Below are 55,800 nucleotides of genomic sequence, written 5' to 3'. Positions count from 1 at the left end.
CGGTGATCTGCGGTTGGCCCGACTACCAAGCGTATCTGGCGTACCGCAGGGAAGTGGCGAGCACTTCAGCGCGCATCGTTCAGATGGCGGCCGGCTTCAACTGAAGCGTGAACACAACTACGAACGAGGAGAGAACGACATGGACAACAGCAACGAAAGCTACAGCCTGGACACGATCTGCGGGACGGGGGCTGACTGGGCGGAGCTCGAAGCCCGACATACCGAGTGGTACGACACGTTCGAGGCCGGCCCCTGGAACATGACCCGTGCCGAGCTCGAGGCGCTTGCGAAGACCGCTCCGAACGGCTTCAGCCGCGGCCTGGCGTACGCCTGGCTGGCGGCCAGGCAGGACGTGGCCAACCAGGCCCAAGTCCCCTTCCTTTGATTTCTTTGAGGACGCCAACATCATGAACGCCCCCCTGACCCCCTACGAACGGAATGCCCGCCGGCAGGCCTGGCTCGCGTTCCAGGCTCAGCTTGCTCACCTCGACGCACGCCTGGCTCGCATCGACTGCGCCGTGGGTGCACTTGAAGCCGAGCAGCGCCAACGACGGCGCGCACAGGCCCAAGCCGCACGAGCAGCCGCGGCGGCACACCAGCGTGAATATGAGTCTGCCCAGGCGGCGCGGCAGCAGCGCATGGCGGGCGGCCTGACCACGGCCTTCCTACTCGGCGCGGGAGCCGTCGTGTCTGGGGCCTCGATGCGCCACCCGATGGGGCTGCGCGAGCTCGATTGAGCTCGGGGCCCAACCAATTTCAACAACCAGTTTTTCGATTCCAGATTTTCAACTCATCATGCAAACCAAAAATAAGTTTCCCCAATTCCCCAGCGCGATCGCGCTTGCTGCGGCAGCCCTCGTTCTCCTCTCGGCCTGCGGTGGTGGAGGAGGTGGCGGCGGTGGTGGCATTCCGCTGATCGGCATCGCCCCGCCGCCTGCACCGGACACCGGCACTCCGACGAATCCGCCAGTCCAGCCGCCCGTTGCCCCGCCGCCGGCGCAGCCAGGTACCGACGATCCCTCGACAGGCGATACCGCCTCGAGCATCGTCACGTCGGTGCCGGCGCCGACCTATGCTGTGGGCTCCGAGGAGCTGGCCGCCTTCAACCTGCTGAATGCCGAGCGAAGCCGTTGCGGCTTCGGTCTGTTGGCACAGAACGCTCACTTGGACATTGCCGCGGCTGGCCACGCCAATTTCCAACTGGTCAACAACCTGGTGGGCCACTTCCAGGACGACGCCAAACCCGCATTCACAGGCGTGACGCCTGCCGACCGCGCCAATGCGGCAGGCTATGGCCGCGGCCTGGTGCTCGACGATTTCGCAAACGCGACCGGCGCGAAGGCCAACGTGCTTGGCCCTACGGAATTCGCCCCGCAGGGGCGCGGCGTTGCGGCAGTTCGAAGTCTCCTGAGTGCGCCGTATCACGCTCTCGACTTGCTGTCGCCGCAGCTCGACGTCGGGTTTTCAATCATGAGCTCCGACTTGGTCGGCACCACAGCCAACTTCGGCCCGCGCGCAATCACGCAGATCGCCACCGGGATTGCGCTGGGCCAGTTCTCTCAGAAGCCTGATGGTGCCGCGGTGCAGACCTATCCGTGCGATGGCACCACGGGTACGGCCTACCAGCTCAAGAACGAGCAGCCGAACCCAGTTCCAGGCCGCGATCTGTCGACCGCCCCTGTGGGCCAACCGATCGTTGTGGCTGTGCGCGTCGGCCAGTTGCTCACCATCAGCTCAGCCACGATGGTGAAGAAGTCGGATGGCTCACCGGTCATCCTGCGCGCGCCGATGGTGCGCGCGAATGATCCCAACTTCCTGGTCGACCCGAGCCGCGCCATCATCCTGCCGGATCAGCCGCTCGAGCCGAACATGGAGTACACCGTGACGGTCTCGGGGACGAACACCACCATGGCCGACTTCAACAACGGTGACCCAATCAGTACAGGCACTAACCCTGCGATCACATCGAACTTGACGGGTGAGTTCTCGAAGTCCTTCATGTTCAGGACCGGCAACTGAGCGGCCCGACGGAAAAAGGCACTGAAAAGGCCCCCTCGCAACTTAGGCACGCCACGGTGGAAGCCCTGCGGTATGCTGGAGGAGTCCCTGGCGGGACTCATGGAGGAGATGAGGCGATGCGGTTGCAAAAAGCAAGGGTCACCAACTATCGGGGCATCATCGACACCGGTTGGTTTGAGATAGAGAAAGCCAAAACCATCATGGTCGGCCCCAATGAGGCGGGGAAAACGGCAGTTCTTCAGGCTCTACAACAAATCAACCCGCCTCCGGAGGCCGCAAAGTTTGACGCGTTGCGTGATTACCCGCGCTCCAACTACAACGACATCACCACTCAGCGGGTTGATCCCAAAGGCGTTACGGTCGTTCAAGTGGAATTCGAACTTGACGATGGGGATCGCGCCGCCGTTCCCGAATCGATGCGCAATGTACGGTACGCATTTGGAAGAAGGCTGGATAACACCGGTTGGCACGCCTTACGCGACGCCCCTGCATTGCCCACTTATTCAGCAATCTCCAAGGACCTCGCTCGTCTTTGCGCCCATATCGACCCGCGCGCTGAAGCTGCGACGCCGGGCGGCCCGACTCCGAGTGCCGGCCTGGCAGCGATTACGAACGGCTGGGTGCCGACCACCATCATCGAAGGACAGCGAGCTGTGGCCCTCAAGGGCTGGCTGGATACGGCACTCGTGCTGGTCGATGAAAGCAACGAGATCGAAGAAAAGCGTCTCGATGGCCTCTCCCTGAGCGCCACCGCCCACCTCGACCATGCCACGGCGTTGAAGGCATTGGAAAGTCGAATCCCAGTCTTTGTGTTGTTTAACAACTACTTTCGGGTCAAACCGCTGATCCAGCTCGATCACTTGGCCCAGCGCTTGGCAAGTAACGTATTGGATGACGACCAGTACGACTACGGAAACGTCTGTTTGCTCAAGCTGCTGGGCTTCACCGCACAGCAACTATCAGACTTGGGAAAGGCGGCGGCACCTCCGGCAAACAATCCCGCAGCCCTCCAAACCTATCGCGATCAACTGGACATGCGCAGCTATCAGCTGAATGCGGCTAGCGTGCAGTTGACCAACGAAATTCGATCTGTGTGGCGGCCACGCGAAGGACGCGCCGAAGCAGACAACCTTCGCATACAGGCGGATGGGCAATACGTCAAAGTGGTTGTGGAGGACGAACTTGGCGCGCAGATCGAATTGCATCAGCGATCTGAAGGCTTTCAATGGCTCGTTTCGTTTTTCGTTGTGTTCTTCGCGGAGGCTGCAGGCAAACACAAGAATGCGATCCTGCTGCTTGACGAACCCGGCCTTTCTCTTCATGGGCTGAAGCAAAGGGAGTTTCGTTCGACCATCAGCCGTCTGTCCGAAGGCAATCAAACTATCTACACCACTCACTCTCCGTTCTTGGTTGGCCCCGACGAACTGGACTTGGTCAGAGTGGTTGAAATGACCGATCGCAAAGCCGGCACGAAGGTTCACACCACCGTTGCCTCGGGCGATCCAGCGGCGCTTCTGCCACTGCAAGAAGCGCTCGGCTACGACTTGGCACAGAGCCTGTTTACTCAGGAGCGAAATCTAGTGTTGGAGGGGCTGACCGACTACTGGTACGTCGAGGCGACTGCGGCTTTGCTGCGCGAGGCAAAGCTAGTTCAGTTGAATGAAAAAATCGCCTTGATTCCGGCCGCCAGCGCTGGGAAGGTGGTTTACTACGCCACCATTTTGTATGCGCAAAACTTCAAGGTGGTGGCCCTTTTGGATTCGGATTCTGCCGGCGACCAAGCCGCCCGTCAGGATACGCTGGTCCACACGCTGGGCAATCGTGGAATCCTGCGGACAAAGGACGCGTATTCCGGCACCGTCGCAAAGCCGGAGATTGAAGACTTGCTGCGCGACACTCTTGTCAAGATCGCCAAAGACGCGCTGTCTATCGATGTCTCAGTTGCGGCTGAAGCTCAACCAAATCGTCCCATCATTGATCTGCTCGAATCCGCTGATAGCAGCTTTTCGAAGTACAAGCTGGCCAAAGAATACGTTCGATGGTCTCGGGACCATACCAGTGACGATCTGACCGATGTCGAACGTGATCAATTCAAAGTTTTGATCGAGAAGATCAACAAGGCCTTGAAGTAGCTGGTCGACCTCTCGATTCAGCCCACCTGCAGCCAGGCCCCTCGTCGCTTCGATGTCGGCCAAGCGCGAAAATTGACAGGGAGAATTGAGGCGACGGCGCCCGAGGCGCGCAGGTTGAGCGTCAATCGACTCGCTTCTCAGCGCGATGCCTCGACGCCGACTGCGACACGAGGAGTGATTCGAGCCCGCACTTGCTCATAGATTGGCAGTGCAACTCCCTCGGCGACTTCTAGCGAAACGCAAAGTGCGAATTCGACGGGATTGTCGAGCCGGCCGGCATCGGCAAGGCAGTTCACCCGAATCACTAGATTCTGCCCAGGAATCACTGGCACCGCGCCCTCACCCTCGAAGGTTTCGTGCTGCAAGGTCCCGAGCTGAAGCTGGCGAGCTTCACCTTCGAGGCGCGTTAAGCGCAAAGGGTCGTCGGGCAGGTCAACCCACAGCCGTGCAGTTCGGTACTTGGAGTGCCGCGCATTCGGGGGGGTGAACCACGACAATGTGACGGTGAGCCTTCGCTTAACGAGGGTCGCATTAAGTGCTTCCGGAACAGGGACGCGGAACTCCCATGCCTTCTCGTTGCGCAGTTCACCGACGCCTAGCATGGTCGCCCGTTGCTCCGTGCAGGTTAGTGCTCGATCGACGTCGGCTACACCGTAACCGGCATAACGGCTCACGAGACGGCGCTGCGCATGCCAGTGGACAACGTCCGGTCGCGCGGCTAGCACTTGGTCTTCGATGTTCCCGAGACTCGCCCCGTGAGCTAACAGGGCCTTGATCATCACGGCGTCGTAGCGGCTCGGAAGTCCGTTTGGGTTGCCGGCGCGTAGCGCTTCCAGCACACCAAATGTTTGCGCTGCCCAGCGCGTGGCCAGCGCCGCCGCATTACTGGTTCCGCGCGTATAGATCGTGTCCCCCGCAGCATCCATGGGCACGGCGACGCGCTGCCCTGGTGGTTGAGGCGTATGCCAGACGCCACTGAGATGAGTCTCGGCCGGCGGTGAGACAGGACGCTCGCGGTAGAGGGCACGTCCACCAGGCAACAGAATCTCGGGTTTTATCGCCCGCCGAAATCCGGGCCCGATGCAGGAGTACGGCGCAATGCCGTACTCCGGGAACAAGGCATAGCGTCCTGGGACTGTCGCGAAGGTCGATCCGTCGCTGTAGGAGGCGCCCACTGTAAGCGCATTGACGGATTCCGCCGGCGCCAGCAGGCGGCGGTGCATGTCCTGCTGCACGAGCGCCAGCATCGACGCAGAAGCCTGCGCTTCGCGGGTCAGATTCTGCAGCGATTCTCGGGCCACGTTGAGAACGAGATCGTCGGCCCGGTTGCCACTGCTGACGACGAAAAGCACCTTGTACTTGTATGACAGCCAATCCAGGAGACGGGCCCATGGAGACAGATCGCCCGCGAACGGGCGGTACCTGTCGCCCACGGACAGATTGATGACGCGTACCGTCGGGGCCGCAGGCGGCACACCTGGGGCCCCTTCAAAGATACGACGCACTGCTACGTGCACGAGATCCACCAACAGGCGATCGTCCGGTGTGCATTCCTCTCGCGGATTGCTGTTGGGATCGGGTCGCAGGATGGGGCGCACATAAATAGGCGCGCTCAGTGGGGCTCCGGCCGCGTCGAGTTCGCCCCAGGCGATCAACGATGCCATCGCCGTGCCGTGGACGCGCTCGGCGGCCGGATAGGCCTCCGCCCATTGGTCGGGATCGTCAACGATCAGCCTCCCCTGCAGGCGAGCATGGTTGGCCAACGGAAGTCCGTCCAACATGGCGACGACCGGAGCACCGGAGACTCGCTGCTGGGGCACCGCCAAGTCGGGCAAGCGCGCGGCTCCATCGCCGGCGCGTGCCGAGGCCTGCCCCCTCGGGCGCATGAACATTACTCGCTCAGATCGGAGCAACGGCGGCGCCGCCGCGCCCAGTAGCAGATGGACTCCCTGCGCAGGCACTTCAACCAAGAACCCGTGGTAGGCAATGTCGAGGATCAGCCGCTCGTCTAGGACCCGTCCTCCAAGTTCACCGACCAGTGCACGCACTTCAGTGGAGGAGGCGGTGTTCTTGACTGGAGACGAGAAACACCATGCCTCGATCTCGAACTTTAATGACGCCGCGCCGGTCTCCAAACGGAAGCGCCACGCTTGGCGTAGCTCATCTCCGAGCCGGTCTTGTGGCCCCCAGAACCGCACCTCCTTTAGATGGAGGAACAACCCTTTCCAAGCACTGAGTCCCTTGCCGAGGTCGCTGGTCGGCTCAGATCGGTAGAGCTCCCACAATCGCACGACCTCCTCGAGCGCTTGCCGGTTGCTGCCCATCAGAAACAGCTTCCCACTGAGCGCCTTGTCTGCGTCTTGAGTGGAATAGAAATCCTCGTCTGGCTCGACTTGCGCCTCAATCATCGCCGCCAGCCATTCCAGACCCGGGATGCGTTCCGCCGAAGAGATAAAGTCGTTGACGGCCCCAACGGTTACGAAGACGACAACGAGGTCTGGATCGCTGTTTTGCGCGCTTGCCTGCAACTCCAGACGACGAGCATCAAAAGCAGCTTGCAGTGACTGAAATCGTGGTGCTAGTCGCTCGGCCTGGCGCGCATGTCCTGGGACATGAAGCGTGGGACGCATCTTGGAGCCAGCTTGCCGCTCCACAGGCGAAGGCTGCGGGAAAATCAGGAGGGGCAACTGCCCTCGGTTCTCGCCCGGCAAACCTTACCGCCCGGGCGAGTCGTCAATGGATGCGCGCAGTTTCCACTGAACGATCCGATCCGCAATGATTGTCTTGATGTCGCCAGAGGGTAACGCCAGGACGTACCGCCTATGCACGTCCTCGCAGAACTGCTCGAGGTCAGAAAAGCTAGTGACGTTCAGGCGCGTCGCAAGCGTCTTCGGTGCCATGCCCAGCGGCACATCGAGTCGGCGCTGGAAACGCTCGAACCATTGCGTACGCTGAGCCAATGTCGGTGCGGGTAGGGTAAGACGCAGTTGAAAACGCCGCCAGACCGCACGATCAAGCAATTCGGCGTGATTAGTCGCAGTTACTACAACGACATGGCTGGGCAGTCCGTCGATCTGCAAAAGCAACGAGCTGACAACGCGCTTGATCTCGCCAGTCTCGTGGGTGTCTCCGCGCTCCTTACCCAACGTGTCGAATTCGTCGAAGAAGAGAACGCAATGGTGTGTGCGTGCGAAGTCGAAAAGCCGTTTCAATCGGCCGCTTGTTTCGCCCAAGAAACTGCCCACCACTGCCTCGTAGCGCACTACAAAGAGCGGAATCATCAACTCGGAGGCAATGGCTTCGGCCAAGGTTGTCTTGCCGTTGCCCGGGGGGCCCGACAGCAAGATCCTGTGACGCGGCTCGAGGCCATAGGACCGGAGCAAGTCCGTGCGCTGCTGCTCTTCCACCAGTTCGCGCGTGGCGGCCTTCACTTCGTCGGCCAACAAAATGGATTCGAGCATCCGGCGGGGCTGGATCTCGTATAGCAATCCTCCATGGCCGCCGTCGAAACTGCGAATGACCTCCGGGCTTTTGGGCGGCACGGCGACCGCACGCAAGTTTTCCTCCAACCTGTCAGCTAGCAGGGTATGGCGCTTGGCGCGCTCCTCTGCCGCGATGGCTTCCACAGTCGACCGGAACATCTTCTGATCGCCTTGCGTGCCAGCGCGCACGAGGTTGACGATGAGATCGGCTCTCGGCATGTGTTTCGCCTCTTTGGGAGTTTCGAGTATAGCGGTCGGGCTGTTCGCATCACGACGTGAACAGTCGCCCGAAAATCGAAGAAGAGGCAAGAGTTCCGTACTCAAAAAACCTTGGCATTTTCTCAAAAAGTGTCTTCACTCACGACCGGCGCCATGGTTTGGGCAGGGGTAACAGCCGGAGGGCAAGTACTACGGCGTCGAGGTTCATGTACCGCCGGATCATCTTCGGATCGACGCCGCCTGTGAACGCCGCGCGATCCATTGTCGAAACCCCTGGATCGTGCTCGGCACGCCCTCTCGCGTCCTCGTGCCGCAAGTCGAGTCATCGAAGGTCCTCTGTGCTCAACCGCTTCGGGCATTGCGCCAAGTCATGAGGACCGCATCCCGTGCCGCCGCCAACACACGGCCGTCGATGCTTTGCGGCAGCGGTCTCAGACCTCGACGGCTCGAGAGGATGACGTCCGGCACACCCTAGTTTTTGCGTTCGCGGAAAGCCGGGCGAATTGGGTTAGACCACCTGGTAGATCCACACATTCCCAGCGCAATGCGAAAAGCCCCCTGTCGCAGGGATGTTTCGATTGCCAGCTCGAAGGCGCCTGCGCTAGACGTAGTTAGTGCCGAGCTTTAAGAATAGATAGAGGAGCTAGGCGCCGTTCATCCATTGATCGAAATTCTGCATCTCCTCTTGAGGAACAAATGGATTTGAAATGTATTCGCAATACTCTTCCGCCCGACTATTCTCCCCAGCCGGGCAAAAGAAATCAACCTCATACTTCTTCAATATTTCAAATGTTTTTTCATCCTCGTAAGGATCATTAATTTTCCCCAAAAGATATAGCCGGTACAGCAGAAGCCAATTTTGATCTTTAATGTACAGTGAAGTTTTGTCGATTAAAGTTTTTGCGTACTCTGCAACTCGTTCGACAGCAATCTCAAAGGCGCAGAGCATGGCGATTGCGACGCTATCTCCTGAGGAAATAACTCCAACGATTGAATCCTCTGACGGGTTGGATTTCAATCTATCCAGGTAATAAAGCGCCCAGCAAATTCCGTCAGACCTGCGATGTGCAACATTGATTGCGATGATTTTATTTAGCTTTTCAATCAAAATTTCTCGGTCATAATATTCGGAGCGAGCATCTATTTGCTCCAAGTAAGGCAAGAGAATTGGATAATGCCAAGACAAATTCAAAACATATTTAAAAACATCAGCAGCAGCTCGGTCTTTTAATCTTCTAGATATAGCCGCCACGGCGAATTTTACGATACTTCCATCAGGAGTTTCGTTATTGAGTCGCACTGCGTGATCTAAAAATTGCAGCGCATCGCTGGTATCCATGAATGCCAGCTGCCCGTCATCACGTAGCACCGGAGGGACTGCATTCATCAAATCAGCAACCCATTTCTCCTGCAGAGGTTCCGGGAGTTCGACAATTGAGGTTTTGGCTAAATTCAAGTTAAGCCGATATAGACTCAACTCCTTGCCAAGCGCAAGAATAAACTCTTGCGCACTCTCGTGCGATTCACAGAGTGCCGTGTAATCGTCAACATAACGAACAAACGAAAATCGGTCGCGCAACTTCTGATCCACAGCGGATAGTATGACCTCAACCGCGATACTTGAGGACGCAGGACCAACCGGCAATCCTGAGGTTTCGTTGCGCTTGGCCCAACGTAAAGCTTGATCAATATGGGCACTCCAATGACGGGGTCCTTTTTTAACAGCCAAGTTTAACTTGGCTATTTCGAAGCCCTGAACGGCCCATTCCAGCGAGTGGGTGTAAACAGATGCAAAACAGTTGGCGACATCAGTATGGGCTCGAAATTTTTTGCCAAAGCTTTGATCAATAGCCGCCATTGCTTTAGTTTCATGATCCTCATAGTTCATAATTAGCATCCGACCGTCATTGTGCGCCTCCACCTGAATCGCACTATTTTCGTCTTTCATCGCAGCTATTAGATTTTCGTGATTAGCCTCAAAGACCTCGAAAATTCTTGCAAACGCCAGCGGATGAATTAATCCAAGTATGCGCGAAACATTGTTATATCGAGTTGCACGATACTCAACCAAGTCGAAGCCAAGCGGTTTACGTTCATTATTGATTTTTATAGTCTCAATCAGCTTCCGGGCAACCTCAGGCGTGAATCGTCGTGTGGATATGTTGGGCGGGAGTTCTGTTGCCAATGCTTTTTGATTGGGAAAATAATTCCACCTGGTCAAGGCCTCCAAGAAATGCCGATTATCTAATCCCATTCCCACATGATCTGACCTATGGGTGATGGCGTATTCTTTCATGAGGGATGCCTACGGTTTTGTGAAAATCAAAGCCGTCATCTTCGCATGCTTCGAGGAGTTCATCTATTCACTCGCGATCAAAGATCACTGCATCCGATATAAAAAGACAGGCTCTGATCGGGAGCCGCTATATGAAGCGAGCGCACATTCGCTGCCGCCAGCTCGCCTAGCCGCACTAGCTCCTCTGGTGGCCAGGGCCCGAGCAGAAAAAAAAGCGCCCGAAGGCGCCTTGTTTGTCGTAGCCCTCTCCTGACATCAGGGCGGGGGAAACGTGGAATCGTTCACGACGGCACAATAAGCCGGAGAAGCGCCGGTTGCCATGCAGGCGGAAATCGCGGCCGCCCTCGTGTAACCCCAGTTGTACTGGGCTGTGTAATCGGCGCGAGCGCGGGCATCGGCCGCACGGCCGACTGCGTAGCTCGCTGTGCCTTGAGCGGTAGCTGCAACTTGACTCGCGCTCTGGGCAGTCTGGCCCGCCCACTCGGCCATACCCTGCGCGTTCTGAGCTCGTCCGCGGGCATCATTGATGCCACCGTAAATCGCGGCCTGGTCGATGCCTACCCCGGCGACCTGCTGGCCTCCAGTCGAATTGGCAACTTCGTACAAGATTTGGGCTTGCGCGCCAGCCGCAAAAGTAACTAGAGCCAGCATGCTGATCAATTGAGTCATCTTCATTCGGTAGCTCCTTTCGAGGTGACCGCCTCGCAGGCCTCAAAAGTAGGGGGAGGAAGCCGGGGAGATGAACCGGCCGCCTGCGGGCGGTCGGTAGTGAATGTGGCTGCCAAGGGCTGCTGCCAAACCCGCGAAAATCAACCGATCTTCGCCAACAGATCGACGGCCCGCAAATGGGTGTACCTCTTGAGCATGACGAAGCTCTTATGGCCGCTGATGCTTGAGGCCTCAATGGCGCTCATTCCTTTTTCGAAGAGACGCGAAACCCCTTCATGGCGCAAATCGTGCCATCGCAAATCGTCGATGGCCAGACGCTTCAGTACCCGTTTCCAGATCATTAAGGCAGCATTGGCCGTACACCCAAACACCCTACCGTCGATGCTGCGCGGCATGGCCTGCAGGACGGTTACGGCCTTCGACGAGAGCGGTATTTCGTGAGGGACACCTTTGTTGGCCCGCTGGTGGTACGAGCGCGGGATCGTGACCACACGCTTGCCCAAGTCGATCCACGACCAGCGCAGTTCGAAGAGCATGCCCTGGCGCAACGTGGTCTCGATGGCGAGCTCGAATGCCGGTGCAGCCCAGGAGTTATCGGACTCGGCCAACGCCGCCGCCAAGCGCTCGCGTTCGCCAGGGTGCAGGCGGCGATCGCGAGCCTTGGTGCCGGAGGGTTTCCGGATGTTCTTCAGCGGGTTCAGCAGACCTTCCCAACCCCACTCCTTTCGAGCCATTTCGAACAAATGGCTCGCGAGTTGGAGCTCCAAGCGGATAGTGTTTTCGGCCCTGCCCTGCTGACGCCTAGTATCACGGTAGGCCGCAAAGTCTGTCCCGCGCAGGGTAGCCATGTGGCGCTGCGCGAGCGGGTACTGCTGCCAGCGCTTGATACGTTGCAAGTCCCGGTCGGGATGCGCCTTTCGGCTGCTGAACTCCCGGCCGTACCGATCGAGCGCTTCAGCCAGCGTCGTGCTTTCGGCCTCTCGGTTGTCTCGGTAGGTGCCGCGATCCATATCGGACTCGACGGACCGTGCCCACGCCTGCGCTTCGGGCTTGGTGTCAAAAGTCCTCGACTGGAGTGGGTAACCGTTGCGACGGATCTGGGCGCGCCAGAACTCGCCGCGTTTGTCAAAACTTGCCATTGCTCCTTGCCTTTCCGAGACATGGAGCCGGAGTTTCGGTGTGCCAATTTTGTGCCAAACCCGCGAAAAACGGACTGGACAGACACCGCGCCTATATCCCGGTCACCAAAGAAAAACGGCCGAAACCCGCATGGATGCTGAGTTTCGACCGATTCAATGTGTTGGTAGGACGTACTGGATTCGAACCAGTGACCAACGGATTAAAAGTCCGCTGCTCTACCAACTGAGCTAACGTCCCGGAACCATTTTTTGTTTCTTGCTGGCGTTGAATCCAGCAAAGCCAAAGATTATAGCGTGGCGTTGCCCGCAATTTTGTCGAGAACCCAACCTGCCGCACATTGACCGAAAGTTGCCGTCACGCTGACCACCGAACCATAGCCGTGGCAGTTGAGAGAACCATCGCCTTCGATCGCGCATGAAGCGTCGGGTGGCGCCACGCTTTCGCGGCTGAAGACGCAGGTCACGCCGATCTTGCGGCCTTCGCGCGGCGCGCCATGCGACTTGCGCAGACGCTGGCGAAGCTGGGCGAGCAACGGGTCGTGCGTGACGAGCGACAGGTCGTCGATGTCGACCTTGTGTGCCTGTCGCTTGCCCCCCGCCGCACCGACGGTGACGAACGCCGTGCGCGAGGCACGCGCCCATGCCGCCATCGCGAGCTTGGCCTTCACCTGGTCGCACGCATCGATGACCGCCGTTGCAGGCCCGTTCGCGGCCTGCGCCGCGTCGAGCAGCGTGGTCCAGTTGTCGGGCTCGACGAATTCGTCGATGGCCAGCACCTTGCACTCGGGGTTGATCTGCGCAATGCGCTCGCGCATGGCTTCGACCTTGGCTTGCCCCACGGTCGAATCGAGCGCGTGGATCTGCCGGTTGATGTTCGACTCCGACACATGGTCGAGGTCGACCAGCGTCAACCGCCCCACGCCGCTGCGCGCCAGTGCCTCGACCGCCCACGAACCCACGCCGCCGATGCCGACGACCAGCACATGGGCGTTGCGGATGCCTGCGGCACCGGCCACGCCGTACAGCCGTTCGAGGCCGCCGAAGCGGCGCGCAAAGTCAGGCGCCGCGGTGTCGGTGACGACATCCGCGGCGGTTGCTGGGGTGAACGCTTCAGGAGTGATGGTGCTCAAGCGGAAAGCTCCGCTGCCGGCATCAGCGCAGGCGCGAAAGGCGCTCGCGGCCGGCCTGTGCAGCTTCGGACTGCGGGTAGGCCTTGGTCAGGTCTTCCAGCGTGCGGCGCGCGGCACGCGTGTCCTTCAGTTCGATCTGGCAGTTCGCGATCGACAGCACGGCCTCGGGGGCCTTGGCATGGTCGGGCGCGAGCGACAGCATCGAGCGGAAGTTGGCGATGGCCTCGTTGTAGTTGCGCGTGGCGTACTGCGCATTGCCAAGCCAGAACAGCGCCGAAGCGTTGTAGCCGCTTTGCGGGTAGCGCTTGACGAACTCGGCAAACGCCGTCTGCGCCTGCGCGAACTGGCCGGCACGGAAGACGCCGAGCGCGGCATCGAAATCGGCCTTTTCCTTGGGATCGGCGTTGAACTCGCGGCCGTCCACGGACACCTTCGACGGCTCGGTCTGCTTGAGCTTGTCGTCGATGGTGGTCTGGCGCGACTGCATTTCGCTCAGCGTGCGCGTGAGCTGTTCGTTCTGCCCGGTCATGCGGGCCAGGTCGCCGCGCATCTGCTCGATCTGGCTTTGCAGATCGAGCAGGCTGCGACGCAGCTGGCCGTTTTCGTCGGTCAGCCGCTGATCGGTCTGCTGGCGCATGGTCTCGACGCGCTGCCGCAGGTCGAGGATGGCCTTGCGGGCCTCGTCATCCTCGAACAGTGCGGCTTGCGACCCGACCGAGACGCAAAGCAAGGCGGCAGCCAGCGCCGCGCCTCGCAACACAGCGCGTTGCATCACCGGGTGTAGCGGATTTCGGCGCGGCGGTTTTGTGCCCACACCTCTTCACCCGAGCCCTGCACGGCCGGCTTTTCCTTGCCGAAGCTCACGGCTTCGATCTGGCTGTCGCTCACGCCAAGCAGCGTGAGCGCGCGGCGCACGGCTTCGGAACGCTTCTGGCCCAGCGCCAGGTTGTATTCGCGGCCGCCACGTTCGTCGGTGTGACCTTCGATCGAGACGCGACGCTGCGGATTCTGCTTGAGGAAGCGCGCATGGCCATCGATGATCGACTGGAACTCGGGCTTGACCGTGTAGCTGTCGTAATCAAAGTAGACGATGCGTTCCACGCCCATCGGACCTTGCGCGGTGCCGGCGTTCGGATCGATGGTGACGGGTGCCACGGTGGTGGCGCCTTGCTGGCCGCCAGGTGTGCCGGAGCGGTCGGTCACCGGCGTTTCGTTGAGCTTGGTGCCCGACGAACAACCGGCGATCAGTGCCACGATAGCCAGCGAATAAATCGTACGTTTCAACATTTTCGAACTCCTCAAGTAAACCTGGTCATTGCTTCTGAAACGGACCCCAGTCCGGTTCTCTTATGTCCCCCGCCTGTCCCGCGAGTCGTGCCTTTATTTTTCCATCGAGCGTGCTCGTCATGAGCGCCTCGCGGCCCTGCAGATGCGTGGCGTAGACGATCAGCTTGCTGTTGGGAGCAAAACTCGGGCTCTCGTCGGCGGTGGTGTCGGTGATGGACGCGACATTGCCGGTCGCCAGCTCCATCACCTGGAGCTTGAACGCGCCGCCGATCCGCGAGATGTAGGCCAACCACCGGCCATCGCCGCTGACAGCCGGAGAAATGTTGTAGGTGCCGCTGAAGGTGACCCGCGTCGGGTTGCCGCCGCTGGCACTCATCTTGTAGATCTGCGGCGCACCGCCGCGGTCGCTCACGAAATAGATCGTGCTGCCGTCGGCCGAATAGGCCGGCTCGGTGTCGATGCTGGAGCTCTGGGTCAGGCGGCGCGGTTCGCCGCCCGTGGCCGGAATGCTGAACAGTTGCGAGCCGCCATCGCGGCTGAGCGTGACGGCCAGCGAATTGCCATCGGGTGCCCAGGCCGGCGCGCTGTTGGAGCCCTTGAAGTTCGCGAGCAGGCGGCGCTGGCCGCTGGCCACGTTGTGCACGTACACGACCGGCTTGCGCGACTCGAAGGACACATACGCCAGTTGCTGGCCGTTCGACGACCAGCAGGGCGAGATGATGGGTTCGGGGCTGGCGAGCGCAGCCTGTGCGTTCTCGCCATCGGCGTCGGCCACCCAGAGCGAGTAGCGGCTGCCGGCCTTGGTGACGTAGGCGATGCGGGTCGAGAAGATGCCTTTTTCGCCGGTCAGCTTTTCATAGACGTAGTCGGCGATGCGGTGCGAGGCAAGGCGCAGGTCACCCTGGGGCACGGTGTAGCTCTGGCCGCCCAGGTCCTGGCCCTTCACCACGTCCCACAGACGGAAGCGCACATCGAAGCGGCCATCGGCCAGCCTGCTGACGCTGCCCACCACGAGCGAATCGGCCGTTCGCTGGCGCCACAGCGACAGGTCGGGGCGCGAGGCCTCGTCCAGCGCCTGGCCCGAGGCGTCGACGCCGCGGAACTGGCCGCTGCGTTCGAGGTCGGCCTGGACAATGTCCGAAATCTTCTGGGGCGAGCTTTCCTGGCCCTTGAACGGAACGAGCGCAATCGGCAGCTGCGTCAACCCGACGCCCGACACCTCGACCCGGAACTGGGCCAGCGCAGGAAGCATGGGAGTGGCAGCAAGAGCCGCAATGAGGGTGCGGCGTGCAAATAGCGATGAAGAAGGAGTTGGGATAGAGACTGGCAACGGCTTGTTCATGCGGTTCGGAGAGGTTTCCGGAGAAAAAGTTTCTGCCCGGCGTAACGGGCCACATGTTACACACTGGCTCGGCGACGCCGTCACAAAACGTTTATCCGGCGGTGCGGTCCTACAGAATCACTCAAGGAAGCCCGGAATGGGGCCGCCCGTAGAATCCGCCGCCATGCAAGCATCCCCCGGCGGCGAGAACGCGCGCCCTCCCCTGATGCGCCGTCTGGCGCGACTCATGACCTGGTTTGGCGGCTCTCGCCAGTGGTGGACAGCCGGCCTGATCGGTGCACTGATGGCGGCCATTACCGAGCCGCTGATGGCCGCCCTTCTCAAGCCTTTGCTCGACCGTGGCTTCAACCGCGGCCAGCTCGCGCTGTGGATAGTGCCGGCGGCCGTGCTGCTGCTGTTCGCGGTGCGCGGCATCGCCCAGTTCATTTCCCAATACGCCCTCTCGCGCATCGCCAACGAAGGCATGCAACGGCTGCGGCGCGTGCTGTTCGAGCGGCTGATGGGCGCCGAGCTGGCGCTCTTCACGCGCCAGTCGGCCAGCGCCCTGTCGAACACGGTGGTCTACGAGGTGCAGACCGGCGCGATGCTGCTGGTGCAGGCGCTGCTCGGCCTCACGCGCGACGGCTTCACGCTGATCGCGCTGCTCGCCTATCTGGTCTACCTGAACTGGAAGCTCACGCTGATCGTGGCCTTTCTCGTGCCCAGCATCTCCTGGATCATGAAGGTGTTCTCCAAGCGCCTGTACCGCCTCACGCAGCAGGGCCAGCAGGCGACGGATGAACTGGCCTACGTGGTGGAAGAGAACGTGCTCGCGCACCGCGTGGTGCGCCTTCATGGTGCCGAAGCGGCGCAGAGCCAGCGCTTCGAAAAGCTCAGCCAGCGCCTGAACCGCCTGGCCGTCAAATCGACCATCGCCCAGGCCGCCACCACGCCGCTCACGCAGATGATGGCGTCGCTGGCGCTGTCGGTCGTGGTGATGATCGCGCTCTGGCAGAGCGGCGAACAAGGCCTGACCGTGGGCGGCTTCGTTGCCTACATCACGGCCATGCTGATGCTGATCGCGCCGATCCGCCGGCTCGCCGACATGGCCGCCCCGATCACGCGCGGCCTCGCGGCCCTCGAACGCGGGCTGATACTGATCGACGAAGTGGCGCCGGAGTCGCAAGGCAGCTTCAGCCTAGAACACGCAGCCGGCCGCATCGAGCTGCGCAACGTGCGCGTCAGCTACCGCGGCGACGACGAACAACGAGCCCTCGACGGTGTGAGCCTGACCATCGAACCCGGCCAGGTGGTGGCCTTCGTCGGGCCCTCGGGTTCAGGCAAGACCACGCTGGTCAACCTGCTGCCCCGCTTCGTGCAGCCGAGCGACGGCCAGGTGCTGCTCGACGGGCATGACACCAGCGAATGGCAATTGAAGAGCCTGCGCGCGCAGTTCGCGATGGTGAGCCAGGACGTGGTCATGCTCAACGAGACCCTCGCGGCCAACGTGGCGCTGGGCTCGGAGATCGATCGCGAACGCGTGCTCGAATGCATTGCCGCCGCCAACCTGAGCAGCCACGTCGACAGCCTGCCCGAGGGCATCGACACCGTGCTGGGCCACAACGCCACCCAGCTGTCCGGCGGCCAGCGCCAGCGCCTCGCCATCGCGCGTGCGCTCTACAAGAACGCGCCGGTACTGCTGCTCGACGAGGCCACATCGGCCCTGGACACCGAATCCGAACGGCTGGTGCAGGACGCGCTGCAGCGCCTGATGCAGAACCGCACCACGCTGATCGTGGCCCACCGCCTGTCGACCATCCAGCACGCCGACCGCATCATCGTGATGGAGCAAGGCCGCATTGCCGAGCAAGGCAGCCATGAGCAACTGATGGCGCTGGACGGCCTCTACGCGCGGCTGCAGACGCTGGCAGTGCGCAGCGCCCCGCCGGGGCAAGACCCGACGCTGTAGGGCCTGTTCACACTACACAGGGGGTCGCGTTGCTCCGCCAAGGGGCTGGCTGCAAGGCGCCCGGGCGCGGCAGGGCTGGCGCCTTGCAAGCGCGGGCAACGCCGCAGACGGCCCCTTGGCGAAGCAACCCGAAGGGAAGCTCGCCACAGCCCGCCCCTCGGCGTTGCGCTCCTTGTGCGTGCGGACGCACGCACGGCGTCACGCGCCTTGATGGGCGGGCTGTGGCGAGCTTCGCGACCCCTTGTGTAGTGTGAACAGGCCCTAATCAAAGCAGCACGATGTCGTACTGGCCCTGCCCGATGGCGGGCTCGGACTGCAGCGAGATCGGCTTGCCGATGAAGTCGCTCAACCCCGCCAGGTGCTGGCTCTCTTCGTCGAGGAACAGCTCGATCACCTGTGGCGACGACACGATGCGGAACTCGCGCGGCGTGAACTGCCGCGCCTCGCGCAGGATCTCGCGCATCACGTCGTAGGCCACGCTGCGCGCGGTCTTGACGATGCCCTGCCCGCCACAGGCCGCGCAGGGCTCGCACAACATGTGGGCCAGCGATTCGCGCGTGCGCTTGCGGGTCATTTCCACCAGACCGAGCTGCGAGAAGCCGCCGGCCGTGGTCTTCACCCGGTCGCGCGCGAGTTGCTTGCGGAATTCGGCCAGCACCTGCTCACGGTGGTCGTCGCGGCCCATGTCGATGAAGTCCACGATGATGATCCCGCCCAGGTTGCGCAGCCGCAATTGCCGTGCAATCGCCTGCGCCGCTTCGAGGTTGGTCTTGAAGATCGTGTCGTCGAAATTTCGCGCGCCGACAAAGCCGCCGGTGTTCACGTCCACCGTGGTCAGGGCCTCGGTCTGGTCGACCACGAGGTAGCCGCCCGACTTGAGTTCGACCCGGCGGCCCAGCGCCTTGGCGATTTCCTCGTCGACCGAGTACAGGTCGAAGATCGGCCGCTCGCCCTTGTAGTGCTGCAGCTTGCCGGCCGCCTGCGGCATGAATTCGAGGCCGAACTTCAGCAGCACCTCGAACTGCTCGCGCGAGTCGATGCGGATGGTCTGCGTGTCTTCGCTGGTCATGTCGCGCAGCACGCGCTGCAGCAGGCTCAGGTCTTGATGCAGCAACGACATCGCCGGCAACTTGCTGGACGATTCGCGAATGCGCGACCAGGTCTTGCGCAGGTAGGCGATGTCTTCGGCCAGCTCGGCGTCGGAAGAGTCTTCGCCGTTGGTGCGCAGGATGAAGCCGCCGGTGTTGGCCGGCACCACGCCGCCGCTGTCGGCAGCCGCGGCCGCCTCGATCAGCGCCAGCATGCGCGTGCGCAGCGACTCGCGCTGGTCCGAAGGAATCTTCTGCGACACGCCGATGTGGTTGTCCTGCGGCAGGAACACCAGCAGCCGGCCGGCGATGCTGATCTGCGTGGACAGCCGCGCACCCTTGGTGCCGATCGGGTCCTTGATGACCTGCACCAGAAGCGACTGGCCCTCGAACACCTGCTTTTCAATCGGCACGATCGGGCCGCCGTTGCGGTGGTCGCGCTCGGGCACCGGCGCGCTGGGCCGCGAGCCCGGCGTGAACGGCGCGACGATGTCGGCCACGTGCAGGAAGGCCGTGCGCTCCAGGCCGATGTCGATGAAGGCCGACTGCATGCCCGGCAGCACGCGCGAGACCTTGCCCAGGTAGATGTTGCCGACCAGCCCGCGCTCCAGCGTGCGTTCGACGTGCAGCTCTTGCACCGCGCCGTGCTCGACCAGCGCCACACGGGTCTCTTGCGGTGACCAGTTGATCAGTATGTCTTGCATGAGGTCTTAAGTAGTGAAACCGGCGCGCTGAAGCAGCTGCGCGGTCTCGAACATGGGGAGTCCCATGATGCCCGAATAGGACCCGCTGATGTGCTCGATGAACGCTGCCGCCGCGCCCTGGATGGCATAGGCACCGGCCTTGCCGAGCGGCTCCCCGCTATCGGCATAACGGGCGATCTGTGCCTCGGTGATCTGGGCGAAGCGCACGCGCGAAACGCTGAGCGCCGCATGGCGCTGCGTGCCGTGCTGCAGGGCCACGGCCGTCAACACGCGGTGCGTGGCGCCCGACAGCTGGGCGAGCATGCGCGCGGCATCGGCCGTGTCCTCGGGCTTGCCGAGGATGGTGCGGCCCAGCGCGACCGTGGTGTCGGCACACAGCACCGGCGCATCGGCCAGCCCGCGACGCTTGAGCCGGGCCACGGCGGCATCGAGCTTGAGCGCCGTGACGCGCTGCACATACGTTGCAGGCGCCTCGCCGGGCAATACCGCCTCGAGCAATTCGGCGTCTTCGCTGGCATCGGCCAGCAGCAATGCATGCTGAATGCCGAGTTGGCCGAGCAGTTGGGCGCGGCGCGGGCTTTGCGAAGCGAGGTAGATGAAGTCCGGCAAGTTCAGTTCTCCTGGAGAGCCGGCGACGCAGGTTGTGCGCCGGCCACGGTGCGATTCCAGACCAGTCCGTGCGGCAGGCGTTCGGGTCCGAAGAGGAAGTGAAGGACGCGACGGCGAACCGGCGAACGCGCACGGGAGGACGCGTGCAGCAGCAGCGGGCGCATCAGCAACGCGTCGCCGCGTGCGGCCGTGCATATCGCCTCGCCACGGTTGGCGCGCATCGCCTGTGCCTGGGTGTCATCGAGGCGGCCCGCCCGGTGGCTCCCCGGAACGACGCGCAAAGGGCCGGCATCGGCGCCGCAATCGTCCAGGTGCACGCGTACGGCGAGCAGCGACTGCAGCACGTCGACCGGTGGCTGCACGTAGGGCTCGCCTTCTTTCACGACAGCAGGCGTGCCAGGGCCCGAGGCGGGAATCGAGGTGTCCTGATGCAGCGCGACCAGCCAGTTCCTGTCGGCCGTCTTGTCGAACAGCGTGCACTGCACGGCCACCGACGACGCGTCGAGCAGATTCATGTCGACGAGCTGCACTTTGAGGTGATTCGCCATTTCGTGGCACTGCGGCTGGGCCAGCAAATTGCGGCTGCCGGCCGCCTGCCCCAGCGTGGACTCGAACGACTGTGCGGTCTGGAGCAAAAGATCCGCCGGCAGGAGCGCCGGCAACAGCGCGTAGCCCGCCTCGTCGAGCATCGCAGCCCGACTGTTGGCGCTCGTCATTCGCGGTGGTACGGATGACCTGCGTTCACCGACCAGGCCCGATACAACTGCTCGACCAGCAGCACCCGCGCCATCGCATGTGGCAGCGTCAGATCAGACAAGCGGATGCGTTCGTGCGCCGCGGCCTTGAAGGCAGGGTCGAGCCCGTCCGGGCCGCCGATGACCAGGGCCACGTCGTCGCCCTCGCCTTGCCAGGCCTGCAGCCGTGCCGCCAGCGCCTTGGTGGTGAGCGACGTGCCGCGCTCATCGAGCACGACGATGCGCATGCCCCGGGCGATGGCACCCTCGATGCGCTCGCGCTCGGCGGCATAGAGGGTTTCCAGCGACTTGGAGCCGCGCGGCTCGGTCTTGACGGCGCGCAGCTCGAGCTTGAGCTCGGATGGGAAGCGCTTGGCGTAGTCGTCCCAGGCAGTCTGCGCCCAATCGGGCATGCGCTGCCCGACGGCGACCACCAGCAGCTTCATGGACGGCGCGGAGCCGCCTTGCGCGCGGGCGCCTTCTTCGCGGCCGTTTTTGCAGCCGTCTTCGCTGCTGGCTTCTTGGCCGCCGGCTTGCCGACGACCTTCACCGGCACGCGTGCGGTGGTGGCGGTCTTCTTGGCAGGAGCTTTCTTGGCGGCCGTCTTCTTGGCGGGCGCGCGGCTGGCCTTCTCGGCCTTGGCTTCCTGCTCGGCCGCGCGGATGGCGGTCTTGGCAGCGCTCGCGCGACGCAGGTTCGGCATCTTGGCTGCGACGGGCTTCTTCTCTTCGCTCACCTTCGATGCCGTAGCAGCGGCAGGCTTGGCACCGCCGAGCTTGGCGCGCACCGGCTTGTCGCCCCAGATCTCTTCGAGGTGGTAGTACTGGCGGATGGCGGGCTGCATGATGTGCGCCACGGCCGCGCCGCAGTCCACGATGATCCACTCGCCGTTTTCCTCGCCCTCGATGCGCGGCTTGCCGAAGCCGGCGTCGCGCACTGCGTCGCGCACGCTGGCGGCCAGCGCCTTGGTCTGGCGGTTCGAGGTGCCCGACGCCACGATCACGCGCTCGAACAGCGGCGAAAGATGTTCTGTGTCGAATACCTGAATGTCCTGCGCCTTGACGTCTTCGAGTCCATCGATGATGGCTCGCTGGAGTTTCTGGGTGTCTTTCTTGGCGGCGGCTTCAGTGGTCATCAGGCAGAGCGGTAGAGGTGGTGTTGGTCAATATAGCGTGCAACGGTGGGCGGAACCAGCGAGGAAATATCCTCGCCGAGTGCTGCGCGCCGCCGAATCTCGGTGGCGCTGGTGTCCATGGCCGGCAGTTCCAGCGCCTCGAAACGCGCGCCAGCCGGGAGGCCGGGCAGCATTTTCGGATCAAAACGAGCAATGTCGCCCGTCGATAGTGCGCGATACGCTACAGAAACGATAGCAATGCCGAGTATAGCCTGCCAGCCGTGCCAGGTCGGCAAGGCACCCGCCTGGTCCGCGCCCATGATCAGAACGAGCTGTGCGCCCGGTTGCTCCTGCTGCAGCTCGTGCAGGGTGTCGAGCGTGTAGGTGGGGCCGTCGCGCAACACTTCGCGGCTGTCGATGACGACGGTGCCCTTCAGGCCGGCGAAGGCCAGGCGCGTCATGGCGAGGCGGTCTTGTTTCGGCGTCAGCGCGCGGCTCTTGTGCCAGGCCTGCCCCGTGGGAATGACGTGCAGCTCGGCCAGGTCGAGCTGTGCAAGCGCGGCTTCGGCCAGTGCCACGTGCGCGTTGTGCGGCGGATCGAAAGCGCCGCCGAAAACGCCGATGCGCACAGCCTTGCCGGAGGGATTCACAACCAGTCGCGCCGCACGATGAAGTCGCTGTACAGCGCGGCTTCGGGGCTGCCCGCTTCGGGCTGCTGCTGGTAGGCCCAGCTTGCCAGCGGCGGCATCGACAGCAGGATCGATTCGGTGCGCCCGCCCGACTGCAGGCCGAAGTGCGTGCCGCGGTCCCACACGAGGTTGAACTCGACGTAGCGCCCACGCCGATAGAGCTGGAAATTGCGCTCGCGCTCGCCGTACGCCGTGTCGCGACGCCGCTCGACGATGGGCAGGTAGGCCGGCAGAAAGCCGTCGCCGACCGAGCGGATCATCGCGAAGCCGTTCTCGAAGCCCCCTTCGGAAAAGTCGTCGAAGAAGATGCCGCCGACACCGCGCTGCTCGTTGCGGTGCTTCAGGAAGAAATACTCGTCGCACCAGGTCTTGAAGCGCGGGTACTTGTCGTCACCGAAGGGCGCGAGAGCATCGCGGCACACGGTGTGGAAATGCACCGCGTCTTCTTCGAAGCCGTAGCAAGGCGTGAGGTCCATGCCGCCACCGAACCAGCACACGGGTTCGCTGTCTTTCGGCAGTGCAGCCAGCATGCGCACGTTCATGTGAACGATCGGCACGTAAGGGTTGCGCGGATGGAACACCAGCGACACACCCATCGCTTCGAAGGGCGCGCCTGCAAGCTCGGGCCGGTTCTGCGTGGCCGAGGGCGGCAGCTTCGGCCCGCGCACCTGCGAGAAGCCGCAGCCCGCGCGCTCGAACAGCGCACCGCCTTCGAGGATGCAGGTCAGGCCGTGGCCCTGCAGCGGTTCGCCGGGCGCCTTCTGCCAGGCGTCGCGCACACAGGTGCCGCCATCGGCTTTTTCCACCGCCGAAATGATCGACTGCTGCAGTCCGCGCAGATACTCGCCGACCGCTGCCGGGTTGGTTTGCTGCATCAAGCGTGGGGGTTGTTGCGCGTGTGAAGCGCGCGGTATCCGATGTCCTTGCGGTACTGGGCGCCGTCGAACCGGACACGCGCCGCCACCTCGTAGACCCGCTGCTGCGCGAGCTTCACGCTGTCGGCCAGCACCGTCACGCAAAGCACGCGGCCGCCGCTGGTCTTGAGCTCGCCGTCCTGCATGGTCGTTCCGGCATGGAACACCACGGCGTCGGGGGCTTCGGGCGGAATGCCGGTGATGCGGTCGCCCTTGCGTGGCGAGAGCGGGTAGCCGTGCGCGGCCATCACCACGCCGAGCGCGACACGGCGGTCCCACTGCAGCTCGACCTGGTCGAGCGTGCCGTCGGTGGCGTGCCAGAACACCTCGAACAGATCGGACTTGAGCCGCATCATGATCGGCTGCGTTTCGGGGTCGCCCATGCGGCAGTTGAATTCGAGCGTCTTGGGATGGCCTGCCGCGTCGATCATCAAGCCGGCGTACAGGAAGCCGGTATACGGAATGCCATCTTTCTCCATGCCGCGAATGGTCGGCAGGATGATCTCGCGCATGGCGCGTGCATGCACCTCGGCCGTGACCACGGGCGCGGGCGAATACGCGCCCATGCCGCCGGTGTTGGGGCCTTCGTCGCCGTCGAGCAGGCGCTTGTGGTCCTGGCTGGTGGCCAGCGCGGTGACGTTCTTGCCGTCGCACAGCACGATGAAGCTGGCTTCTTCGCCCTGCAGGAATTCTTCGATGACGACGCGGGCGCCGCCTTCGTTGTGCGACACGCCGAACTTGTTGTCGACCAGCATGAAGTCGACGGCCTCGTGAGCCTCTTGTGCGGTCATGGCAACGACCACGCCCTTGCCGGCGGCCAGGCCGTCGGCCTTGACGACGATCGGCGCGCCCTTGGCGTCGATGTACGCATGCGCCGCGGCGGCATCGGTGAACGCCTCGTACTCGGCAGTCGGGATCTTGTGGCGCTTCATGAACGCCTTCGAGAAGGCCTTGGAGCTTTCGAGCTGCGCGGCCGCTTGCGTGGGCCCGAAGATGCGCAGGCCGTGCGCGCGGAACTCGTCCACCACGCCCGCCGCCAGCGGTGCTTCGGGGCCGACCACGGTCAGCGCGATCTTTTCCGCCATCGCCCATTCGCGCAGCGCGACGGGCTCGGTGATGTCGATGCAGTCGTAGCGTTCGTCGCTCACGGTGCCGCCATTGCCCGGCGCCACGTACACGCGGCTGACCCGGTTGGCCTGCGCCAGCCGCCACGCCAATGCGTGCTCACGGCCCCCTCCCCCAATTACCAGTACCTTCATTCGCGGGCCTTCTTCATTCGCTGTAAATCAATCATTCATTCGGTCAGTCGGACAGCGAGGCGTTGTGATAAACGTCCTGCACGTCGTCCAGGTCCTCGAGCACGTCGAGCAACTTCTGCATCTTGGCTGCGTCCTCGCCCGTCACTTCGATCGGGTTCTCGGCGCGCATGGTGACTTCGGCCACCTCGGGCTTCAGGCCCGCGGCTTCGAGCGCGTTCTTGACGGCCTCGAAATCGGCGACGGGCGTGAGCACTTCGATGGCGCCGTCGTCGTCGGTGATCACGTCTTCGGCACCCGCTTCGAGCGCCACTTCCATCACTTTGTCTTCGTTCGTGCCGGGCGCAAAGACGATCTGGCCGCAGTGCTTGAACTGGAACGCCACCGAACCTTCGGTGCCCATGTTGCCGCCATGCTTGGAGAAAGCGTGGCGCACTTCGGCCACGGTGCGCACGCGGTTGTCGGTCATGGTGTCGACGATGATCGCCGCGCCGCCGATGCCGTACCCTTCGTAACGAATCTCTTCGTAATTGACGCCTTCGAGATTGCCGGTGGCCTTGTCGATGTTGCGCTTGACGGTGTCGATCGGCAGGTTGACCGCCTTGGCCTTTTCGACCGCCAGCCGCAGGCGGGGGTTGGCGCTGAGGTCACCGCCACCGGCGCGTGCCGCCACCGTGATTTCGCGAATGGCCCGGGTCCAGAGCTTGCCGCGCTTCTCGTCCTGGCGGCCCTTGCGGTGCTGAATATTTGCCCATTTGCTATGTCCGGCCATGGCTTTCTCTCTCGCTGTCTTGTGTTTTCAAAGCAAGTAGCGAGTTTACTGTCCGGCGCACACAACGCCTGCCAGGGCACGGGAATTCGGGTCAGGCCTTTTGGTGATAATCGTTCGATGACGCCATCGCCTTCTGTCGGGCCGGGGAAACTCGACACCCTGCCGCCCCACGCCCCCTTGCCGCTGTACTACAGCACGGAGGCGGAGCACCAGGCATTTTTGCGTCGCATCTTCGACAGCACCGCCGCCGACTACGACCGCATCGAGAGCGTGCTCGCCTTCGGCACCGGCCCGTCTTACCGGCGCGCGGCGCTGCTGCAGGCCGGGCTCGCGCCGGGCGCGCGGGTGCTCGATGTCGGCATCGGCACCGGGCTGGTCGCGCGGGAAGCCTTGAAGATCATCGGCCCGACCGGCCATCTCGTGGGCGTGGACCCGAGCCCCGGAATGATGGGACAGGTCAGGCTCCCTGGCGTCCAGCTGGTGCAGGGGATGGCCGAGGCCCTGCCCCGCGCCAACGCCAGCTGCGACTTCGTGAGCATGGGCTACGCCATGCGCCACATCAGTGACGTGGCCGCCGCCTTCAGCGAATTCCATCGCGTGCTTCGCCCCGGCGGCCGCGTGGTGGTGCTCGAAATTACCAAGCCCGAGGGCCGCGCCGCGACGGCGCTGCTCAAGGGTTACATGCGTGCCGTGGTGCCGCTGATCGCCCGCGTGGTCGGTCGCCGGCGAGACACCTCGGAACTGTGGCGCTATTACTGGGACACGATCGAGGCCTGCATTCCTCCCGAGCAGGTGATGCAGGCACTGGGCACCGCCGGCTTCGGCGACGTGCGCCGGCATGCGAGCCTCGGCGTTTTCTCTGCCTATACCGCCATCAAACCAGAACCCATCGTCGAGGCCAGGTAGACAGTGCGAGCTCAGGACGAAAACCCATCCCATCTGCGCGTAGAGCGCCTTTCGCTGCCGGACAGCCTGGCGCTGGCGGTCGGCGGCAAGGCGCCCTTCGCTGCGCTTGGCTACGGCACGCCGCACGGCGTGGCCTGGATGCCGACCGTCAACGCACGCGTGCTGTCGTCGCACGGTGCCATGGCCGACGTGTGGCACGTGACGGGTCCGCACATCGAGTCGGGCACCACCGGCATCGCGCGCTGGCGCACCGACGGGCACTGGCTGCTCGGCGCCATCGACCTGGACGAGGCCACCGAAAAACAAGGCCTGGCCGAACTCTCGCACCGCGCCTACCGCGATCTCTTCAAGACGCTGGACCAGGCCGGCACGCCGCACCTGCAGCGCATCTGGAACTACCTGCCGCAGATCAACGGCGACGGCGGCGGCCTGGAGCGCTATCGCCAGTTCAATCTCGGACGGCAAGAGGCGTTTCTGGAAGCTGGCCGCGCCGCCTTCGAAGGCGCTCCCGCCGCCTGCGCGCTCGGCATCCACCAGGGCGCGCTGTCGATCCGCTTTCTGGCCGGCCAGCAGGCACCACTGCCCGTTGAGAACCCGCGGCAGGTCTCGGCCTACCGCTACCCCGAAACCTATGGCCCGCGCTCGCCGACCTTCTCACGCGCGGCCCTGTCCGACATCGGCGACGGCAACATCGCGCTGTTCATCTCGGGCACCGCGAGCATCGTCGGACACGAGACCGTGCACCACGGTGACGTGCTGGAGCAGACCCGCGAAACGCTGCGCAACCTGCAGGCCGTGATCGCGGCCGCCAACGAACGGGGCACCGCCGAGTTCTCCCTGGCCGAGCTGGACTGCGTGGTCTACGTGAGGCATCCGGCAGACACCGAGGCCGTGCGCGACATCATCGAAGGCACGCTGGGCGCCGACGCGCCCATGGCCCGCCATGCGGTGTACCTCGAAGCCGACATCTGCCGCAGCGACCTGCTCGTCGAGATCGAGGCCCACACGGTCGCCGCTGGGCGGCTGCGGGCCTGACCCGGTCGCGCTTCCCGCCCGATCCGTCGATTCAATGACTCGCGTGCTGCGCATTCTTACGGCGATCCCGCTCGCGTTGATGCTCTACGCGCTGCTGCTGTTCCTGGGCCTGATCTCGCTGGTCTGGAACTGCATCGCCATGCTGATCTACCCGGTGATGCCGGCAACGCCCGCGCGCGTGCTGGGCCGGGTGACGATCGCCTTTGCCTACCGCATGTTCTGGTGGCTGGCCTCCGTGACCGGGATGATGCGCATCGACGCCACCTGCCTGGACCCGATGCGCAGCGAGCCCGGCCTGATCTTCGTTGCCAACCATCCGACCATGCTCGACGCGCTGCTGCTGGTGGCCCGCCTGCCGCGCAGCGCCTGCATCATGAAGGCCGACCTGATGGGCAACATCTTCCTCGGCGCGGGCGCCCGGCTCGCGCGCTACATCAGCAACAAGTCGGCCCGCATGATGGTGCGGCTCGCGGTCACCGACCTGCGCAACGGCGGCCAGCTGGTGGTGTTCCCGGAGGGCACGCGCACCGTGACGCCGCCGCTCAATCCGTTTCGCCCCGGCGTGACCCTGATCGCCAAGCTGGCGCAGGCGCCGATCCAGACGGTGTTCATCGACACCGATTCGCCCTACCTCGGCAAGGGCTGGCCGCTGTGGCGGGTGCCGCCGCTGCCCATCGTCTTCACCCTGCGGCTGGGCAAGCGCTTCGCGCCGACGCAAGACAGCGACGTGCTGCAGGCCGAGCTGGAACAATACTTTCGCCAAAACATGGAGCAGCGCGCCACCGACGCGTCCCCCGAATGCCAGACGCCTCGCGCACCCACCTTGTCCTGATCCCCAGCTACAACACGGGTGAACGCCTGTTCTCGACCGTCGCGGCAGCCCGCGCGCAGTGGAACCCGGTGTGGGTGGTGATCGACGGCAGCGACGACGGCACGGGCGAGCGGCTGCAGCAGATGGCCGCCTCCGACCCGGGGCTGCGGGTGTGGGTGCTGCCGCAGAACCAGGGCAAAGGGTCGGCGGTGCTGCACGGGCTGCGCGCCGCCAAGGAGGCCGGCTTCACGCACGCGCTGACGATGGATTCCGACGGGCAGCACCCGGCCGACCTGATCCCCGCCTTCATGGCCGCGTCCCTCGAACGCCCCGAGACGATGGTGCTGGGGCGCCCGGTGTTCGATGCCAGCGCGCCGCTGTTGCGCGTGCGTGGGCGGCGCGTGTCGAACGGATGGACCCAGCTCGAGACCCTGTTCGCCGGCGTCGGCGATTCGCTCTACGGCTTTCGCGTCTACCCCGTTGCGGACCTCATTGCCGTGATGGCGCGGCAGCCCTGGATGCGGCGCTTCGATTTCGATACCGAAGCCGTTGTCCGGCTGGCCTGGCGCGGCGTCAAGCCGGTGAACATCGACGCGCCGGTGAAGTACCTGACAGCAGAGGAAGGCGGGGTTTCACACTTCCGCTATGGGCGCGACAACGTCTTGCTGACGTGGATGCACGCGCGGCTGATGGTGGAGTTCGTCTTGCGGCTGCCTCTGCTGGTGTTTCGCAAGCTGACGGGGGCGCCACCGTTCCAGAATTGAGGCGGCTTTGCCTTGATGAGGGGCGCCCGCTGTGCGCGCCCGACAATCAAGGCTTCAGATCATTCCGCCATTGATGGAGATCACCTGCCCCGTGATATAGGCCGCCTCGTTCCCCACGAGAAAGGCCGCCAGCGCAGCCACTTCCTCGGGCGTGCCCGCCCTCTTCACGGGCACCATCTGGTTGATGAGCGCCGCATCGAACACGGCCTCGGCCATCGGCGACGCAATGATCCCCGGCGCGATCGCATTGACCGTGACTCCGCGCGAAGCGACCTCGAGTGACAGGGCCTTGGTCGCGCTGTTCAGCGCCCCCTTCGCGGCCGCATAGTTGACCTGCCCGCGGTTGCCCGCAATCGCGGCCACCGAAGAGATATTCAGGATGCGCCCCCAGCGCGTCCGCATCATCGGCAGCAGCAAAGGCTGCGTGACGCGGAAGAACCCGTTGAGCGACACATCGATCACCTTGTGCCACTGCTCCGCGCGCATGCCCGGCAACACCGCGTCGTCATGCACACCCGCGTTGTTGACCAGGATCTGGATCGGGCCGCCTTCCAGCATGCGCGTGCACGCGGCCGCGCAGGCCTCGTCGCTGCGCAGGTCGAACACATGGCATTCCGCCTTGCCGCCCGCCGCGGTGATGGTCGCCGCCAGTTGCTCGATCGATTCCGGCCGCGAATTCGCGTGCAGCAGCACCGTGGCGCCATCGCGTGCGAAACGCTCGGCCATGGCGGCGCCGAGCGCACCGCTTGCGCCCGTGATCAGCGCGCGTTTTCCTTCGAGACTCATGACGGGGTTGTGCTTTCTGCTGCCAGCGGCGTGTTCAGGACCACCACGGCGCGGCCTTCGGCCAGCATGCGGCCGTCGTCGGCCTTCACCGTGAACTCATAAAGAATCTGGCGTTCGTCGCCCGACAGGCGCCTGGCCTGCACCTGCAATGCGCCAGCAATGTCGTCGAGCCGCGCCACGGACAGCTTCACGTTGCGGGCGCTCGCCAGGAAGCCGGCCGAAGGCGTGCTGCCTTCAGCGGCCAGCAGGCCGCCGTGCAGTGCCATTGCCTGCGCGGCGTATTCGATCGCGTTCGGCGCCAGCAATCCCCCCGCAGTGCGCAACGGGTTGCTCGCATCCGCGTGCGTCGTGGTACTGCAGTGGATCGCGTCGGCATCCCAGCTTTCGAGCCGCTCCAGCAGACACATGCTGCCGCTGTGCGGAATGCGCAGCGCGATGCCTGCGCGGTCGAGCGTCTGGGGTGCGCTCATGCAGCCGCCTCCAGGTCGGCCACCAGCAGCACGTTCGCGAAGGGTGTGCCTTCGCTCATCGGAATGCTCTGCACGCGGAACCCGAGGCGCTGCAGCAGCGCCTTCCAGTCGGCCAATGGCCGGCCCCATGTCGGCGAAACCTTGTGGCCGCGGATGCGCGTCACCGTGCGATCGACCCACTGGCTGATCGCAAAGCCGCGCCGGCTCGATGCATCGCCCACGCGCAGCAGCAATCGGGCTTGCGGATTGCCGCCACCTGCCAGTGCGCTGCGCACGCGCTGCAGCACGCCCTCTTGCGCTTCGAGGTCTACGTAGTGCAGCACGTCGAGGATCACCACAAGGTCGCAGTCCGGCAAGGCTGCCGAGCACATGTCGCCGCACACCAGTTGGGGCGTGGGCTGCAGATGGCCGATGGAGGCCTGTGCGCGCGCCACATCCTTCGGCATCAGCTCGATGCCGGTGTAATCGGCGGCGGCCGGCGTGGTGGACCACGACGACGGCCAGCGGCCCTTTTTCTGCATCGCGCTCATCGACGCCAGCAGGCTCGCGAAAAGGCCCTGCCCGCAACCGATGTCGACCACGCGCTGGTGCTGCGCGCCGACCAGGCCGCGCTCCAGCAGCCCGCGAAACACCGGATCGCGCCCCAGCTTGCCGCGCGCGAAATGCCAGGCGAAGCTGCCGCCCTTCTTGTACGGAACCGTGGCGGCCTCGTGCAGTTCACGCCACGCGGTGTCGGTGGATGCCGACGACATCACCGCGCTCATGGCTTGAGTCCTTCGGGCAGGGTGACGGCGCGCAATCCATCGGCGCGCAGGCGTTCGAGCAACAAGGGCAATACCTCCAGCAAAACGGGTTTTCCTTCGGCGGTGCGCGCGGCGTTGCCGTCGTGCAGCAACAGGATGTCGCGCGCCTGCAGGTTGCGGCCGAGGCGCGCCATCACCTTGGCGGCATCGCCTTCGCGCGTATCGAAGCCGCGGCGCGTCCAGCTCACGAGCGACAGGCCCAGGCGATGCAGCACGGGTTCGAGAAAAGGGTTGCGCAGGCCGGCGGGCGCGCGAAAGCAGGTCGGGCGCTGGCCGGTGACTTCGGTCAGGATGTCCTGTGCCCGCGCGATTTCCTTGGCAAAGCCGCGCGGCCCCAGAAAAGAAAAGTTATGCCGGTGCTGCGCCGTGTGGTTCTGGATGCTGTGGCCCCGCGCCACGATCTCGCGCGCCAACTCGGGGTGTGCCAGCACGCGCTCGGCAATGCAGAAAAAGGTGGCGCGCTGACCGTGGGCGTCCAGCAGGTCGAGCACCTGGGGGGTGACCTCGGGCTCGGGCCCGTCGTCGATGGTGATCGCCACTTCGCGTCGTGCGGCGGCCGCTTCGGGCAGCCGCGTGACGTTGGGTCCCAGCAGGTTGCTGCGGGGCGTCAACCCGGCACCGGTGATCAGCGCATGGTTCAGCACGATGGCGCCGATGGCCCACGGCCACGCACCCGGCACCAACACGCCCGCGCCGATGGCGGCCACATGCCACGCCGCGCTGGCGCGCATGGCCGGCGGCCAGGGCCACGATTCGGATGGTGCGGAGGCGGAAGAAGACATCGGGGCGGATTTTCCCATCAGCCCTGCGCCTTCGACGGCGCCACATGTCGTGCGAACGCAGCCGACAGCAGCAGCGCCAGCAACGCCCCCGGCGCAACCACGCGGCCGATGGACGACAGCGCCGGAATGTCCGAGATCGCGATCAGCCCGAACGACACCACCGTCGTCAGGTTGGCCAGCATCAGCGACGCCAGCGTGTCTTCATCGGCCCGCCCTGTCGTGCGCAACTGGTCGAAGAACAGCGCGTAGTTCGAGCCCACCGCCACGATCAGCAGCAGCCCCACCAGGTGCAGGATGCCGAGCGCCGCCTGCATGACGGCCATGCCGCCCAGCGTGAGCATCACCGCAAACACCAGCGGCTGGCACACGGCCAACAGACGGCGCCACGAACGTAGGTAGATGCCGAGCAGCACGACCACCGCCAGCGCACCCAGCAGCACCTGGACGAACGCCTCGTGCAAGTAGCGCTGGTAGAGGCCCGCGAGTTCGCGGCCGACATCGACCACCTGCACATCAGGCAAGCCTGCCAACGCAGCTTCGAGCCGGCCTTGGTCGAAAGTCGTGCCGGGGTGGAGCACGACCAGCGTCGACCAGCCACCACCGGGGCGCTGGTACATCAAGGTGTTGACCACCGAGCCGAGCGGGCCGCCGACGAGGTCCGCCCGCTGCACCGGCGCGAGCTTGCGCGCGGCCTCGACATCGGCCAGGAACGGCCCGAGCCGCGATGCCGGCAAAGGCAGGCCCTGCGTGGCTTCGGCCAGGTGGGTGCGCAGCGTGTCGCCGTCCGGCAGGCTGCCAAGGCGTGCCGTTTGCGCGGCCACGCTCGGCAGCACGCGCGTGACGGCCTCGTAGCCGACGAGCTCGCCCTTGTCCACCAGCGCGTCGAGGCGCGAGGCGGCAGCTTCGGTGTTGCGCAGCGCGGCCTGCTCGTCGTCGCCGTAGGCCACGACCAGCACGCCGCCGTCGCTGGCGCCGATGTCGTTGCGCAGCATTTCATCCAGCTGCTGGGCGGCCTTGGGCACGGGGCTCATCGCGCCCAGGTCGGCACGCCACAGATGGCCGCCCTGCCACAGCACCAGCCCGAGCGCGGCCACGCCGAGCGCGGCCAGCGGCCAGCGCAGGCGCGGCAGCCCGCGCACCAGCACGCCGGCAGCCTTCGCCATGTGGCGGCGCATGCCCATGCCGGTGGCGCCATCAGGCGCGAGCATCGGCAACACGTAGCGCGTGGCCAGCGCGGCGGACACCAGCCCAGCGATGGAGAACACACCCAGTTGCGCCAGCCCCGGAAAGCCCGAGAACACCAGCGCAGCAAAGCCGCACACCGAGGTCAGCAGTCCGAGCCGCACCGTGGGCCAGTGCACCTCGCGCCAGCGTCGCCAGCCGGTGCCGGCCACGGCGGCGCCACGGGCCTGGATCAGGTAGTAGATGGCGTAGTCGACCGTCTCGCCGATCAGCGTGCTGCCAAAGCCCAGCGTCAGGCCGTGGACGGAGCCGAACACGAGGCTCACGGTGGCAGTGCCGATCACCACACCGGTGGCCACCGGCAGGAAGGCGATGACCAGGGCGCGCGGCGAAGCGAAGGCCAGCAACAACAGCCCGCCCATCACGATGCCGCCCACGATGGCGAGGTGGATGGCCTCGGTCTTGATCTTGTCGCGGCTCATCACCGAGAACACCGGCGGTCCGCTCAACAGCAGCGTCGGCTTCGCTTCGCCCATGTCGCGCGTGGCGGCATCGAAGGCGGCATGCACCTTCGCGATGGCCACGGCCTGCGCGTCGAGGTCGCTGCCGGCGGCGCGCGTGGTGGCGATCATTAGCGCGCGCGGCGCGGTGCGCGACATCCAGACGCCGTCTTCGCTGCGCGGCGCGCTGGCGGGCACCAGTTCCATCGCGATGCGCTGCGTTTCACCGGTCGGATCGCGATCGAGAAATGGCTTGATGACATTGCCGGCCGGCGTACCGAGCATCGACAGTGTTTCGTTGATCGCATCGCGCAGGCCGGCGGCGGTGAACTGCGCGGGCGTGACGCCGGGCGACAGCTGGTAGCGGTGGTCGAACACCCAGGTGCCTGCCTCGCTCCAGTCGCCGACATCGCCGTTCTGGATCAGGTCGAAGAGCTGGCTCTCGCGCATCGCCTTGCCGACCGCGCGGGACACGACGGCACGCTGCTCGGCGCTGCTGCCGCCTTCGACGCCCAGCATCAGCGTGCGCGAGGCAACGCCGCTTTGCAGCTGCTCGATCAGCACACGCTGGCGCAGGTCGGGGCTCTTGGGCAGGAAGGCCGAGAGGTCGGCGCCGATCTGCGTGCGGGCGATGACCATGGCGCCGCACAGCAGCACCAGCAACCACGCCACCAACACCACCGCCCTGCGCCGCCAGCCCGGCGGACCGCCCGCCTGCTGCGTCGTCACGGCGTGGTGCGTCCCGCCGCCGAGCCGGACGGGGCCGCGTTGGTTGGCACGGCCGCAGGCGCGTTCGGCGAGATGTTCATGACCGAGCGGTCACCGCCGACGAATTCCATTTCGAGCCCGAGCACGTCGCTCGCGCGACCGCTGATGCGGATGCTGCGCACCTGCGCGGCCAGCCGGCTGTCCAGGGGCGTGAGGTCGAGCGTCCACTTGGTCGGCGCGCCCGTCACCGTGCTCTTGAAGTAGCGTTGCAGCGTGGCGCCGTCGCCAGTCAGCGTGCCGCGCATGGCTTCGACCAGGCCGAGCAGCTCGGGCATGCTGTCCAGCGCCAGCGTGCGGTTGCGTCCGCCGCGCGACAGCGTCAGCGTGTTGCCCTCGACCGCCATCGTCTCGATGCGCGGCGACAGCGTGCGGCGCACCAGCTTGTCGGGTGCATCGAAGCTCAGCGTGCCGCTGGCATCGAGCGGGCCTTCGAGGCCGTGCACGAAGCGTTGTTCGGTGAAGCGGGCCTCGCCGCTCTTCTGCTTGGCCAGGAGGCCCATCAGCTCGGGCAGGTCGAACGCCGCCCAGGCCGGCATGGCGCAGAACGCCAGTGCCAGCACCACGGCCCTGCAGAGCCAGTCAAGCCGAATCTTCGAGCCAGAAATCATGAAAGTTGAACCAGTTGTACGGATAGGCGCGACACAGCGCTTCCAGACGGGCGACATAGGCTTCGAGCGCCGCGCGGATGCGCTGCTCGCGCTCGGCGGCGCTGGACACCGGCTCGCCGAAATCGGCCAGCGGATCGAAGCGGACATCGTAGCGCGCACCGCCGCCATAGAGGCCGGCCATGAAGAACACCTTGCGGCGCAGCAAAGCCGCCAGCCGGAAGGGGCCGTCGTTGAAGCTGGCCGGCTGGCCCAGGAACGGCAGCACGATGTTGTTGCCGCGCTGGTGCGCGGGCTGGTCTTCGCTGCCGGGCAGCGTGCGGTCGGCCAGCATGCCGCCCAGGCCGCCGCCATCGAGCCAGTCACGCAGCGCGAGCATCGAATGCGGGCGCCCCAGCGCGATGACGTGGGGCCGCAGCTCGGGCAAGGCGATGGCGTTGAGGATGGCCGTGATGCGCTGCGCGTTGTCGGGGTACATCAGCATCGCCAGGCGCAGGTTGTTCCGGTGCACCTGCTGCTTGCACGCGCCCATGGCCTCGAAGCTGCCCACGTGGGCGCCGAGCAGGAAAGCGCCCCGCCCTTGCGCGACTTCGGCGTCGATCGGCGCGTTGCCTTCGACCGTTACCTTGAACAGGTCCATGCGGCCGCGCAGGAAGTACACGCGGTCGAGCACCGTCGAAGAAAAGGCATGCAGCAGGCGGTAGCCGTCGATCCACCCGGCCCGCGGGCCGACGGCCCTGAAAAGGTAGCGCTTGATGTGCCGGCGCTGCGCGGGCGCGAAAAGAAGAAAGTAGATGCTGATCGGCGGCAGCAGCAGCCGCGTGATGCGGCGCCCGCACACCAGCGCCATCAGGCAGATGAAGCGCAGCGCCAGCATGTTGCTGCGCTCGGGCGCACGGGTCCAGTCGCCCTTGGGCACCACGGCCCCCTGGTGGGTCTGCGCGGCCTCGTTGACGGCCTGCGCCTCGGCGTCGGTGTGCTTCATCAGGCCGACTCTTGCACAGCCACCCATCGGCCACTGACAGCCACGACGCCGTCGCAACGCACGTCGAATCGCACGCCACGGCCGGTTCCGGCTTCGGGAAGCAGCTCGATGGAGAGCGTGCTCCCCGGCCGCACGGGTGCCAGGAACTTGGCTGCCGCCAGTGTGGGATTCGCGCCCAGCCGCGCAACCAGCGCAGGCACCCGATGGATGGCTTCCATGACCTCCGCCAGCACCAGAGCGCCCGGAAGCAGCGGCTGGCCGGGGAAGTGACCCGCGAAAACGGGGTGGTCGGCCGGCACGGCCAGGCCCATCTGAACCGGCGTGTCGTCTTCCGCGAGCTGGGCCAGCGCGAATTCGCGCAGCGCCCGCACGGTGAGCTTGCCCGTGCCTTCGCGCGGGAAGGCCTTGACCTGCATGACGCGGCGCGGCACGAACACGGGTTCGAGGCGTTGTCGCAGTGCAGCAATGATCTCGTTCGCCGAAAGCGTCGGCGCCACGACAAACGCCACCGGCCGCACCACGCCGTCGGCCACCTCGTCGGGCAGCCAGAAGGCGCCGTCTTCGACGCCCGGAATGCTGTTCAGGTGGTAGTTCAGGTGGGCGAGCGAGCTGCGCCGGCCCGCCACGTGGATCAGGTCGTTGGCGCGGCCGAACAGTCGGAAGCGCCGTTCGTCGAGCAACTCGAGCACGTCGGCCATGGGCGTCGGCTCGGGCATGAAGTCGCCCTCGAAGATGAAGCGCTCGGGGCCATCGCCTTCGCCCGGCTCCGCATGGACGCGGATGTCGCCGAAGGTTTCCCAGACTTCGCTTTCGGTGGTGCGCCGCGTGGCGACCTGACCGGATTCGGTGCTGCCGTAGATTTCAAGGAGCACGCCGCCCATGGCCTGCTCGGCCTGCAGCGCGAGCTGTGGCGACAGCGGCGCGGTGGCCGACAGGATCAGGTCGACCGGCGGCAGTTCGATGCCCGACAGCAGCAGCGTCTTGAGGTGAAACGGCGTGGTGACCAGGGCGCGCGGGCGCGGCACCGAGGCAAGCGTCTGCGCCACGTCGGCCGGAAAGAATGGTCGGCCGCTTTCGAAGGCGGCACCGCCCAGCATGGCCAGCAGCACCGACGACTCGAGACCATAGCTGTGTTGCACCGGCACGGTGGCGACCAGCGTCACGCCTTCCAGGGTCGGGCGTTCGAGCACCCTGCACAACCGCTTGACGGCAACCGCCACGTCGCCCACCAGCGTGCGCCAGGTCTTGGCATGCGGCTGCGGCACGCCAGTCGAGCCGGAGGTCAGCAGGCTGGCCGCGTGCATGGCGCCGTCGATCGACGGCACGGCGCTATCGCCTGCATCCGTTGCATCGCCGGCGCGGTCTTCGATCAGCACGCGCCGCATGCCGGGCGTCTGGAGCTTCGGGTCGTCGGTGAGCGCGAAAAGGCTTGTGCCGCCGGATTCGAGCAGCCGCGCGAGCGTGTCGGGGCGCGCATCGGGTGGCAGCAGGCTCGCGTGGCCTCGCACCAGCGCGGCCCCCAGGCTCACGGCAAAGGCATAGCGATCGACGCAGAGATTGACCGCCGGTCCCTCGCCCGGCAGGAGCGGTGCGAAGCGGGCCACGTCGGCCAGGAACTGCCGCGTGCTCACCGGTGCGCCGGCGCGCCATGCGAGCGGTGCATCGGGATCGCGGTCCGCGAGCAGCGGCAGGAAATGAGTGTCTGTCGTCACGCGGGCTGTGCCTGTTTATCGGCCGCCGGCGCCGTGGTCCACCGACGAGGTGCCGTAGAACGCACGCACCGCATCCACCAGGCGCGTGCGCTCGAACTCGGGATGCAGCCGGTAACGCACCAGATGCTCGCCCACGAAGAGCACCGCCACCATCACCGGCGACAGCACGTTGGCGAACAGCGACCAGTCAGAAAACGGCCGTGTCATGTAGATCACGATCGACGCCACGACGACGACGGCGAAGTACCCCGTCCAGATGCGCGTGAGCTGCGTGGTGTAGGCCAACATGTGGCCCTTGAGCGGATGAACGCGCTGGGCGAACTGTGTGATCAGCGGCGTGCTGTTGCCGCGCAGCGTGGAGCCGAACCAGCCGCACAACGCGCTGTTGATGGCCACGTGCTGCAGAACATAGAGACGGTTGGGGTCGCCCGCTTCACCCAGGAACACAAGCGCAAAGCCACCGATGCCCAGCACCGCGACGGCAACGAAGCCCCAGCGGCCGAACCAGCTGGCGGCAAGGCCCATCGCGGCGAGCCAGAGAGGTCCGAGCAACACCACCACCGCCCACGGCGCCGTGGCGTGGAACAGGGTCATCCAGTGAGAGAGCCCGGCATAGGCGACTCCCACCAGCAGCAGGAGTGCCAGTCGCCATCGTGACATGGGGATCAGGAAGCGGCGCGATGCTGTGCGACGTGGGTCGCGAGCGTGCGCAGCGACTGAAAGATCTGCTGGTTGCGTTCGTCGTCCGAACGCAGCTGGAAACCATAGCGCCGCGAGACTTCGAGGGCGACTTCGAGAATGTCGATAGAGTCGAGCCCAAGGCCTTCGCCATACAGCGGAGCGGTCGGCACGATCTCCTCGGGAGCCACCTCGAGATTGAGCGCGTTCACAAGCAGCACGGCCAGCTCTTTTTCAATCGGCGACTGTTCTGGCGCGTCGCCAGTGGCGGGAATGGGGGGCTGAGCAGTCGATGACAAAAAAACCTCCTGAAACTTTTTCCTGAACTACCGTGCGGGCCGTGGATTATAGGAGTGCCGCTTGATTAGACTGCCCGTTTCGATACGACGGAGCACCCCATGGCCGACCCCCTTCTGATCGCACGCCACGACACCATCGAGTGCAACCTGCTGCCCAGCCTGGCCAACCGCCACGGCCTGATCACCGGCGCCACCGGCACCGGCAAGACGGTCACCCTTCAGACGATGGCCGAGAAACTGTCCAGCATCGGCGTGCCGGTGTTCATGGCCGACGTGAAGGGCGACCTCACCGGCATCAGCCAGAAAGGCGCCATCGGCGACAAGCTGGCCGCCACGCTCAAGGAACGCGGCATCGAGGTGCCCGAGCCCTCCGCCTGCCCCGCCACGCTGTGGGACGTGTTCGGCGAACAGGGCCACCCGGTGCGCGCCACCATTTCCGACATGGGCCCGCTGCTGCTGAGCCGCATGCTCGACCTGAACGACACCCAGGCCGGCGTGCTGAACCTGGTGTTCAAGATCGCCGACGACAACGGCCTGCTGCTGCTCGACCTGAAAGACCTGCGCGCGATGCTGCAGTACGTGGGCGAAAACAGCAGCCAGTTCACCACCCAGTACGGCAACATCAGCGCCGCCAGCGTGGGCGCCATCCAGCGCGGGCTGCTGCAGATCGAGACCCAGGGCGGCGACAAGTTCTTCGGCGAGCCGATGCTCAACATCGCCGATTTCATGCAGACGGTGGGCGGCAAGGGTGTCATCAACATCCTGGCGGCCGACAAGCTGATGAATTCGCCGCGCCTGTACGCGACCTTCCTCTTGTGGATGCTGTCGGAGCTGTTCGAGCAGTTGCCCGAAATCGGCGACCCCGAGCAGCCCAAGCTGGCCTTCTTCTTCGACGAAGCCCATTTGCTGTTCAACGAAGCGCCCAAGGCGCTGGTGGAACGCATCGAGCTGGTCGTGCGACTGGTGCGCTCCAAGGGCGTGGGCGTCTATTTCGTGACGCAGAACCCGCTCGACATTCCCGATTCGGTGCTGGCCCAGCTGGGCAACCGCGTGCAGCACGCGCTGCGCGCCTTCACCCCGCGCGACCAGAAGGCCGTGAAGGCGGCCGCCAGCACGATGCGGCAAAAGCCGGGCCTCGACATCGAGACCGCCATCACCGAACTCGCCGTCGGCGAGGCGCTCGTGAGCTTCCTCGACGACAAGGGCCGCCCGAGCGTGACCGAGCGCGTGTTCGTGCTGCCACCGGGCAGCCAGCTCGGCCCGATCACGACCGACCAGCGCAAGGCGCTGATCGCCAATTCGCTGGTGGCCGGTGTCTACGAAAAATCGGTCGACCGCGAATCGGCCTATGAAAAGCTCAAGGGCCGCGCCGACAGTGCGCCCGATGCGCCGCCGGCCACCCTGCCGGGGAGCAAGCCCGCGACAGAAGCCTCGGGCTCCGGCATGGGCGGCATGCTCAACGACATGCTTTTCGGCACCACCGGCCCGCGTGGTGCAAAGCACGACGGCCTGGTGCAGACCATGGCCAAGTCGGCCGTGCGCACCATGGGCACGTCGGTCGGCAAGGAAATCCTGCGCGGGGTGCTTGGCGGGATCTTCGGCAGCAAGAAGCGCTGAAGAAAACCTCTGCCCGATTCCGCGGCTCGATTCGCCACGGCGCGGCGGCATCACTATGATGGCGCCCCCGCACGACATCCCCGAGGACCATGCCGCACGCCCACGAAACGCTTTCCGAGACCGTGCAGCGCCTTTCGCGGGACAGGTTCACCCGCTTCGGCCGCCTGCCGTTGCAGGGCTTCCAGACGGCACGCGAACGCTTCGTGCGGCTCGACCCAGAGGCGACCCGGCTGCTGCTGGCGAAGCGCGGTGAAATGCTGGACCTGCTGGACGACGAAACCGTGCGCGAAGCGTGGATCTCGGAGCACGTGCGCCAGTTGGGTGAGGTCGCCTATCGGCACAACCAGTTCCTGTCTCCCGCCGACATCGACAGCTCCCCGGCCGCGCCGATCTACAGGGAATTGCTGGCGCGGCTGCGCACGGCGCTGGCTGCGCCCTCTTCCCTGATGCCTCTCGACCAGGCCTTGCAACCCTTGCTGGCGGCGCACCACGCGGCGCTCTGGCGCTGGTCCACCGGCCTCCTGGCCGAACGCTTCGGAGATTCGCTCGCACAACCGGTCTGCAGCGAGTACCGGGCCGAACTCCAGCTGAAAGTACTGGGCATCCATGTGCAGCAGTTGGCGGAGCCGATCCTCGACCTGGGTTGCGGCGAAGGCGCGCACCTCGTGCGGCATCTGCGTACGCTCGGACTCGCGGCCTGGGGAATGGACCGGCTGGCCGCGCCCGACCATGTCGTCTGGCAAGGCGACTGGCTGGACGCCGACGCGCCGCTGCAGCCGCAAAGCTGGGGCACGGTGATCTCGCACATGGCTTTTTCCAACCACTTCCAGCATCAGCACCTGCGGCGCGATGGAACCGCGGCGGCCTATGCGGCGCGCTACATGAAAGTGCTGGAAGCTCTGAAACCGGGCGGCCGCTTCGCCTACGCGCCGAGCCTGCCCTTCTTTGAAGCGCTGTTGCCGCAGCAGCGTTTTCAGGTCACGCGGCGGCCCGTTGCGGGCACCGCGATGGAAGCGACCGAAGTGCTGCGGCGCACCTGAGCCTGCTGGCTCAGGGCGTGGTCAGACCGACCACTTCTCGAGCAGCTTTTCAGCGCCGAGCGAGTCGTAGCCCTCGAAGGGCTGATGGATCCAGGGGTTCGTCGCCAGGTACTCCACCGAGTAGTCGGGGGTGAAGGTCGACAGCGCCTTGGTCCAGATCACGGCGCTGCGCAGCTCGGTGATCGGCTTGTAGTTGTTGCGCAGCATGTCCATCACCGCGTGCAGCGTGTGGCCCGAATCGGCCAGGTCGTCGACCAGCAGCACCTTGCCGGCGATCTCGCCCTTGGGCGTGGTGATGAAGCGCGCGATGTCGAGATGGCCCTGCACCGTGCCGGCATCGGCGCGGTACGAGCTGGTCGACATGATGGCCAGCGGCTTGTCGAAGATGCGCGAGAGCACGTCGCCCGGTCGCATGCCGCCACGCGCCAGGCACAGGATGGTGTCGAACTCCCAGCCCGACTGGTGCACCTTGATCGCGAGCTTCTCGATCAGGTTGTGGTACTCGTCGTAGCTGACGTAGAGATGTTTGCCGTCTTCGGTCAACATGGTTCTTCTTTTCCTCTTCAGTCGGCCAGGTAGGGGTGGCGCATCATGATCGTGTGGTCGCGGTCGGGGCTGGTCGACACCATGTGGATCGGCACGCCCGTGACCTGCTCGATGCGCTGCAGGTACAGGCGCGCATTGATCGGCAGCTTGTCGTATTGCGTCACGCCGACGGTGCTCTCGCTCCAGCCTTCGAGGGTTTCGTAGATCGGCGTGCAGCGCTCGATCTCGTCGGCGCCCATCGGCAGGATGTCGGTGACTTCGCCATCGAGCTCGTAGCCGGTGCACAGCTCCAGCTTTTCGAGGCCGTCGAGCACGTCGAGCTTGGTGATGCACAGGCCCGACAGGCCGTTGACCTGCGCCGAGCGCTTGAGCAGCGCGGCGTCGAACCAGCCGCAACGGCGGCTGCGGCCGGTGGTCACGCCCTTTTCGGCGCCCACGGTGCTCATGTGGTAACCCGGCGTGCCCGGCGTGGCCCAGTCGAGTTCGGTCGGGAACGGGCCACCGCCCACGCGCGTGCAGTAGGCCTTGGTGATGCCCAGGATGTAATGCAGCATGCCCGGGCCCACGCCCGAACCGGCGGCGGCGTTGCCGGCCACGCAGTTGCTGGAGGTGACGTACGGGTAGGTGCCGTGGTCGACGTCGAGCAGCGTGCCCTGCGCGCCTTCGAACAGCAGGTTGGCGCCGTTCTTGTGTGCGTCGTTCAGCTCGCGCGACACGTCGGCCATCATGGGCTTGAGCAGCTCGGCGTGCTTCATGGCCTCGTTGAAGACTTCGTCGAAGTCGATGGCCGGTGCGCTCAGAACCTGCGTCAGCACGTGGTTGTGCAGGTCGAGCAGCACGCGCAGCTTGGCGGCGAAGCGCTCGGGGTGCTTCAGGTCCTGCACGCGCAGCGCACGGCGGGCGATCTTGTCTTCGTAAGCCGGGCCGATGCCGCGGCCGGTGGTGCCGATCTTCTCGATGCCACCCTTTTCGCGGTACGCCTCGCGCGCGATGTCGAGCGCGGCGTGGAACGGCAGGATCAGCGGGCAGGCCTCGCTGATGCGCAGGCGCGAACGCACTTCGACGCCGGCCTTCTCCAGCCCTTCGATTTCCTCGAACAGCTTGGCGGCGGACAGCACCACGCCGTTGCCGATGTAGCACTTGACGCCGGGCCGCATGATGCCGCTCGGGATCAGATGCAACGCGGTCTTCACACCGTTGATGACCAGCGTGTGGCCCGCGTTGTGGCCGCCCTGGAAGCGGACCACGCCCTGGGCGCTTTCCGTCAGCCAGTCGACCAGCTTGCCTTTGCCTTCGTCGCCCCACTGGGTACCGACGACGACCACGTTTCTTCCGGTGGTTACGCTCATGCTCGTTCCATTACTTCAAAAATTCAGATCGCTCGGACATTCCACTGGCCCGCTTGCTCGACGAGCTCGCGGTCACAGTGAAATTCATCGATTTCGCTGCCGTGTCCCGGCAGCACGCAGACAACCGTTTCACCGGCCTTGCGCAATTGGGCAATGGCCTGCCGCAGCCCGGCCGCGTCGCTCCAGGGCGCACGGATCGCGGCGCGCAGCGGACGGGCCGGCAGCACGCCGACCAGTTCGCGCACGTCCAGGCTGAAGCCGACGGCCGGACGGTTGCGGCCGAACACGGCGCCCACCTCGTCATAACGGCCGCCGCGCACCAGCGAGTCGGCCGCGCCCGGCACGTAGATGCCGAAGCGCATGCCGCTGTAGTAGGCATAGCCGCGCAGGTCTGCCAGGTCGAAGCTGATCTGGCGGCCCGCGACGCCGCTCAGGCCGGCTGCAAGCAGCTTCAGGTCGGCCAGCGCGGCGCCCACGGCGGGCGTGCCTTTCAGGGCTTTGGCGGCCTCGTCCAGCACCGACACGTCGCCGTACAGCTGGACCAGCGTCCGCAGCCCGTCGCGCGAGGCTGCGGGGAAATCCTTGGTGAGCGACTGCAGCTCGCTCGCGTCCTTGGCGGCCAGCGCCGCATGCACTCGAGCCAGCGCTGCTCCGTCGACCGGCACGCCGGCGAACAGCGCGCGCACGATGCGGGCATCGGCCAGGTCGACGATGACGCCGTCGCGCAAACCGGCGGCGTCGAGGCAATCGAGCGCCAGCAACAGGGTTTCGGTGTCGGCCTCGAGGCCGGCATGGCCGTAGATCTCGGCACCGAACTGCAGCGGCTCGCGGGTGGCGTGCGGCCGATCGGGCCGGGTGTGGAGCACCGGGCCGCAGTAGCACAGGCGGGTCACGCCTTCGCGGTTCAGCAGGTGGGCATCGATGCGCGCCACCTGGGGGGTGGTGTCGGCTCGAAGGCCCATGCTGCGGCCGGAGAGCTGGTCGACGAGCTTGAAGGTTTGGAGGTCGAGCGCCTCGCCGGTGCCGGACAGCAACGACTCGAGATGCTCGAGCAGCGGCGGCATCACCAGCTCGTAGCCATAGCCACGGGCGGTATCGAGCAGCTGGCGTCGAAGTTCTTCGATGTGGCGCGCCTCGGAAGGCAGCACATCGGCAATGTGATCCGGGAGGACCCAGGCGGACATGGGAATCGGGGGCGTGGTTAAACCGGGATTCTACCGGGACCGCGCTACCCCAAGACCCAAAGGAGTGCCAAACCCAGCAAGATGCTGCAAAGTCCAAAGAAACGGAGCTGGCCGTCGCGCAGCTGCATGAGCTGCCCGAAGCCGCGCCGCCACCCTCCTGGCGACACGAAAGGCAGGATGCCTTCGATCACCAGGACGAGCGCCAGCGCGCTCCAGAATGTGTCGGCGCTCACGGCTCCGAACGAATCAACGACGAGGCGCGTTGGTGGTCGATCCCGAGCCCTGCATGGCCCGGAAGAAGTCCGACGACGGATCGAGCACCAGCACGTCGCTCTTCTTGTTGAAGCTCTGCTTGTAAGCCTCGAGGCTACGATAGAACTGGGCGAATTGCGGGTCGCGGCCAAAAGCCTCGCCGTAGGCCGAAGCGGCCTGGGCATCGCCCTCGCCCTTGATCTTCTGCGCATCGCGGTAGGCATTCGCCACGATCACTTCGCGCTGGCGGTCGGCATCGGCACGGATCTTTTCGCCTTCGGCCGTACCGGTCGAACGCAGCTCGTTGGCAACGCGCTTGCGCTCGGCTTCCATGCGGCGATAGACCGATTCGGTGATGGCTTCGACGTAGTCGACACGGGTGATCCGCACGTCGACGATATCCACGCCCCAAGGCTTGGCGCCCTTCACCACCGACAGCACTTCGCGCTGCACGTCGGCCATCAGGGCCTCGCGGCGCACCGAGATCAAGTCACGCACGGTGCGCTTGTTGATGTTTTCCTGGAACGCATTGCGCACCACGCGGTTGAGTTGCATGGCACCCGCGTTTTCGTCGAGGCCGACGTTGCGGATGTAAGCCTGCGGATCGGAGATACGCCAGCGCACGTACCAATCGATCACCACGCGCTGCTTTTCTGCAGTCAGCATGGGCTCGGTGTCGAGGCTGGACAGCGTCAGCAGGCGCTTGTCGATGTACGACACGTTCTGGAACGGCGGCGGCAGCTTGAAGTTGAGGCCCGGCTCCGTAATGACCTGCTTGATCTGGCCAAGGGCATAGACCACGCCGAACTGGCGCTGGTCGACCACGAAAAGGGTCGAGCTCAACAGCACGAGCAAGACGAGGATCGACGATGCGATGAATCCGATTCTGTTCATGTTCTTCTAGGCCTTTCTCAACGCACGTCGCGGTCACGCGAGCGGCCGTCGCGGGCGCGCACGTCGCTCGTCACAGGCGCCACCGGAATCACCGAGGACTGGGTCGGCGCGGCGTTGGCCGCGCTGGAGCTGGCCGCATCGACGGGCGTCGCCGCCGCGCTGTTGCCGCTCAGCTGCATCAGCTTGTCGAGTGGCAGATACAACAGGTTGGAGCCCTGCTTGCTGTCGACCAGCACCTTCGTGGTGCTGGCGTAGATTTGCTGCATGGCGTCCGTGTACATGCGGTCGCGGGTGACCTGCGGCGCCTTCTGGTACTCGGCCAACACGGCACTGAAGCGGCCGGCATCACCTTGCGCCTGGGCAACGATCCGCGCCTTGTAGGCTTCGGACTCTTCCTTGAGGCGCGATGCCGTACCCGTCGCAAGCGGCACCACGTTGTTGGCGTAGGCCTGGGCTTCGTTCTTGGCGCGTTCGCGCTCTTGGCCGGCCTTGAGCACGTCGTCGAATGCAGCCTGCACCTGTTCGGGCGGACGCACACCACCTTGCTGCAGGTTGATGCCGACGACTTCGACGCCGACCTTGTAGCGGTCGAGGATGGTCTGCATCAGCGCACGCACGCGCGGCGAAATCTGGTCGCGCTCTTCGGCGAGCGCCGCATCCATCTTCATCTTGCCGACGACTTCGCGCACGGCGGTTTCAGCCACCTGCACAACGGTTTCGGCGGGCGACTTGCTCTCGTAGAGCCAGGCGCGCGCATCGCTCAGGCGGTACTGCACGGCGAATTTGATTTCGACGATGTTCTCGTCTTCGGTCAGCATGGCCGACTCGCGCAGGCCGGTGGAACGGACGATCGCGTCGCGCCCCACGTCGGTGGAGCGAATCTGCGTGGTCACGACCACTTCGTGGCGCTGGATCGGGTACGGCAGGCGCCAATTGAAGCCGGCGCCCACGGTGGTCTTGTAGCGACCAAACTGGGTCACGACGGCCTGCTGGCCTTCGTTCACGATGAAGAAGCCGGTGCCCAGCCAGATCAGGACCGCCACGCCCAGCACAAGGCCAAGGCCGAAACCTGCGTTCTTCATGTCGGGCTTGAAGCCATTGCCGCCACCATTGCTGTTGCCACCATTGGGACGATTGCCACCGCCCTTGCCGCCGCCGAAGAAACCGCCGAGCTTGCGATTGAGGTCGCGCCAGAGTTCATCAAGATCGGGCGGCCCCTGGTTGGGGCCTTGACCGCGGGGGCGGTCGCCGTTGTTGTTGCCCGAGGGCGGAGGCGTCGGTGCGCCCGGGGGATTGGCATCAGGGGGGCGGTTGCCGGCCGGACGGTCGCCGTTGGAGGATGGCTCGTCGCCACGACCCCACCGGCCATCGTTCAGGTTGAACATGCCCAGAAACCCTCTCCGCGCTGGCTTTGAATTCATTCGCTTTGTTCTCTTGTCAGTGGCGGGATTGTGCCCAATCAATTGGCGGCATCGTGCAATTCAGCGTCCGCCTCAGGGGTCATCGTATCGGCTACGGAGCCCGACTGCCGAGCGAGCTCGGCGCGCAGCAGCGGCACGCCCTCGCCGCTCTTGGCGCTGAGGAAGATGCGGGGAACCTGCACGCCGTCGATTTCCATCTCGTCCTGCAGATGCAGCGGATGCTGCGCGCTTTCAAGGGCATCGAGCTTGTTGAATACCAACAGTTGCGGAACGGCTTCGGCGCCGATGTCGCGCAAGACCGACTGAACCTCGGCCATCTGCTCGGGGTAATGCGGATTGGAGGCGTCGATCACGTGCAGCAGCAGGTCGGCATCGACCGCCTCCTGCAGCGTCGCCTTGAACGCGTCGACCAGGCCGTGCGGCAGGTCGCGGATGAAGCCCACGGTGTCGGAAATCGACACCTGGCGCCGTGCATCGCCCAGGTAGAGATTGCGTGTGGTGGTGTCGAGCGTGGCAAAGAGCTGGTCGGCGGCGTACGCACGGGCCTTGACCAGCGCATTGAACAGAGACGACTTGCCTGCATTCGTGTAGCCGACGAGCGAGATGTTGAAGGTCTCGCGCCGCTCGCGCTGCCGGCGTTGCGTGCCACGCTGCTTCTGGACCTTGGCGAGGCGCTCGCGTGTTCGCTTGATCGACTCGTTGATCATCCGGCGGTCGAGCTCGATCTGCTTTTCGCCCGGACCGCCGCGCACACCCGCGCCACCGGTCTGGCGCTCCAAGTGGGACCAGCGACGAACCAGTCGCGTGCTGAGGTATTGCAGGCGAGCCAGCTCCACCTGCAACTTGCCTTCGTGCGAACGGGCGCGCTGGGCGAAAATTTCGAGAATGAGGAAGGTGCGGTCGTATACCGCCACATCGAGCTGGCGCTCGAGGTTGCGCTGCTGCGCAGGGCTCAGGGACTGGTCGAAGATGACTTCGCTCGCCCTGTGCAGGGCGGCCAGTTCTTTGATTTCCTCAGCCTTGCCGCTGCCAACGAACAGCGCGGCATCGGGGGCCTTGCGTTTGCACGCGAGACGAGCGACAGGCGTCAGGCCCGCGGTCTGCGCGAGCAGGCCGAGTTCCTCGAGTTCGCTGTCGAAATGGGGCAGACCGAAGTCAACGCCGACGAGAACGGCGGCGCCTTCCTGGCGTGGGATCAGTTCAGACAAGCGGGATCAGAAATAGGGAAAAAGCGCGACGGCAAGCCGCCGCGCTCCGCGCGATCAGGCTGCGGCGTCGTCGTTCTCGGCAGCCGAGAAGTTGACGGCACGACCCGGCACGATGGTGGAAATGGCGTGCTTGTAGACCATCTGCGTCACAGTATTGCGAAGCAACACGACGTATTGGTCAAAAGACTCGATCTGGCCTTGCAGCTTGATACCGTTCACCAAATAAATGGAAACCGGCACATGCTCACGACGCAAGGTGTTCAGAAACGGGTCTTGCAGAAGTTGCCCTTTATTGCTCACGATATTCTCCGTGTTCAAGAGTAGTTGTTGGAGAGAAGACCTTAACACAGGGTTTCTGCGCTGCAGCAACCGGGGTCAAAAGCCTTGAGAAAATAACGGCACTCAAAAGAGGGAACTTCTGCACCTGCTGCAACTCATCGGCAGCCATCGGCGCTCAAGCCCGCTCAATCGTCTTTGTCAGCAAACGGGTTTGCAGAGCTCTTGAACTGGATTCGCAAAGGCGTGCCGACAAGATCGAATTCCTTGCGGAAACGGCCTTCGAGAAAGCGCTTGTACGCCTCCGTCACGTGCTCCAGCGAATTGCCGTGAATGATGATCACCGGCGGATTCATGCCACCCTGGTGCGCATAACGCAGCTTGGGGCGGAACATGCCACCCCGCTTGGGCGCCTGGAATTGCACCGCCTCCAGCAGCAACCGGGTCAGCACCGGGGTCGACATCTTGCGCGTGGCCGATTTGTGGGCCTGCGCAATGGCCTGCCACACCGGGCCCAAGCCCTGGCGCTTGATGGCAGAAATGAAATGCAAGGCCGCAAATTTCAGGAACGGCAGCCGCGTTTCGATCTGCCGCTGAATCTGCTCGCGCTGATAGCTGTCGACCGCATCCCATTTGTTGATGGCGATCACCACCGCGCGGCCGCTTTCGAGGATGTAGCCCGCAATGTGCGCATCTTGATCAGTCACACCTTGCGTCGCATCGAGCAGCAGCAGCACGACATTGGCCGATTCGATGGCCTGCAGCGTCTTGACCACCGAGAACTTCTCGATCGCCTCGAACACCTTGCCCTTGCGACGCAAGCCGGCCGTGTCGATCAGTTCGAAGTGCTGGCCATTGCGCTCGAAGGGCACAGAGATGGCATCGCGCGTGGTGCCCGGCATGTCGAAGGCCACCAGCCGCTCTTCACCGAGCCAGGTATTGATCAGCGTGGACTTGCCCACGTTGGGCCGCCCGGCCACCGCAAGCTTGATCGGCTTGTTGGCGTCGTCCTCGTCCGCTTCATCGTCCGGATCGGGCAAATGCAGCGGCTCGAGCGCCAGTTCGATCAGGTCGCGCATGCCCTGCCCGTGCGCGGCAGACACGCCGTGCACGTCGCCGAAACCCAGCTCGTAGAAGTCCACGAGCTTGGTGCCGTCATGCATGCCCTCGGCCTTGTTGGCCGCCAGCACGCAGGGCTTGCCGAGCCGGCGCAGTTCGTTGGCGATGTCGTGGTCTTGCGCCGAGAGGCCTTCGCGGGCATCGACTACGAAGATCACCACATCGGCTTCAGCCACGGCCTGCCGCGTCTGCTTGGCCATTTCCTTGTAGATGCCGCTGCCCGCGTCGGGCTCGAAACCGCCGGTGTCGATCACGATGAACTCGTGCTTGCCCAGGCGACCGTTGCCGTAATGGCGGTCGCGCGTGAGGCCGGCGAAGTCGGCGACGATGGCGTCGCGCGTCTGGGTCAGGCGGTTGAACAGCGTCGACTTGCCGACGTTGGGACGCCCGACCAGGGCCACGACCGGCTTCATGGCCGGCCTTTCGATGGCGCGGTTTTCATGGTCGGGCCTTGGGAGAGAGAAAAGGAGAAGTTATTCAGGGCGGTAACCAAACACGCCACCCTTGGCGGTCACGATCACGACCGTGTTGCCAGCCAAGACCGGCGCGACGGTGATGGCTGAGCCATCGGGCGTGACGCGATTGAGCAGTGCGCCGTCTTCGCGCGAAACGAAGTGCAGGGTTCCGGTGTTCTCGCCAATGATGAGCGAGCGGCCCACAGCCAGCGGCGAGGTCAGTTCACGGTTCTTGAAGCGGGTCGATTGCCAGGCGCGCTCGCCGTCGGTACGACGCCAGGCCACGACGCTGCCGTCAGTCTCGGTGCCATAGACAAAGCTCTGGTCCCCACTGACGCCATCGGCGCCCATGGCTGGCTTGCTCCACGCCAGCGCGCCGCGCTGGGTTTCGACGCAGCCGACGCTGGCGTAGTACGCACGCGCGCAGACCGAATCACCGACGCGGCTCACGCTGCCGGTCAGGTCGACCAGGCGCTCCACGTCGTTGGTGCCGCGCGGCGCTGCAATGGGCGATTCCCAACGCGAGGTGCCGTTGGCCGGATTGATGCCCACCAGTCTGCCACCGATGCCGGCCACCAGCGTGTCGCCCACGGCGATCAGCACACCGGCCTTGCGCAGCACGAGGTTTTCACCAGCGCGCTGCTGGATCCAGAGGCGACGGCCGCTCTGGCCGTCCCAGGCGCTGATGCTGCGGTCGGCGGTCTGCACGAACACGCGGCGGCCAGCGACCAGCGGTGCGGTAAAGGCTTGGGCCGACAGCTTCTGCTTCCAGAGGACCTTGCCGTTTTGCAGCGCAACCAGTTCGTTGTTGGTCGTGACCACGGCGGCCATCGCGCCGTCGCTACCGACGCCTGCAGCCAGCGGGGCGCCGGCGTTGCCACGCCAGGTCTCGCGACCGGCACGCGCGTCGATGGCGACCACCGTGCCGTCGCTGCCCGCCACGGTCACCGTGTCGCCGCTGACATCGGTGGTGAGGGGGAAGCCGACGTCCGGAATCTTCACCGTCCAGGCCTGGCGCACGCCCATCAGGGACGGGTTGGCAGGAAGCTCGGCTGGCTTCGGCTTGCTGGTGCCAGAACAGGCGGCCAGGAGCGCTACCAAAACAATAGCTGATCCCGCACGCAGGGCGGTCGATTCAGGCATGAGACGCTTGAAATTCATGATGCGGTCAGGGAGTTTTGGAGGCTGCGGGAGTTACAGTGACGACCGGGGCCAGGCTCTTCGGGTCGACACCGACCGCGTTGAGCTTGATCTCGATCAGGCGGCGATAGTCGGAGGCGGCACCCAGACCCGTCCAGGCCTTGCGGTACTCGAGCTGTGCTTCGTCGCGCTTGCCTTGGGCCAGGTAGATGTCGCCCTTGCGATCGGCCACCAGCGGCTCGAATTCTGCGGGGACCTTGCCGTCGAGCTGCTTCAAGGCTTCGTCGTAGGACTTGCTGTCGAGCAGTTCGGCCGAGAGGCGCAACTTGGCGATCACCTGGTAGCCGGGGTCGATGGCGTTCTGAGCCACCCAGCCCAGCGCAGCGCGCGAGCCTTCGGCATTGCCCTTCTCGTACAAGGTCTTGGCGACCAGCAGGCCGGCCTGTTGCGCATAGGTGGTGGTGGCGAAACGCTCTTTCATGTCGCCCAGCACGCGCTGGATGCGCTCGACGTCGCCGGACTGCGTGCTGCGCTCGACCTCGTCGTAGAGCGCGGCAGCCTGCGCCGCTTTGTTGCGCTGGAAGTACTGCCAGCCGTTCCACGCCAGGAAAGCACCGGCGGCAAGCAGCACGACCCAGGTGATCAGGGTGCCGTAGGTATTCCAGAAATGCTTGAGCTGGTCGAGCTGTTCCTGTTCTTCGAGATCGAGATGGGTTGCCATGCGCTGTCAGATGTTGGGAGCCGGCGATTGTAGGGTGGTGGCCCAGGTGGCCACTTCAGCAAGCGTTCGGAAAGTTTGCGCGCCGCTTCCGTCGCGCAGCGCCTTGAGAGTCACTTCACCACGTGCGAGTTCATCGGCACCGAAGATCAGAGCGTAGGTGGCACCGCTGTTGTCGGCCCGCTTGAACTGCGACTTGAAGCTGCCAAGGCCATCGACCGTGGCCGCATGCATCTGCACGCGCACGCCTGCATCGCGCAACTGCTGCAGTGTGTGCAACACCACCGGCATGGCCGCGGCATCAGGCACGACCGCGTAAACGTCGGGCACCGGCATGGGGATGTGAGTGCCCTGCTCTTTCATCAGGTCGAGCACGCGCTCCACGCCCATCGCCCAGCCCACGGCTGGCGCCGGCTTGCCGCCGATCTGCGTGATGAGGTCGTCGTAGCGGCCGCCCGCGCACACCGTGCCCTGCGAGCCGAGGCGATCGGTCACGAACTCGAACACGCTGAGGTTGTAGTAATCGAGCCCACGCACCAGACGCGGGTTGATGGTGTAGCTCACGCCATTCGCATCGAGGATGGCCTTCAGGCCATTGAAGTGCGCCAGCGATTCGGCGCCGAGAAAGTCGATCAGCTTCGGTGCCGACTCGACGACTTCCTTCATCGCCGGATTCTTGGTGTCGAGGATGCGCAGCGGATTGCTGTGCAGGCGGCGCTTGCCGTCTTCGTCGAGCTTGTCGGCATGCGCCTCGAAGTGGGCGATGAGCTGCGCGCGGTGCTGCGCACGCTCCGCAGGCTGGCCCAGGCTGTTGAGTTCGAGGCGAACGTCGGTCAGGCCGATCCGCTTCCAGAGCGCGTTCGCGAGCAGGATCAGCTCGGCATCGACGTCGGGGCCGGCAAAGCCGAGGGCCTCCGCGCCGATCTGGTGGAACTGGCGAAAACGCCCCCGCTGCGGCTTCTCGCGCCGGAACATCGGGCCGATGTACCAGAGGCGCTTGCCGCCGTCGTAGAGCATGTTGTGTTCGATCACCGCGCGCACCAGGCCGGCGGTGTTCTCGGGTCGCAGCGTCAGGTGATCGTTGTCGCCGTACTTGTCGGAGCGGTCGTGGAAGGAATACATCTCCTTCTCGACGATGTCGGTCACCTCGCCGATGCCGCGCACGAACAGCGCGGTGTGCTCCAGGATCGGCGTGCGGACGTTACGGTACGCATAGCGCCCCATCAGGTCGCGCACGGTGGCTTCGAGCCACTCCCAGCGCGCCGATTCGGGCGGCAATATGTCGTTCATGCCTTTGACGGCATTCAATTTTTCAGCCATGAGTCTGCGGAGGTGTCAGGCAGCGACGGCGTGCTCGCCGCCGAAGCGCTTTTCGATGTAGGTTTCGACGAGTTGATGGAACTCGTTGGCGATATTGTCGCCGCGCAACGTGAGGGCCTTTTCGCCGTCGATGAAGACCGGCGCGGCGGGCGCTTCGCCAGTACCGGGCAGGCTGATGCCGATGTCGGCGTGCTTGCTCTCGCCAGGGCCGTTGACGATGCAGCCCATGACGGCCACCTTCATCGTCTCGACGCCCGGATATTTCTTGCGCCAGACCGGCATCTGCATGCGCAGGTAGTCGTCGATCTGCTTGGCCAGCTCCTGGAAGGTCGTGCTCGTGGTGCGGCCACAGCCCGGGCAGGCGGTGACGCTCGGCACGAAGATCCGCAGGCCCAGGGCCTGGAGGATCTCGGAGGCAATCACGACTTCTTGCGTGCGCGATTCGCCCGGCTGCGGCGTGAGCGACACACGGATCGTGTCGCCAATGCCCTCTTGCAGCAGGATCGACAAGGCCGTGGCCGATGCCACCGTGCCCTTGGTGCCCATGCCGGCCTCGGTCAGGCCGAGGTGCAGCGGATAGTCGCAACGCTTCGCGAGTTCGCGGTAGACCGAGATCAGGTCTTGCACGCCGCTCACCTTGCACGACAGGATGACCTGGTTGCCGGCCATGCCCATCGATTCGGCCAGCCTGGCCGATTCGATGGCCGAGGTGATCAACGCTTCGTACATCACCTGCTTGGCGTCCCAGGGCTCGGCACGCTGGCTGTTGATGTCCATCAGGCTCGCAAGCAGTTCCTGGTCGAGGCTGCCCCAGTTCACGCCGATACGCACCGGCTTGCTCCAACGCATGGCGGCGTCGATCATTTGGCCGAACTGGCGATCGTGCTTGTCGCCCTTGCCGACATTGCCGGGGTTGATGCGGTACTTGCTCAGCGCCTCGGCACAGGCCGGATAGTCGGTCAACAGGCGATGGCCGTTGTAGTGGAAGTCGCCGACCAGCGGCACGTCGATGCCCATGCGGTCGAGCTGCTCGCGGATGTAAGGCACCTGCGCCGCCGCCTCGGGCGTGTTGACGGTGATGCGCACCATCTCCGAGCCAGCAATGGCCAGTTCCTTGACCTGGATGGCCGTGCCGATGGCATCGACCGTGTCGGTGTTCGTCATCGACTGAACGCGAACCGGCGCGTCGCCACCGACCGTGACGACACGCGAGCCCCAGACCACGCTGGCCTGGCGCGAACGGCGCGGCTTCGGGGCCGCCGATTCGATGGGCTGGGGAGTGCAGTCGGTCACGATGTCACCTCGAAACGAGCCACGCCACCACCACGGGTGACAGGCTTCAGATCGTAGGCCTTTCCGCGCACCTGCACATCGACAGCCGAGGCGCGGCCCACCACCACGGACAGCGGCAAGGTGCCCGACAGCCCGACCGTTTCGCCGGCCTGCAGGCTGCGGCGCAGCAGTTGCTTGCCGCCAGCCTCGGTCACGGTGATCCAGCATTCTTCGCGCGCGACGAAAACGAGCTGCTGGCTGCTGCTCTCTGCCGGGGCTGCGGGAGCGGCAGCCACTGGCGCCGCCGCAGCGTTGGCATTGGCTGCCGGCGCATCGCTCACAGGCCCGCTCGGTGCCGCAGATTGCGTAGGAGCGGTTTCAGCCACCACGCCTGTGCCGCCCGAAGGCTGTCCGCTCGCAGGTGGCTCGGTCGTCGAAGCCGCATCGGGCTCGCTGCGCGCGGTCAGGCGCGAGACGGAGGCGCCAATCTGATCGAAAACCGACTGGGGCAGCCAGAAAAGCGCACCCGCACCAACCAGCAGCAGCACCACGACCGTCAGCACCGCACGCGACGGCAATCCGCTCGAGCGGCCACCGTTGTTGTTCCAGCGCGGCGTTCCCGAGCTGATGTTCGTCTTGATGGTGCGATCGGCCACGGCCAGCGACACCCTCTGCGTGCTCGGCAGCTTTGCCAGCACCGGTGCGGGGTCGATGCGCAGTGCCCGGCAGACGCTGCTGGCCAATGCGCGCGCGAAGACCGGATCGGGCAGCGAGGCGATGTCGTCCGCTTCGAGCGCCATGAGTTTCTGTGGTGGCACCTTCAGCGCGGCCGCCACCATTTCGATGTGCAGCCCGTGGGCCTCGCGCGCTTCGCGAAGCAGGTCGCCCGCTGTCTTGTGCGTGATGTCGCCTTCCTCGAGCGGCTGCGCCGCGGAAGTGCCGAACTCCGAAACCCGATCAGTCATTGAAATTCCCGCGCTCGTACGCTGATGCCTCCCGCGACTGGGGGAAACGTCGCTGCAGTTGGCCTCCCAACTGTGCAACGGCCTCGCGGTTGTTGAGCTTGCGCTCGATCTTGATGCCGAGCCAGAGCGTCTCGGCACTGGCCGAGGGGCTGTTGTTGACGCGGCGGATGTAGAACTGCGCGCGCGACCATTCTTCGCGCTGCGCGAGCACCGAGGCTAGGTTGAAGCCGACCACCGGATTGCCGGCGTCGAGCTCGTAGGCCTGCATCAGGCTGCGCTCGGCCTGCGGGCGAAGGCCGGCCTTGAGCTCGCAGACGCCTTGCGTCATCAGCGTCTTGGCGCGGTCGGTATAGCCGGGCACCGCGAGCGCTTCGGTGAACTGTTGCGCCGCATCG

General features: G+C 64.9%; 56 protein-coding genes and 1 tRNA gene (2 of these 57 cut by a window edge). 13 read left to right on the top strand and 44 right to left on the bottom strand.

All coding sequences use genetic code 11. The features are described 5' to 3' along the window. The 5 genes from BLQ28_RS06065 to BLQ28_RS06045 form a co-directional block, all read left to right on the top strand. Positions 1–104 carry the end of a hypothetical protein gene (locus BLQ28_RS06065; protein WP_093237607.1) on the top strand. Its footprint begins 601 nt before the window's first position, so the window shows 104 of its 705 coding nt (coding positions 602–705); its start codon lies beyond the left edge, outside the window; the stop codon is at positions 102–104. Between the two features lie 35 nt (positions 105–139). Then, positions 140–385 (top strand): hypothetical protein, encoded by a 246-nt coding sequence (locus tag BLQ28_RS06060; protein ID WP_093237606.1) that lies wholly within the window; start codon positions 140–142, stop codon positions 383–385. 22 nt (positions 386–407) lie between these two features. Next, positions 408–737, top strand: coding sequence for a hypothetical protein (locus tag BLQ28_RS06055; protein WP_093237605.1), 330 nt, complete (start codon positions 408–410; stop codon positions 735–737). Positions 738–795: 58 nt separating this feature from the next. Then, positions 796–2,019, top strand: coding sequence for a CAP domain-containing protein (locus BLQ28_RS06050; protein WP_143012426.1), 1,224 nt, complete (start codon positions 796–798; stop codon positions 2,017–2,019). Between the two features lie 116 nt (positions 2,020–2,135). Next, positions 2,136–4,151 carry an AAA family ATPase gene (locus tag BLQ28_RS06045; protein ID WP_093237603.1) on the top strand — a complete coding sequence of 672 codons (2,016 nt, stop codon included), beginning with the start codon at positions 2,136–2,138 and terminating at the stop codon, positions 4,149–4,151. Between the two features lie 137 nt (positions 4,152–4,288). On the opposite strand, the gene BLQ28_RS06040 is transcribed toward BLQ28_RS06045, so the two are convergent. The 3 genes from BLQ28_RS06040 to drt4 form a co-directional block, all read right to left on the bottom strand. After that, the gene (locus BLQ28_RS06040) at positions 4,289–6,781 is read right to left on the bottom strand and encodes a S8 family peptidase (protein ID WP_093237754.1); all 2,493 of its coding nucleotides are present in this window, start codon (positions 6,779–6,781) and stop codon (positions 4,289–4,291) included. Positions 6,782–6,865: 84 nt separating this feature from the next. Continuing rightward, a complete protein-coding gene (locus BLQ28_RS06035; protein WP_093237602.1) occupies positions 6,866–7,852 on the bottom strand; it encodes an AAA family ATPase in 987 nt (328 codons plus the stop codon). Between the two features lie 643 nt (positions 7,853–8,495). After that, positions 8,496–10,148 (bottom strand): antiviral reverse transcriptase Drt4, encoded by a 1,653-nt coding sequence (drt4, locus tag BLQ28_RS06030; protein WP_093237601.1) that lies wholly within the window; start codon positions 10,146–10,148, stop codon positions 8,496–8,498. Here drt4 and BLQ28_RS32490 point away from each other — a divergent pair. Then, complete coding sequence (locus BLQ28_RS32490; RefSeq protein WP_143012425.1) at positions 10,147–10,401, top strand: hypothetical protein; 255 nt, start codon at positions 10,147–10,149, stop codon at positions 10,399–10,401. The two genes, drt4 and BLQ28_RS32490, sit on opposite strands and share 2 nt — an antisense overlap. A 2-nt stretch (positions 10,402–10,403) precedes the next feature. On the opposite strand, the gene BLQ28_RS06025 is transcribed toward BLQ28_RS32490, so the two are convergent. The 7 genes from BLQ28_RS06025 to tolB all read right to left on the bottom strand — a co-directional run bounded on the left by BLQ28_RS06025 (position 10,404) and on the right by tolB (position 15,625). Further along, positions 10,404–10,823, bottom strand: a complete 420-nt coding sequence (locus BLQ28_RS06025) for a hypothetical protein (RefSeq protein WP_093237600.1) — start codon at positions 10,821–10,823, stop codon at positions 10,404–10,406. A 134-nt stretch (positions 10,824–10,957) separates the two neighbouring features. Further along, complete coding sequence (locus tag BLQ28_RS06020) at positions 10,958–11,956, bottom strand: integrase (RefSeq protein ID WP_093237599.1); 999 nt, start codon at positions 11,954–11,956, stop codon at positions 10,958–10,960. Between the two features lie 162 nt (positions 11,957–12,118). Then, positions 12,119–12,194, bottom strand: a tRNA-Lys gene (locus tag BLQ28_RS06015). 49 nt (positions 12,195–12,243) lie between these two features. After that, positions 12,244–13,086 (bottom strand): tRNA threonylcarbamoyladenosine dehydratase, encoded by an 843-nt coding sequence (locus BLQ28_RS06010; RefSeq protein ID WP_093237598.1) that lies wholly within the window; start codon positions 13,084–13,086, stop codon positions 12,244–12,246. 22 nt (positions 13,087–13,108) lie between these two features. Continuing rightward, positions 13,109–13,858: a tol-pal system protein YbgF gene (gene ybgF, locus BLQ28_RS06005; protein WP_093237597.1), complete on the bottom strand. Its 750-nt coding sequence runs from the start codon at positions 13,856–13,858 to the stop codon at positions 13,109–13,111. After that, on the bottom strand, positions 13,858–14,373 hold the full coding sequence (pal, locus tag BLQ28_RS06000; RefSeq protein ID WP_093237596.1) for a peptidoglycan-associated lipoprotein Pal: 516 nt from the start codon (positions 14,371–14,373) through the stop codon (positions 13,858–13,860). Before pal ends, ybgF begins: the two co-directional genes overlap by 1 nt. Before the next feature lie 25 nt (positions 14,374–14,398). Then, positions 14,399–15,625: a Tol-Pal system beta propeller repeat protein TolB gene (tolB, locus tag BLQ28_RS05995; RefSeq protein WP_218121900.1), complete on the bottom strand. Its 1,227-nt coding sequence runs from the start codon at positions 15,623–15,625 to the stop codon at positions 14,399–14,401. A gap of 253 nt (positions 15,626–15,878) precedes the next feature. Between tolB and msbA the strand changes: the two genes are divergently transcribed. Further along, positions 15,879–17,663, top strand: coding sequence for a lipid A export permease/ATP-binding protein MsbA (gene msbA, locus BLQ28_RS05990; protein WP_093237594.1), 1,785 nt, complete (start codon positions 15,879–15,881; stop codon positions 17,661–17,663). Positions 17,664–17,928: 265 nt separating this feature from the next. Here the strand turns inward: msbA and rng are convergent, their stop codons facing one another. Genes rng through BLQ28_RS05945 form a run of 9 tightly spaced genes read right to left on the bottom strand, consistent with a single transcriptional unit; the run spans position 17,929 to position 25,543 of the window. Further along, on the bottom strand, positions 17,929–19,455 hold the full coding sequence (gene rng, locus BLQ28_RS05985) for a ribonuclease G (protein WP_093237593.1): 1,527 nt from the start codon (positions 19,453–19,455) through the stop codon (positions 17,929–17,931). 6 nt (positions 19,456–19,461) lie between these two features. Then, positions 19,462–20,064 (bottom strand): Maf family protein, encoded by a 603-nt coding sequence (locus BLQ28_RS05980; RefSeq protein WP_093237592.1) that lies wholly within the window; start codon positions 20,062–20,064, stop codon positions 19,462–19,464. 2 nt (positions 20,065–20,066) lie between these two features. Further along, the gene (locus tag BLQ28_RS05975) at positions 20,067–20,780 is read right to left on the bottom strand and encodes a phytanoyl-CoA dioxygenase family protein (protein WP_256327179.1); all 714 of its coding nucleotides are present in this window, start codon (positions 20,778–20,780) and stop codon (positions 20,067–20,069) included. Beyond that, positions 20,777–21,244 carry a 23S rRNA (pseudouridine(1915)-N(3))-methyltransferase RlmH gene (gene rlmH / locus BLQ28_RS05970; protein ID WP_093237590.1) on the bottom strand — a complete coding sequence of 156 codons (468 nt, stop codon included), beginning with the start codon at positions 21,242–21,244 and terminating at the stop codon, positions 20,777–20,779. The genes BLQ28_RS05975 and rlmH overlap by 4 nt, the downstream gene beginning before the upstream one ends. Next, positions 21,241–21,933, bottom strand: a complete 693-nt coding sequence (rsfS, locus tag BLQ28_RS05965) for a ribosome silencing factor (RefSeq protein WP_093237589.1) — start codon at positions 21,931–21,933, stop codon at positions 21,241–21,243. The genes rlmH and rsfS overlap by 4 nt, the downstream gene beginning before the upstream one ends. Continuing rightward, a complete protein-coding gene (gene nadD / locus BLQ28_RS05960; protein WP_093237588.1) occupies positions 21,933–22,562 on the bottom strand; it encodes a nicotinate (nicotinamide) nucleotide adenylyltransferase in 630 nt (209 codons plus the stop codon). The genes rsfS and nadD overlap by 1 nt, the downstream gene beginning before the upstream one ends. Then, positions 22,559–23,476: an oxygen-dependent coproporphyrinogen oxidase gene (hemF, locus tag BLQ28_RS05955; RefSeq protein WP_093237587.1), complete on the bottom strand. Its 918-nt coding sequence runs from the start codon at positions 23,474–23,476 to the stop codon at positions 22,559–22,561. The genes nadD and hemF overlap by 4 nt, the downstream gene beginning before the upstream one ends. Continuing rightward, on the bottom strand, positions 23,476–24,774 hold the full coding sequence (purD, locus tag BLQ28_RS05950; protein ID WP_093237586.1) for a phosphoribosylamine--glycine ligase: 1,299 nt from the start codon (positions 24,772–24,774) through the stop codon (positions 23,476–23,478). The genes hemF and purD overlap by 1 nt, the downstream gene beginning before the upstream one ends. A gap of 43 nt (positions 24,775–24,817) precedes the next feature. Next, positions 24,818–25,543, bottom strand: a complete 726-nt coding sequence (locus BLQ28_RS05945; RefSeq protein WP_093237585.1) for a YebC/PmpR family DNA-binding transcriptional regulator — start codon at positions 25,541–25,543, stop codon at positions 24,818–24,820. 117 nt (positions 25,544–25,660) lie between these two features. Between BLQ28_RS05945 and BLQ28_RS05940 the strand changes: the two genes are divergently transcribed. From BLQ28_RS05940 to BLQ28_RS05925, 4 genes are read left to right on the top strand one after another with little or no spacing between them, the layout of a single operon-like run. After that, positions 25,661–26,449 carry a class I SAM-dependent methyltransferase gene (locus BLQ28_RS05940; RefSeq protein ID WP_093237584.1) on the top strand — a complete coding sequence of 263 codons (789 nt, stop codon included), beginning with the start codon at positions 25,661–25,663 and terminating at the stop codon, positions 26,447–26,449. Positions 26,450–26,452: 3 nt separating this feature from the next. Continuing rightward, entirely contained in the window at positions 26,453–27,484 is a 1,032-nt protein-coding gene (locus BLQ28_RS05935; protein WP_093237583.1) for a chorismate transformation FkbO/Hyg5 family protein, read from the top strand. Between the two features lie 34 nt (positions 27,485–27,518). Then, complete coding sequence (locus tag BLQ28_RS05930) at positions 27,519–28,316, top strand: lysophospholipid acyltransferase family protein (protein WP_093237582.1); 798 nt, start codon at positions 27,519–27,521, stop codon at positions 28,314–28,316. Further along, entirely contained in the window at positions 28,283–29,059 is a 777-nt protein-coding gene (locus tag BLQ28_RS05925) for a glycosyltransferase family 2 protein (protein WP_093237581.1), read from the top strand. The genes BLQ28_RS05930 and BLQ28_RS05925 overlap by 34 nt, the downstream gene beginning before the upstream one ends. Before the next feature lie 54 nt (positions 29,060–29,113). On the opposite strand, the gene fabG is transcribed toward BLQ28_RS05925, so the two are convergent. From fabG to BLQ28_RS05875, 10 genes are read right to left on the bottom strand one after another with little or no spacing between them, the layout of a single operon-like run. Further along, a complete protein-coding gene (fabG, locus tag BLQ28_RS05920; protein ID WP_093237580.1) occupies positions 29,114–29,845 on the bottom strand; it encodes a 3-oxoacyl-ACP reductase FabG in 732 nt (243 codons plus the stop codon). Beyond that, entirely contained in the window at positions 29,842–30,315 is a 474-nt protein-coding gene (locus tag BLQ28_RS05915; RefSeq protein WP_093237579.1) for a hotdog family protein, read from the bottom strand. The genes fabG and BLQ28_RS05915 overlap by 4 nt, the downstream gene beginning before the upstream one ends. Continuing rightward, positions 30,312–31,079, bottom strand: coding sequence for a class I SAM-dependent methyltransferase (locus BLQ28_RS05910; RefSeq protein ID WP_093237578.1), 768 nt, complete (start codon positions 31,077–31,079; stop codon positions 30,312–30,314). The genes BLQ28_RS05915 and BLQ28_RS05910 overlap by 4 nt, the downstream gene beginning before the upstream one ends. Then, complete coding sequence (locus BLQ28_RS05905; protein ID WP_093237577.1) at positions 31,076–31,918, bottom strand: polysaccharide deacetylase family protein; 843 nt, start codon at positions 31,916–31,918, stop codon at positions 31,076–31,078. The genes BLQ28_RS05910 and BLQ28_RS05905 overlap by 4 nt, the downstream gene beginning before the upstream one ends. Then, a complete protein-coding gene (locus BLQ28_RS05900) occupies positions 31,918–34,311 on the bottom strand; it encodes an MMPL family transporter (protein ID WP_093237576.1) in 2,394 nt (797 codons plus the stop codon). The genes BLQ28_RS05905 and BLQ28_RS05900 overlap by 1 nt, the downstream gene beginning before the upstream one ends. Continuing rightward, on the bottom strand, positions 34,308–34,958 hold the full coding sequence (locus BLQ28_RS05895; RefSeq protein ID WP_256327178.1) for an outer membrane lipoprotein carrier protein LolA: 651 nt from the start codon (positions 34,956–34,958) through the stop codon (positions 34,308–34,310). Before BLQ28_RS05895 ends, BLQ28_RS05900 begins: the two co-directional genes overlap by 4 nt. Further along, entirely contained in the window at positions 34,930–35,940 is a 1,011-nt protein-coding gene (locus BLQ28_RS05890) for an acyl-CoA synthetase (RefSeq protein WP_093237575.1), read from the bottom strand. Before BLQ28_RS05890 ends, BLQ28_RS05895 begins: the two co-directional genes overlap by 29 nt. Next, positions 35,940–37,652, bottom strand: a complete 1,713-nt coding sequence (locus tag BLQ28_RS05885) for an AMP-binding protein (RefSeq protein ID WP_093237574.1) — start codon at positions 37,650–37,652, stop codon at positions 35,940–35,942. Before BLQ28_RS05885 ends, BLQ28_RS05890 begins: the two co-directional genes overlap by 1 nt. 15 nt (positions 37,653–37,667) lie before the next feature. Further along, entirely contained in the window at positions 37,668–38,312 is a 645-nt protein-coding gene (locus BLQ28_RS05880; RefSeq protein ID WP_093237573.1) for a COG4648 family protein, read from the bottom strand. Positions 38,313–38,317: 5 nt separating this feature from the next. Further along, the gene (locus BLQ28_RS05875; RefSeq protein ID WP_093237572.1) at positions 38,318–38,629 is read right to left on the bottom strand and encodes a phosphopantetheine-binding protein; all 312 of its coding nucleotides are present in this window, start codon (positions 38,627–38,629) and stop codon (positions 38,318–38,320) included. 99 nt (positions 38,630–38,728) lie between these two features. Here BLQ28_RS05875 and BLQ28_RS05870 point away from each other — a divergent pair, with 99 nt between their 5' ends. Both BLQ28_RS05870 and BLQ28_RS05865 read left to right on the top strand, forming a co-directional pair. After that, the gene (locus BLQ28_RS05870) at positions 38,729–40,246 is read left to right on the top strand and encodes a helicase HerA-like domain-containing protein (RefSeq protein ID WP_093237571.1); all 1,518 of its coding nucleotides are present in this window, start codon (positions 38,729–38,731) and stop codon (positions 40,244–40,246) included. 89 nt (positions 40,247–40,335) lie between these two features. Beyond that, complete coding sequence (locus BLQ28_RS05865) at positions 40,336–41,286, top strand: class I SAM-dependent methyltransferase (RefSeq protein WP_093237570.1); 951 nt, start codon at positions 40,336–40,338, stop codon at positions 41,284–41,286. Between the two features lie 21 nt (positions 41,287–41,307). Here the strand turns inward: BLQ28_RS05865 and BLQ28_RS05860 are convergent, their stop codons facing one another. From BLQ28_RS05860 to pilW, 15 genes are all read right to left on the bottom strand, one after another. Continuing rightward, the gene (locus tag BLQ28_RS05860; RefSeq protein WP_013542102.1) at positions 41,308–41,832 is read right to left on the bottom strand and encodes a phosphoribosyltransferase; all 525 of its coding nucleotides are present in this window, start codon (positions 41,830–41,832) and stop codon (positions 41,308–41,310) included. A 17-nt stretch (positions 41,833–41,849) separates the two neighbouring features. After that, the gene (locus BLQ28_RS05855; RefSeq protein ID WP_093237569.1) at positions 41,850–43,181 is read right to left on the bottom strand and encodes an adenylosuccinate synthase; all 1,332 of its coding nucleotides are present in this window, start codon (positions 43,179–43,181) and stop codon (positions 41,850–41,852) included. Positions 43,182–43,204: 23 nt separating this feature from the next. After that, the gene (locus tag BLQ28_RS05850; protein ID WP_093237568.1) at positions 43,205–44,365 is read right to left on the bottom strand and encodes an ATP phosphoribosyltransferase regulatory subunit; all 1,161 of its coding nucleotides are present in this window, start codon (positions 44,363–44,365) and stop codon (positions 43,205–43,207) included. Between the two features lie 44 nt (positions 44,366–44,409). Next, positions 44,410–44,598 (bottom strand): DUF2065 domain-containing protein, encoded by a 189-nt coding sequence (locus BLQ28_RS05845; protein WP_093237567.1) that lies wholly within the window; start codon positions 44,596–44,598, stop codon positions 44,410–44,412. 13 nt (positions 44,599–44,611) lie between these two features. Then, positions 44,612–45,511, bottom strand: a complete 900-nt coding sequence (gene hflC / locus BLQ28_RS05840; protein WP_093237566.1) for a protease modulator HflC — start codon at positions 45,509–45,511, stop codon at positions 44,612–44,614. A gap of 17 nt (positions 45,512–45,528) precedes the next feature. Continuing rightward, on the bottom strand, positions 45,529–46,896 hold the full coding sequence (hflK, locus tag BLQ28_RS05835) for an FtsH protease activity modulator HflK (RefSeq protein WP_093237565.1): 1,368 nt from the start codon (positions 46,894–46,896) through the stop codon (positions 45,529–45,531). 74 nt (positions 46,897–46,970) lie between these two features. Further along, positions 46,971–48,140 carry a GTPase HflX gene (gene hflX, locus BLQ28_RS05830; protein ID WP_093237564.1) on the bottom strand — a complete coding sequence of 390 codons (1,170 nt, stop codon included), beginning with the start codon at positions 48,138–48,140 and terminating at the stop codon, positions 46,971–46,973. A gap of 54 nt (positions 48,141–48,194) precedes the next feature. Beyond that, entirely contained in the window at positions 48,195–48,440 is a 246-nt protein-coding gene (hfq, locus tag BLQ28_RS05825) for an RNA chaperone Hfq (RefSeq protein ID WP_012747311.1), read from the bottom strand. Positions 48,441–48,604: 164 nt separating this feature from the next. Next, positions 48,605–49,948, bottom strand: coding sequence for a ribosome biogenesis GTPase Der (der, locus tag BLQ28_RS05820; RefSeq protein WP_093237563.1), 1,344 nt, complete (start codon positions 49,946–49,948; stop codon positions 48,605–48,607). A gap of 60 nt (positions 49,949–50,008) precedes the next feature. Further along, complete coding sequence (bamB, locus tag BLQ28_RS05815) at positions 50,009–51,151, bottom strand: outer membrane protein assembly factor BamB (protein ID WP_093237562.1); 1,143 nt, start codon at positions 51,149–51,151, stop codon at positions 50,009–50,011. Between the two features lie 7 nt (positions 51,152–51,158). Beyond that, complete coding sequence (locus BLQ28_RS05810; protein WP_093237561.1) at positions 51,159–51,851, bottom strand: YfgM family protein; 693 nt, start codon at positions 51,849–51,851, stop codon at positions 51,159–51,161. A 6-nt stretch (positions 51,852–51,857) separates the two neighbouring features. Continuing rightward, a complete protein-coding gene (hisS, locus tag BLQ28_RS05805; RefSeq protein WP_093237560.1) occupies positions 51,858–53,168 on the bottom strand; it encodes a histidine--tRNA ligase in 1,311 nt (436 codons plus the stop codon). Between the two features lie 15 nt (positions 53,169–53,183). Next, entirely contained in the window at positions 53,184–54,461 is a 1,278-nt protein-coding gene (gene ispG, locus BLQ28_RS05800) for a flavodoxin-dependent (E)-4-hydroxy-3-methylbut-2-enyl-diphosphate synthase (RefSeq protein WP_093237559.1), read from the bottom strand. Further along, positions 54,458–55,405, bottom strand: a complete 948-nt coding sequence (locus tag BLQ28_RS05795; RefSeq protein WP_093237558.1) for a helix-turn-helix domain-containing protein — start codon at positions 55,403–55,405, stop codon at positions 54,458–54,460. The genes ispG and BLQ28_RS05795 overlap by 4 nt, the downstream gene beginning before the upstream one ends. Further along, positions 55,398–55,800, bottom strand: partial view of a type IV pilus biogenesis/stability protein PilW gene (pilW, locus tag BLQ28_RS05790; protein ID WP_093237557.1) — the 3' end only. Its footprint extends 452 nt past the window's final position; the window shows 403 of its 855 coding nt (coding positions 453–855); its start codon lies beyond the right edge, outside the window — the gene reads right to left on this strand; it ends in the stop codon at positions 55,398–55,400. The genes BLQ28_RS05795 and pilW overlap by 8 nt, the downstream gene beginning before the upstream one ends.

Source organism: Variovorax sp. EL159, assembly GCF_900100965.1.
Taxonomy (GTDB): domain Bacteria; phylum Pseudomonadota; class Gammaproteobacteria; order Burkholderiales; family Burkholderiaceae_C; genus Variovorax.
Note: the sequence above shows the minus strand (reverse complement) of the source record. Positions and strands in the feature narration are given on the sequence as shown.

What these genes read in the sequence shown, in the direction of transcription:
- BLQ28_RS05895 (WP_256327178.1), bottom strand. Translation starts at nt 34,958, where the DNA reads ATGATTTCTGGCTCGAAGATTCGGCTTGACTGGCTCTGCAGGGCCGTG.
- BLQ28_RS05795 (WP_093237558.1), bottom strand. Translation starts at nt 55,405, where the DNA reads ATGACTGATCGGGTTTCGGAGTTCGGCACTTCCGCGGCGCAGCCGCTC.
- BLQ28_RS06025 (WP_093237600.1), bottom strand. Translation starts at nt 10,823, where the DNA reads ATGAAGATGACTCAATTGATCAGCATGCTGGCTCTAGTTACTTTTGCG.
- tolB (WP_218121900.1), bottom strand. Translation starts at nt 15,625, where the DNA reads ATGCTTCCTGCGCTGGCCCAGTTCCGGGTCGAGGTGTCGGGCGTCGGG.
- BLQ28_RS06020 (WP_093237599.1), bottom strand. Translation starts at nt 11,956, where the DNA reads ATGGCAAGTTTTGACAAACGCGGCGAGTTCTGGCGCGCCCAGATCCGT.
- rlmH (WP_093237590.1), bottom strand. Translation starts at nt 21,244, where the DNA reads ATGAAGCTGCTGGTGGTCGCCGTCGGGCAGCGCATGCCCGATTGGGCG.
- pal (WP_093237596.1), bottom strand. Translation starts at nt 14,373, where the DNA reads ATGTTGAAACGTACGATTTATTCGCTGGCTATCGTGGCACTGATCGCC.
- der (WP_093237563.1), bottom strand. Translation starts at nt 49,948, where the DNA reads ATGAAGCCGGTCGTGGCCCTGGTCGGGCGTCCCAACGTCGGCAAGTCG.
- hflK (WP_093237565.1), bottom strand. Translation starts at nt 46,896, where the DNA reads ATGTTCAACCTGAACGATGGCCGGTGGGGTCGTGGCGACGAGCCATCC.
- ybgF (WP_093237597.1), bottom strand. Translation starts at nt 13,858, where the DNA reads ATGCAACGCGCTGTGTTGCGAGGCGCGGCGCTGGCTGCCGCCTTGCTT.
- BLQ28_RS32490 (WP_143012425.1), top strand. Translation starts at nt 10,147, where the DNA reads ATGAGGGATGCCTACGGTTTTGTGAAAATCAAAGCCGTCATCTTCGCA.
- drt4 (WP_093237601.1), bottom strand. Translation starts at nt 10,148, where the DNA reads ATGAAAGAATACGCCATCACCCATAGGTCAGATCATGTGGGAATGGGA.
- BLQ28_RS05905 (WP_093237577.1), bottom strand. Translation starts at nt 31,918, where the DNA reads ATGGGAAAATCCGCCCCGATGTCTTCTTCCGCCTCCGCACCATCCGAA.
- BLQ28_RS05915 (WP_093237579.1), bottom strand. Translation starts at nt 30,315, where the DNA reads ATGAGCGCACCCCAGACGCTCGACCGCGCAGGCATCGCGCTGCGCATT.
- fabG (WP_093237580.1), bottom strand. Translation starts at nt 29,845, where the DNA reads ATGAGTCTCGAAGGAAAACGCGCGCTGATCACGGGCGCAAGCGGTGCG.
- BLQ28_RS05890 (WP_093237575.1), bottom strand. Translation starts at nt 35,940, where the DNA reads ATGAAGCACACCGACGCCGAGGCGCAGGCCGTCAACGAGGCCGCGCAG.
- rng (WP_093237593.1), bottom strand. Translation starts at nt 19,455, where the DNA reads ATGCAAGACATACTGATCAACTGGTCACCGCAAGAGACCCGTGTGGCG.
- BLQ28_RS05810 (WP_093237561.1), bottom strand. Translation starts at nt 51,851, where the DNA reads ATGGCAACCCATCTCGATCTCGAAGAACAGGAACAGCTCGACCAGCTC.
- BLQ28_RS06035 (WP_093237602.1), bottom strand. Translation starts at nt 7,852, where the DNA reads ATGCCGAGAGCCGATCTCATCGTCAACCTCGTGCGCGCTGGCACGCAA.
- BLQ28_RS05880 (WP_093237573.1), bottom strand. Translation starts at nt 38,312, where the DNA reads ATGTCACGATGGCGACTGGCACTCCTGCTGCTGGTGGGAGTCGCCTAT.
- BLQ28_RS05925 (WP_093237581.1), top strand. Translation starts at nt 28,283, where the DNA reads ATGCCAGACGCCTCGCGCACCCACCTTGTCCTGATCCCCAGCTACAAC.
- BLQ28_RS05855 (WP_093237569.1), bottom strand. Translation starts at nt 43,181, where the DNA reads ATGAGCGTAACCACCGGAAGAAACGTGGTCGTCGTCGGTACCCAGTGG.
- BLQ28_RS05940 (WP_093237584.1), top strand. Translation starts at nt 25,661, where the DNA reads ATGACGCCATCGCCTTCTGTCGGGCCGGGGAAACTCGACACCCTGCCG.
- BLQ28_RS06050 (WP_143012426.1), top strand. Translation starts at nt 796, where the DNA reads ATGCAAACCAAAAATAAGTTTCCCCAATTCCCCAGCGCGATCGCGCTT.
- rsfS (WP_093237589.1), bottom strand. Translation starts at nt 21,933, where the DNA reads ATGACCACTGAAGCCGCCGCCAAGAAAGACACCCAGAAACTCCAGCGA.
- msbA (WP_093237594.1), top strand. Translation starts at nt 15,879, where the DNA reads ATGCAAGCATCCCCCGGCGGCGAGAACGCGCGCCCTCCCCTGATGCGC.
- BLQ28_RS05850 (WP_093237568.1), bottom strand. Translation starts at nt 44,365, where the DNA reads ATGTCCGCCTGGGTCCTCCCGGATCACATTGCCGATGTGCTGCCTTCC.
- BLQ28_RS06055 (WP_093237605.1), top strand. Translation starts at nt 408, where the DNA reads ATGAACGCCCCCCTGACCCCCTACGAACGGAATGCCCGCCGGCAGGCC.
- purD (WP_093237586.1), bottom strand. Translation starts at nt 24,774, where the DNA reads ATGAAGGTACTGGTAATTGGGGGAGGGGGCCGTGAGCACGCATTGGCG.
- bamB (WP_093237562.1), bottom strand. Translation starts at nt 51,151, where the DNA reads ATGAATTTCAAGCGTCTCATGCCTGAATCGACCGCCCTGCGTGCGGGA.
- BLQ28_RS06040 (WP_093237754.1), bottom strand. Translation starts at nt 6,781, where the DNA reads ATGCGTCCCACGCTTCATGTCCCAGGACATGCGCGCCAGGCCGAGCGA.
- hflC (WP_093237566.1), bottom strand. Translation starts at nt 45,511, where the DNA reads ATGAACAGAATCGGATTCATCGCATCGTCGATCCTCGTCTTGCTCGTG.
- BLQ28_RS05975 (WP_256327179.1), bottom strand. Translation starts at nt 20,780, where the DNA reads ATGACGAGCGCCAACAGTCGGGCTGCGATGCTCGACGAGGCGGGCTAC.
- BLQ28_RS05930 (WP_093237582.1), top strand. Translation starts at nt 27,519, where the DNA reads ATGACTCGCGTGCTGCGCATTCTTACGGCGATCCCGCTCGCGTTGATG.
- BLQ28_RS05910 (WP_093237578.1), bottom strand. Translation starts at nt 31,079, where the DNA reads ATGAGCGCGGTGATGTCGTCGGCATCCACCGACACCGCGTGGCGTGAA.
- hemF (WP_093237587.1), bottom strand. Translation starts at nt 23,476, where the DNA reads ATGCAGCAAACCAACCCGGCAGCGGTCGGCGAGTATCTGCGCGGACTG.
- hisS (WP_093237560.1), bottom strand. Translation starts at nt 53,168, where the DNA reads ATGGCTGAAAAATTGAATGCCGTCAAAGGCATGAACGACATATTGCCG.
- BLQ28_RS05860 (WP_013542102.1), bottom strand. Translation starts at nt 41,832, where the DNA reads ATGTTGACCGAAGACGGCAAACATCTCTACGTCAGCTACGACGAGTAC.
- BLQ28_RS05870 (WP_093237571.1), top strand. Translation starts at nt 38,729, where the DNA reads ATGGCCGACCCCCTTCTGATCGCACGCCACGACACCATCGAGTGCAAC.
- BLQ28_RS05865 (WP_093237570.1), top strand. Translation starts at nt 40,336, where the DNA reads ATGCCGCACGCCCACGAAACGCTTTCCGAGACCGTGCAGCGCCTTTCG.
- BLQ28_RS06060 (WP_093237606.1), top strand. Translation starts at nt 140, where the DNA reads ATGGACAACAGCAACGAAAGCTACAGCCTGGACACGATCTGCGGGACG.
- BLQ28_RS06045 (WP_093237603.1), top strand. Translation starts at nt 2,136, where the DNA reads ATGCGGTTGCAAAAAGCAAGGGTCACCAACTATCGGGGCATCATCGAC.
- BLQ28_RS05945 (WP_093237585.1), bottom strand. Translation starts at nt 25,543, where the DNA reads ATGGCCGGACATAGCAAATGGGCAAATATTCAGCACCGCAAGGGCCGC.